Source organism: Sphingomonas trueperi, assembly GCF_040545965.1.
Classification (GTDB): domain Bacteria; phylum Pseudomonadota; class Alphaproteobacteria; order Sphingomonadales; family Sphingomonadaceae; genus Sphingomonas; species Sphingomonas trueperi_C.
Genome location: NZ_JBEPMV010000004.1, coordinates 222868 through 279796, shown reverse-complemented (window position 1 = coordinate 279796; position 56929 = coordinate 222868). Strand labels below are relative to the sequence as shown.

Sequence of the window (56929 nt, the reverse complement as noted above, 5' to 3'; positions counted from 1 at the left end):
GTGCTGCCGCCGGGGGTCAAGATCGAGCGCATCTATGATCGTTCGGACCTGATCGGCGTCACCACCAAGACGGTGATGCACAATCTGCTCGAAGGCGTGCTGCTGATCTTCATCCTGCAGTGGCTGTTTCTGGGCGACCTGCGCAGCGCGCTGATCGTCGCGATCACCATTCCCTTTGCGCTCTCGGTGGCGGTGCTGATCCTGGTGATCCAGGGCGAATCGGCCAATTTGCTATCGCTTGGCGCGCTCGATTTCGGCCTCGTCGTCGACGCGGCGGTGATCATGGTGGAGGCGATCTACCGAAGGCTGGCGGACCGATCGACTGCGATCTCCGAAGGGCGGATCCATGCGAGCCCCGCCAACCGCTTCTCGGCGATCCTGCACGCCTCCAGCGACGTCAGCCGCGGCATCTTCTTCGCCGCCGCGATCATCATCGCCAGCTTCCTGCCGCTGTTCACGCTGACCGGGGTTGAAGGCCATATCTTCGGCCCGATGGCCAAGACCTATGCCTACGCCATCGCCGGCGGCCTGCTGGCGGCATTCACTGTCTCGCCGGTGCTCTCCGCGCTGCTGCTGCCGGACAAGCTGAAGGAAGTGGATACCTGGGTGGTGCGGCAGATCCGCCGCGTGCTGGAGCCTGCCATCTCCTTCGCCATCGCCAACCGCGTGCTGACCTTCGCGCTGGCGGGGCTGCTGGTGCTCGGCTCCTTCGCGACCATCCGCGTGCTCGGCGTCGAGTTCCTGCCGCATCTGGAAGAGGGCAATCTCTATATCCGCGCCAGCCTGCCGGCGTCGATCTCGCTCGAGGCGGGCGAGGATGCGGTGAACGGCATCCGTAAGATCATCGCCAGCTATCCCGAGGTCGACCGCGTCGTCTCGACCCATGGCCGGCCCGATGACGGCACCGATCCCACCGGCTTCTTCAACGCGGAATTCTACACGCCGCTCAAGCCCTTCGACAGCTGGCCGAGCGGGGTGACCAAGGAGAAGCTCACCGCCGAGCTGCAGGCCAGGCTGCAGGCGAAATATCCGGGCGTCGAGTTCGAATTCTCGCAGTACATCCAGGACAATGTCGAAGAGGCGTCGTCGGGGGTGAAGAGCTCCAACTCGCTCAAAATCTATGGCAGCGACCTCGAGACGCTCGAATCGATCGCCAACCAGATTAAGGCGCAGATGGCGCAGGTGAAGGGCGTCGCCGATCTCGGCATCTCGGATTCGCTCGGCCAGCCGACGGTGCGGATCGACGTCGATCGCGCCGCCGCCGCCCGCTACGGGCTGACGCCGGACGACATCAATTCCACCGTCGCGGCGGCGGTGGGCGGCCAGTCGAGCGGCGACCTGTACGAGAAGTCGACCGACCGACACTTCCCGATCGTGGTGCGGCTCGATGCCGCCCAGCGCGACGATATCGAATCGATCCGCCGCATCCAGATCGGTGCCCCCTCGCCGACGGGCAACGGCATCATCCAGGTGCCGCTGTCCGAAGTGGCGACCGTTAAGCTCACCTCGGGTGCGTCGTTCATCTATCGCGAACATCAGGAACGCTATGTCCCGATCAAGTTCAGCGTGCGCGGACGCGATCTGGGCAGCACGATCGGCGAGGCGCAAGCGCGGATCGCCAAGCATGTGCAGCTGCCGCCGGGCTATCATCTCGAATGGGCGGGCGAGCTCGGCAACCTGACCAACGCCGTCAACCGGCTGGAGATCGTCGTGCCGATCAGCCTGGTGCTGATCCTGGTGCTGCTCTTCGCCAATTTCGGCTCGATCCGCGACACGCTGCTGGCGTTCAGCGTCATCCCGATGGCGATGGTCGGCGGCGTGCTCGCGCTGGCGCTGACGGGCACCGCGTTCAGCATCTCCGCCGCGATCGGCTTCGTTGCGCTGTTCGGCATCGCGGTGATGGACGGCATCCTTGTGGTCAGCACGTTCAACCAGAACGTCAACGAGGACATGGATCACACGGCCGCGATGGCGGCCACGGTGAAGCATTCGCTGCGCCCAGTGATCATGACCTGCCTCGCCGCCGCGATCGGCCTGCTGCCCGCAGCGATGTCCACGGGGATCGGCAGCCAGGTGCAGAAGCCGCTGGCGCTGGTGGTGGTGGGCGGCATGACGCTCGCGCCGCTGCTGATCCTGCTGGTGCTGCCGCCGCTGATCCTGAAGTTCTCGCGCCACCAGGGCGCGCATGGCCACACCGTTCGTCGCCACCATGTCGACGGCACCCCGATGGAGCAGGCATGATGCGCAGGCATTCGCTGATCCCGCTCGTCCTGCTCGCCGGCTGCACGGTGGGCCCGCACGACCTGACCAACCCCGTGCCGACGCCGCCTGCTCAGGCGCCCGGCACGATCGCGCCGACGAGCGGCGCGGCGCAGCAGCTGGTTGCCGGCGCGGCGGTGGTGCCGAACTGGTGGCAGGGCTTCGGCAGCGCCCGGCTCAACGCGCTGGTCGCGCAGGCACTGGCGCACAACAATGACCTTGCCGCGGCCGAGGCCAATCTGCGCCAGGCGCAGGAGCTGACCAAGGCCGCGTCCGGCAGCACCGGGCCGCAGGTGGATGCGAGCTACCAGGCGCAGCGCACGCGAATCTCCAAGGTGCTGTCCGGCCCGCTCGCCGACCAGAACGACTATCTCTACACGCTGCACACCGCGCAGCTGAGCGTCGCCTATACGCTCGACCTGTTCGGCACCGGCCGCAACAAGGTGCGCTCGGCACGCGCAGCGGCCGAAGTCGCCGCGCACCGGCTGCACGCGGCGCAGGCCACCGCGGTCGCCAATCTGGTGCTGGCGGTGATCCAGCACGCCGCGCTACAGGCGCAGATCGAGGCGACGCAATCGGCGATCCGCGACAATCGTGATCTGGTCGACCTGCTCGAGAAGCGCCGCAAGCTCGGCGATATCGGCGAGGCCGATGTCGGCGCGCAGCAGACCGCGCTTGCCACGATCGAGGCGACGCTGCCGCCGCTGCTCCGTCAGGCGCAGCACCAGGCGGGGCTGATCGCAACGCTGACCGGCCAGGCGCCGGGCACCGCGGGCGACTTGCCGACGCTCGCCGAGCTGCAGCTGCCCGCCAGCCTGCCGCTCGCGCTGCCGGCAGACATCGTCGCGGCGCGTCCCGACGTGCGCGCGGCCGAGGCGCAGGTGCGCGGTGCCGCGGCGGATGTCGGCTCGGCGATCGCGGCGCGACTGCCGTCGATCACGCTCAGCGGCAATGCGGGTGGGTCGGCGACCAAGTTCCTCGACATGTTCCAGGACGGCAATCCGTTCTTCTCGATCGTCGGCGGCTTCACCCAGCCGATCTTCCACGCCGGCCAGCTCAAGCACCAGCAGCGTGCCGCCGAAGCGGCGCTGGAGGAGGCCAAGGCACAATATCGCGCGACGGCGCTGCAGGCGTTCCTCGACGTCGACGACGCGATCGCCGGGCTGCGCACCGACGCGGAGGCGCTGGATGCGGCCGCACGCGCCGATGCGGCGGCAAGCCGGACGCTGGCGATGACGCGGCGGCAGGTGGAACTGGGTGCGCTTGGCACGCTGCAACTGCTCAACGCCTCGTCGGCCGCCTCGCAGGCGTCGGTCCAGCTGGTCCAGGCCAAGAGCGCGCGTCTAGCCGATAGCGTGGCGCTGTACCTGGCCTCGGGCAGCACGCCGGCTGGCTTGCAGACAGCGGCCGGACGCTAAGGCTTCACCTCACAGCCATCATTCCGGCGAAAGCCGGAATCCATTCGGGTCACCATATCGCCTTCTGCTGATCGCGAGAGGCGGATGGATCCCGGCTTTCGCCGGGATGACGCTTGGAGGGGCTCCGCTCTACTTCCCCGTCGCCGCGACATTGGCCGCGTTGACGTTCCATCCCCGCACCGCGAGGTGCGGCGCCGCGGTGATGCTCGCCGGATAGCGCACGCTCAACACGCGGTGCTGGCCTGGCAGCAGCGAGACGTAATTGTCGCTGTAGAAGGCCGGCAGGATGCGCTTGCCCTCGGCATCGACCAAAGTGAGCTTGGCGTTGAGCACCGGCACGTTGCTCTTGTTCGCGACGGTGACCGCGATCACCTTGTCCTCGCCCTCCGCCTTGGGTGTGCTGGCCTGCACCTCCAGCGGCACCGAGGCCAGGCTTTCCAGCGCGCGATAGGCGGTGTCGTCGCGGCCGCGCCAGTAGAAGTTGCGCGAGAGCTGGGTGCCCTTGGCGTCGGTAAGCGTCAGCTCGACGAGCAGCATCGGGCTCGCCGCGTAGAGCCGATCGAGGGGTACCGCGTCGAGCGTGGTGACGCGGTTCGCCTTGGCATCCACCTTGTCGGTGCGCGCGAACAGCTGGACATTGTCGAGGCTGACCACCCGCGTCTTGGCGGTGAGCCCGCGCTGGTCGTCTCGGGTGGTGTTGAGCACCACCAGCTGGTTGTCCGGCAGGTTGAGCTGGATGTGCACCGGCTCCGCCGCGCTCTTCGCGCCGTAATAGGAGGCCTGGGTGTCGTAATCCCAGCTGTAGATCTGCCAGGTGTTGGACGGCCAGGCGGGGTGAGTCATCCACAGCAGCCGGCCGCTGTTCTTGGTCCAGAGATGGCCCAGGAACCCCTCGAACATCGCCTTGTGGGTTTCGAGGTTCATCATCTGCGCCTTGCGCTCGAAATCCTCGAAGCTCAGCGGCTGGCCGAACATCCCGGTGAGCGCAGCCATGAAGGTCTTGGTGTCGCCGTTACCGCCGAAATGCCAGTCGTGATAGGCCAGCGTGTCCGACAGCGGCCAGCGATCCTTGGTGGGCATCGTCGCGGCAACGGACTCCAGCGTCGACAGCGACGGCGTGCCGGTCTCCACCGAGAAGCCGGTGGCGAGATCGGTGAAATAGCCCTCCGGCTTGCGGTAGTTGTACGGCCCCGAGCCCTGCAGATTCACTTCGTTCGAGCTGCCGGTGTACCAGCGCGTGCCGTCCAGCTCGCGGATCAGCTTGTCCAACCCCTCGTTGAGCGTGGGATAGGGCACGCCTTCGTTGCGGCCGAACCAGACGACGATCGAGGGATGGTTGCGATAGCGCGCCACCACGTCGCGGGCATTCGCCAGGAACAGCGCCGCATCGTCCGGCTCTACCTGGAAATTCTGGGTCGATTGCCAGAAATCGTTGAGCACCATCATGCCGTTCTCGTCGGCGAGCTGGTAGAATTCCTCTTCGTCGTTGTTGCCCATCCAGTTGCGGATGATGTTCATGTGCGCCTCGCGCTGGAGGCGGAAATATGGGGCGAGCCGCTCCGGGCTGACCTGCTTCATCGCATCGTCCATGCCCCAGTTGCCGCCGCGCGCGGCGATCTTCACGCCGTTGACGCGGAGCGCGAGATGCGGCTCGGGCAGCGTCTCGTCGGGGATGGCGGTGACCGCCTTGGAGGTTTCCCCCGCCAGCGTAAGCGATTCGGCCCAGCCGGTCGGGCTGCGCTTGAGCGCTTCGTGGCGAACATCGATCAGCTGCTGGCCGGCGAGGCCGCCATCGGTGGTCTGGACGTTCACCCGGCGCAACTGGCCGAGATGGTCGAACAGCGAGAGGTCGTAACTCACTTCGCGGATGCCGAAGCGGAGCGCCTTGGTATCGCTCGGCTGGCCGCCGGCGGCGAGGTCGATCTTGAGGTCGTGCAGCGCCGGATCGCCATAGCCGTTCGGCCACCAGAGCTTGGGGTTGCGCACGGTGAGCTGGCGGAATTCGGCGGGCGTGAAGCGGACCTCGCCCCGGCCCGGTTGCGCGGTGACGGTCTTTTCCACCGTCACGTCGTCGAACGCCGCGCGGATCGTCACCGGCTGGGCGGCGCTGCCACGATTTTCGAACGGCACGGTGATGTAGACATCGGCGCTGTCGGTACGCGGCAGCGGCAGGTCGGTCACGACATGCGGATCGCCGATCTTGACGTCGCCGGTCGCGACCAGCTCGACCGGACGCCAGATGCCGGTGTTGCGATCGCGGATGCCGGGGATCCAGTCCCAGCCCTCGGTCGCGACGAAGGTCGGGCCGTCGATGGCGAGCTGGCCGCCATTCTCGCCGACGCCGGCCTTGATCGACTGTTCGTGCGGAATGCCGGGATGCGGCGGCGGGGAAACGCGCACCGCCACGACATTTTCGCCGGCGGCGGGCGTGATCTCGAATTGGCCGCGGATGAACGCGCCGCGCGTTTCCCCCTGGCGTTGGCCGTTGACCCACACTTCCGAGGCATAGTTGATGCCGCCGAACACGAGCGTCAGCCGCTTGCCCGCGGCTTCCGCCGGCACGGTGAAGCTGGTGCGGTACCAATAGTCCTGCCGGGCGAGGCTCTCAGGGATCTTGAGGTTGTTCAGCCCGTAATAGGGATCGGGATAGACGCCGCGATCGACCAGCGTGGTCAGCACCGTGCCGGGAACGGTCGCGGCATACCAGGTGCCTTCGGGCTTGCCGGGCTTCGACAGCGCTGCGCCGTCGGCGGGTACCCCGGGAGCGGCGGCGAGCTGCCAGCCGTTGATCTGCCAGCGCAGCGGCCCGGCAGGAGCGAGGCTCGGCAGCGCCGGCACCGGCTTCGCCACCGGGGGCGTATAGGCGGTGTCGCTCTGCGGCAGGGTCCAGGGATCCTGCTGGCGCGTCATGCCGATATTGGCGGTCTTCTGCAGGTTCCACCCCACGCCGACCTGCCACATCTGGACGAGATCGAAAGCGGGCGGGGCGGCGGCCTCGCCCTGCACCTCGGTCGCACCCAGCGCGACGCCGCGCAGCTGTGCCTGGACCAGCGCGCCGCCGAAATGCGGCTGGCCCGCGAGGACCGGCGCCAGCGCGATCCGCGAGGCGACCGCCGAGCCGTTGAGCGCGCCTTCGCCGACCTGCTTGCCGTCGAGGTAGAGCCGCACCCGGCCACCCTCGATGACCGCCGCGACATATGCCCAGCGCCCCGCGGCGAGCTTGGGCGTGCTGTTCACCGCCGTGCCGCTGCCGAAGAAATGCAGCGCGCCGTTGCGCAGCCCCAGGCAGCGGCAGTCACCCGCCGGATCGCCGAACGCGATCAGCGTCACCACGCCCTGCGGCACGACATCGGGCTTCACCCAGGCCGAGAGCGTCACCGGCGCGCCTGAGCGGAGCAGCGCATCGGCACCGCTCAGCGGCCGATCGATACCGATGCCGCCGGCGAGGAAGCTGGCATTATACGGTCCGGCATTGTCCGGCTCGGCCGCCTGGACCACGGAGATGGCGAGCAGCGCGGCGCCGGCCAGCATTGTACGGGTGAAACTGCGCATTGGTTGTCTTCCCCCAAAATAGCGCCGGGCACGCCAGATTGGCGGCGCAGAAGCCTTGATCGCCGGAACGGTCCGCGCTGCTTTTTTATTCACCAAATTTTGCAATTCAACCGGCGAGAACGGTTCCACGCTTGCGCCCTGGCCGCAAATCGACTGTTATCGCAATCAAGATGAGTAGCGGCCGCCCTCCAATCCGCCTTTCCGGAACCAATTTGGAACGCGCCGCGGACCATAACCAGCGCGTCACGCTCCATGCCATTCGTGCCAATGGATCGCTGACCCGGGTGGACCTCGCGCGGATCACCGGCCTCACCGCCGCGGCGATCGCCAACATCACCAAGCGGCTGCTGGCCGACGGGCTGATCCAGGAGGCCGGGCGGCGCTTCGGCGGGCGCGGCCAGCCGCCGACCAACCTGATCATCAATCCCCAGGCCTGCTATTCGCTGGGCCTCAACATCGATCGCGACCATGTCACGCTGGTGTTGGTCGATTTCCTCGGCGAGACGGTCGCCCGCGCTTCCCGCGAGATCAACTTCGCGCTGCCCGAGCAGGTCGCCGAATTCTACCGTGCTGAGGTGGAAGTGCTGATCGCCTCGGCGGGCGTCGACCCCGCGCGGATCGTCGGCCTGGGGGTGGCGACCCCCGACGATCTTGGCCTGATCGAGCTGCCGGGTAAGCCCGATGCCTATCGCCGTTGGGAGCAGACCGATCTCGCGGAACTGCTCGCTTGGCCGCTCGACGTGCCCGTCTTCGTCGAGAACGACGCCGCCGCCGCCGCGATGGGCGAGCTCCAGCTGGGGCTTGGGCTCCAGCATTCGAGCTTCTTCTACATACTGATCTCTTCGGCGCTGGGCGGCGGCCTGGTGATCGACAGCAACTATTTCCGCGGCGCCACCGGCCGCAGCGGCGAACTGGGCTTCCTCACGCACCGTGACCCGGACGGGGTGGTGCGGCAGATCCAGGCGCATGTCTCGCTTTCGGGCCTGGCCGCGCCGCTCGAGGCAGCAGGCTACTCGGTGCAGGACATGCTGACCTGCGACGGCGGGGACGCAACGCTCGAAGCGGTGGTCGATGCCTGGATCGAAGAGGCCGCGCGGCTGCTGGTCGGGCCGCTGCTGGCGGTCAATTGCCTGATCAATCCGGAGACGGTGCTGATCGGCGGGCGCCTGCCGCGTCGCCATGTCGATCGACTGGCCGAACGCGCCAATGCACTGCTGGCCGAGCAGGGGGGCGATGCGCCCGCGCTGGCGCCGATCGCCCGCGCGCAGCTCTCCGCCGACGCGCCCGCGGTCGGCGCAGCGATCCTGCCGTTCAGCTATTTCCTGCTGCCCAAGAGCAGCGCCTTGTGGAAAGACACCGCTGACGGCGCAGCCGCCACGGCTTGACCTTTCATTAAATCAACCGAATAACTTTAATCTTGTGCCCGGCGCTGCGGCGGGGCAGAGGAAAGGCCGCGCGTCTGGCGCGGTGGTTTAGGAACAGACCGGCGTGCTGCCGGCCCGTCGGGGAGGAATGTCGGTGGCGATCGATCGCATGGGAAACCAGCCAGCGCGGGGCGTCCGCCGCTGATGTCGACCGCAACCCTTCCCGTTGCCGGCATCGAGCTCGGCGGCACCAAGTGCATCCTCACCCTTGCCTATGGCCCCGACCGGATCCTCGCGCAGGAAACCGTGCCGACCGAGGCGCCCGAAAAGACGCTCGCCGCGCTGGAAACGGTGCTCGGCGGTTGGTGGGGAACCCATGGCTTTGCCGCGCTCGGCATCGCCAGCTTCGGGCCGGTGTGCCTCGATCCCGCCAACGCGCAGTTCGGCCACATTCTCACCACCTCCAAGCCCGGCTGGAGCGGCACCGATGTCGCGCGCCGGCTGGCCGCACCCTTCGCAGTGCCGATGGCGTTCGACACCGACGTCAACGGCGCGGCGCTGGCCGAGATGCGTTGGGGCGCGGGGCAGGGGCTCAGTGACTTCGCTTATGTCACCGTCGGCACCGGCGTCGGCGTGGGGCTGGTCATCAACGGCAAGCCGACCCGCGGCATCGGACATTGCGAGATGGGCCATATCCGCGTGCCGCGCCTGCCCACCGACACCGCGCCGAGCGGCTGTCCCTTCCATGACGACTGCATCGAGGGCCTCGCCTCGGGCACCGGCATCCGCGCCGCGCTGGGGGACCAGCCGGTCGACAGCGTCGGCGCGGACCATCCGGTATGGGACCGCGTCGCCTCGGCGATCGCGCTGCTCTGCCACACCATGGTCGCGACCGCCGGGCCGCAGCGGATCGCGATCGGCGGCGGAGTGATGCAGCGCCAGCCGCACCTGCTCGCCCGGATCGACCCGCTGCTGCGCGAGAGCATCGCCGGCTATCTGACGGTGCCGCCGGCGCCGTACATCGTCTCCCCCGCGCTGGGTGACCAGGCCGGGCCGATGGGGCCGATCGCGATGGCATTGCAGGCGCAGGGCAACTAGTCGCGCGCAAAGTTCGCCCGGCGCATGGACTTGTGCGCCGGTCCTGCGGTATCGCCTCTCCCCAACAACCCAGGGGAGAGAGATCCATGCCCGCAGGCCTGAAGCTGCTATTGGCCACCACCATCCTCGCCGCCGCGCCCGCAATCGCGCAGCAGGCGCCGACAGCGTTGTCCGGGGCCGCGCATCCGGAGAAATGGCCGGCGGCCAAGAGCCAGGGCCTGATCGATCCTGCCACCGAAAACTTCGTCACCGATCTGCTGGCGAAGATGACGCTGGAGGAGAAGGTCGGCCAGATGATCCAAGCCGACATCGGCAGCATCAAGCCCGAGGATCTGGCGATCTATCCGCTCGGTTCGATCCTCGCGGGCGGCAGCTCGCCGCCGCTCGGCGCACCCGACCGCTCGCCCCGCGGACCGTGGCTGGCAACGGCGCAGGCGTTCCAGAAGGCCGCGCTCGCCCGCAAGGGCAATCATGTCGCGATCCCGATCATGTTCGGCATCGACGCGGTACATGGCAACAACAATGTCGTCGGCGCGACGCTCTTCCCGCACAATGTCGGCCTGGGCGCGATGCGCGACCCGGCGTTGATGGAGAAGATCGGCCGCGCCACCGCCGAGGAAACCAGCTCGGTCGGTATCGACTGGGCGTTCGGGCCGACGCTCGCTGTGCCGCAGGACGAGCGCTGGGGGCGCGCGTACGAGGGCTATTCGGAGGAACCCGACGTCGTCCGCAGCTATGCCGGCGCGATGATCCGCGGGCTGCAGGGCGCGCCGGGCACCAAGGACCGGCTCCAGAAGGGCTATGTCGCGGCTTCGGCCAAGCATTTCCTCGGCGACGGCGGCACCTTTGGGGGGCAAGACCAGGGCGATACCCGCGTCTCCGAAGACGAGCTGATCCGCATCCACAATGCCGGCTATCCGGGCGCGATCGATGCCGGCACGATGACCGTGATGGCTTCGTTCAGCAGCTGGAACGGCGTGAAGATGCACGGCAACAAGTCGCTGCTCACCGATGTGCTGAAGGGCAAGATGGGCTTTGACGGTTTCGTCGTCGGCGACTGGAACGGCCATGCCCAGGTGCCGGGCTGCACCCCCACCGATTGCGCGGCAACGTTCAACGCCGGGCTCGACATGGCGATGGCACCGGACAGCTGGAAGGGGCTGTACGAATCAACCATCGCGCATGTGAAGGACGGCACGATCCCGATGGCGCGCGTCGACGACGCCGTGCGCCGCATCCTGCGCGTGAAGGTGCAGATGGGCCTGTTCAATGCCGCGCGGCCGTATGAGAGTAAGGCCGAGCTGGTCGGTGCCCCCGAGCATCGCGCGATCGCCCGCGAGGCGGTGGCCAAGTCGCTGGTGCTCCTGAAGAACAGCGGCGTGCTGCCGGTGAAGGCGAGCGCGAATGTGCTGGTCGCGGGGCCGGGTGCCGATTCGATGGCGCAGCAGTCGGGCGGCTGGACGCTCAGCTGGCAGGGCGACGGCAATCCCAACGCGATGTTCCCCAACGGCGAGACGATCTTCGCGGGCATCCAGGCGGCGGTGAAGGCCGGCGGGGGTACCGCGACGCTTTCGGCCGACGGCAGCTTCACGACCAAGCCCGACGTCGCGATCGTCGTGTTCGGCGAGGAGCCCTATGCCGAGATGCGCGGCGACGTCCGCACGCTGGAATTCCAGCCGGGCGACAAACAGGCGCTGGCGCTGCTCAAGAAGCTCAAGGCGGCGGGCGTGCCGGTCGTCTCGGTGTTTCTCTCCGGCCGTCCGCTCTGGGTGAACCCCGAGCTCAACGCCTCGGATGCCTTCGTCGCTGCCTGGCTGCCGGGCAGCGAAGGTGCGGGCGTGGCGGACGTGCTGATCGGCGACAAGGCCGGCAAGCCGCGCCGCGACTTCACCGGCAAACTCTCGTTCAGCTGGCCCAAGACCGCCGGCCAGTTCACGCTCAACCGCGGCGAGCCGGGTTACGACCCGCTCTTCGCCTTCGGCTATGGCCTCAGTTACGCCAAGCCGGGCAATGTCGGTGCGCTGAGCGAAGTCTCGGGCGTGGATGCGTCGCTGGCCAACACCAGCACCTTCTTCGCCAAGGGCGTCACCCCGGCACCCTTCTCCTTCGCCACCGACAGCAAGATCACCCGCAAGACCGTCGACGGCCCGGCGACGCAGGAAGGTGCGCAGCAGCTCACCTGGCCCGCCGGCCCGGCAACGCTGCGCATCGGCGGCAGCGACCTCGATCTCAGCCGCGAGACCAATGGCGACCTGTCGCTGCGGCTCGTCTACCGCGTCGATGCCGGCCCGACCGGTCCGGTGCGGCTGTCGATGGAAGGCGGCAAGAATACGGGAACGATCGATGCGACCAGCCTGTTCACCGGCAAGAGTGGCTGGCAGACGGTTAACGTGCTGCTGAAATGCTATCAGAAGAACGGAGTCGACGTGACCAAGGTGAACGCACCGATCGTGCTGCAGGCGAACGGGCCCTTCACGCTCTCGCTGGCCGAGGCGAAGATCGTGTCCGATCCCAACAACTCGGTCTGCCCGGGCCAATGAGCGCGATCGAGGTCGTTACGATTGCGCGCGGGGCGTTCCGCGCGCAGTTCCTCACCCTGGGCGCGACGCTCCACCGGCTGGAGGTGCCCGATCGGCAGGGTCGGTCGGAGAATGTCGTGCTCGGCTATGCCGACCTCGAGGATTATCGCCGCCAGCCGCCGCGCTATTACGGCGCGGTGGCGGGGCGCTATGCCAACCGCATCGCCGGCGGGCGCTTCACGCTGGATGGCGAGACCTTCCAGCTGACCACCAACGAGAATGGCAACAGCCTCCATTCGGGCCCGGACGGGTTCGACCGGCAGATGTGGACGATCGAAGCGCGTAGCGAGAGCGCCGTCACCTTCCGTCTCGACACGCCACATGGCTGGAACGGCTTTCCTGGCGATTTGGTCGCTCGTGTCGAATATGCGCTGGAGGAGGACGGGCTAGCGGTGCGCTTCACCGCCACTCCCGACCGTGCGATGATCGTCAACCTGACGCAGCATGCCTATTTCAATCTCGCGGGCGAGGGCAGCGGAACGACGGTGCTCGACCATCTGCTGCAGATCCCGGCAAGCGCGATCACCCCGGTGAATGATGCGCTCATTCCAACGGGTGTGTTTGCGCCGGTGGACGGGGGTGCATTCGACTTTCGTGCGCCGAAGCCGATCGGGCGCGACATCGATGCGGCGGACGCGCAGCTCGCGCTGGGGCAGGGCTACGATCATAATTTCGTGCTCGATGGTCCCGCAGGCTTCGAGCGCCGGATCGCGACACTGTTCGATCCGGGCTCGGGCCGGGTGCTGGAGGTGCATTCCACCGAGCCGGGCATGCAATTCTACTCGGGCAATTATCTCGCGGACGGAGCGCCGGGCACCGGCGGTGGTGTCTATCCGAAACGCGGCGGGTTGTGCCTGGAGCCGCAGAAGTTTCCCGACAGCCCGAACCAGCCGGAGTTTCCTTCGGCCCGGGTGGAAGCGGGGGAGACGTATCGGCACAGCATGGCGTTCCGGTTCCGCACGGCTGAGGATGTGGAAGCGGCGTTCGGCAATTGAGCTAACTTAGCCCCTCCTCCTTGGAGGAGGGGTTGGGGTGGAGGGATTCCAGAACGCCTGTTGGTCTCTGTGAGACACTGCCCCACCCCAACCCCGCATCAGGTGAACAGCGCCCCGCGCTGTTCAGGCGCTGCCGGGGGCAGCGCCGACCTGATGCGCCTAAAGGGGAGGGGCTTTGGTAGTGCGGTTGCCCGCTCCGCCCGTCCCCGATACAGCCCCCGAATGGCAAAAGCGGATCGCCTCGAACGGCTCGACACTCGGCGCATCGAACTCGAGGCGGAGTATCGCGCTGCGCTGATCGAAGCGCTGGAGCGCACCGCGGCGGGCAAATGGGGGCTGTTCGACCACCAGAAGGACCGGCACGCCCGTGCCGCGGTCCGTCCGACGCTCGATCACCTCGCCGAACTGGGCGAGGAGATCGATGCCGCGCGCGATCGGCTCGGCCTGCCGCCCTTGGCGCTCCAGCAGGAATTCCTCGCTGCGCGCGGCCCGGTGGGGCCCTCGGCGGTCGGTGAACCCAAGCAGGCACAGGCCTGGCTGGCGCGTCTTGCGGCGGAGGAACCCGCGGCGGACTGACGCCTGCCGCGTTATTCGGTCTCTTCGAGCGCAGCCTCGGCGGCGGCGCGCGCCTCCTCTTCCTTCTTCTTCTTGCCCTGGTCGTAGTGCCACTTGATGGCGAAGAACATGCCCGTGCCGAACACGACGAGCTTGAACGTGCCCAGCAGAATCGGAACCCAAATCATCGCAACCACCTGATCTGCGCCGTGCGGCCGTCCGCCGCGACGTTGTCGCGGCGACGCTCTCGCACATATCAACCACAAACAAAACCCATACGATATGCTGTATGAATCCGTACAATCGCGGATCTAAGGTGGCGGCGTGCCTGCCGCAAGTGCCAGAGGTCAGTCCGCGTCGCCGCCGTCGCCGCCGCCCGCGCGCTGCGAATAGGTGATGCGGATCCGCACCCAGCTGCCGACCAGAAGCCGGCTGTTCACCCGCGGCGCCTTCACCCGGAACTGGAACGCCGCCTGGCGGACTGCGCCAGCATAGCCCGAGCCACGCGGGAACTCGCCGAGCTCTTGGCAATCGGTCACCTGGTAGCGCTCGATCGTGCGACAGGCGACTTCGCCCCAGCCTTCGCGGCCCAGCGCCCGCTGCGGGAGGTAGGGGGAGAGCTGCGCATTGGTGGGGTGGCGATACCAGTCGGCGGCATAGAGCGTCTCGCCATGCGGCCCCGTGCCGGCGCGGGGGGTATCGTCGGCGCCGCTGCCGCCGCCGGCATCGGCGGTCTGGGTGTTGCCCTGATCGCCGGACTGCGCGGCCGGCGCCTTGGAAATATCGGTCGCCGCATAGTCGCGGCGGCTCATCACGATGAAACTCGGCGGGCCGCTGGATACGGGCGGCACCACGGGGGGCGGGGGCAGCGCCGCAGTGGGCGTCTGCTGCTGGGCTTCCGCCTTGTCACCGGCGCGCTTGCGGGCCTTTTCGGGGGCCTTTGCTGCGTCCTTCTCGGCCGGCGCCTTGTCGCCTTCCGATGCCTCGATCCCGAACACGACGGTCTTGGGCTTTTCCTTCGGTTCAATATGAGGCGCCATCCACAGCAGCAGCAGCGCGATCAGTAGTTCGATCGCCAGCGCCAGCAGAATCGCAACAGTCCGTCCGCGCAGCGAAGCGCGCAGCCGGCGCACGGGCGAGGCGGACGTGGTGGACAGCATGGCGCGCAGGACACTCAGGAAGGGGCGAATCCGGGGAATCCGGGCTGGCCGAAGCGGTCGCTATACACCTTGGCCGTGGCGGCGGGAGTGGGGCGAAAGCATGTCGGCATTCCGCATTCCCGCCGCCTTTGTAACGGCCCTTGCAACAATCAGTCGCGCAGCAGTTCGTTGATGCCGGTCTTACTGCGGGTCTGCGCGTCGACGGTCTTGACGATCACCGCGCAGTATAGACCGGGCTTGCCGTCTTCGGAGGGGAGGGTGCCAGGCACTACCACAGCGTAGGGCGGCACCTCGCCGCGATAGACCTGGCCGGTCGCGCGATCGATGATCTTGGTCGAGGCGCCGAGATAGACGCCCATCGACAGCACCGCGCCCTCGCCGACGCGTACGCCCTCGGCCACTTCTGAACGCGCACCGATGAACGCGCCGTCGCCGATGATGACGGGATCGGCCTGCAGCGGCTCGAGCACGCCGCCGATGCCGACGCCGCCGGAGAGATGCACATTCTTGCCGATCTGCGCGCAGCTGCCCACCGTCGTCCAGGTATCGACCATGGTGCCTTCGCCGACATAGGCGCCGATATTGACGAAGCTCGGCATCAGCACCGCGCCCTTGGCGATATGCGCGCCGTGGCGGACGATGCTGCCCGGCACCGCGCGGAAGCCGGCGTCGCGGAACGCGGCCTCGCCCCAGCCGGTGAACTTCGAGGGCACCTTGTCGAACCAGGCGGTGCCCTCGGGGCCGGGGACAACGACATTGTCGTTGAGGCGGAAGCTGAGCAGCACCGCCTTCTTCAGCCACTGGTTGACCTGCCAGCCGCCGTCCACCGGCTCGGCCACGCGCGCCGCGCCGCGGTCGAGCAGGTTCAGCGCTTCGGCAACGGCTTCGCGCACCGCGCCTTCGGTGGCGAAGTTCAGATTGGCGCGGTCTTCCCAGGCGGCGTCGATCGTCGCGGCGAGATCGGTCATGTCAGCTCTCCAAGATGCTGTGGAGCCAGGCTCCGAGATCGGTGATGGTGTAGTCGATGAAGCTGCGGTCGGCGTCCGGCGCCTGTTCCGAGCCATTGTCGATCCAGACGGTGGTCATGCCGATCGCCTTGGCCGGCCCCAGGTTGCGGGCCATGTCCTCTACGAACAGCGACGCGTGGGGATCGAGGCCGTACGCATCGCACAGCCCCTGATACGCCGCGGGTTCGGGCTTGGGGCGGTAGCTGGTGGCGTGGATGTCGTGGATCGCCTCGAAGGTCTCGCCCAGGCCGAGCCGGTCGAGCACCTTCTGCGCATAGGGCGCATCGCCGTTGGTGAAGATCAGCTTGCGGCCGGGCAGGCGGGCGAGCGCCTCGACCAGCGCCTCGTTCGCCTCCAGCACGCTCATGTCGACATCGTGGACGTAATCCAGATAGTCGTGCGGATCGGTGCCGTGTTCCTGGATCAGGCCGTACAGCGTCGCGCCGTGCGCGTGGAAATAGGCCTTCTGCACCTTGTGCGCCTCTTCCGCCGAGCAATGGAGCAGGCGCTGGACATACTCCCCGATCCGCGCGTCGATCATCGCGAACAGATTGGCGCTCGCGGGATAGAGCGTGTTGTCCAGATCGAAGATCCAGTTGCGGACGTGCGAGAGCGAGGCGAGCATCGCCGGGGCGTGTAGGAGGTGCCCTCTGCCGCCGCAAGCGCCGAGCGCGGCTTCGGGACTTCCCCCGCACCCGGGTAAACGCAAAAAAAACCACTCCGCGCGTAGTTGGGGACCCTCCTGATACGAGGGTTTTCGGTATGCGAGTGGCGTTGCGCGTAGGATGGATGCACACGGCGGCGCTCGGCGGTCTCGTGGCGCTGGGCGCGTGCAGCGGCGGCGGTGGCGGCGGCGGCATTGCGAGTACGCCCGCACCGGCACCCGCGCAGATCCCATCGCCGACGCCCACGCCGAGCCCGACGCCAACCCCGACTCCGGTACCCACACCGACGCCGACGCCGACATCGACGCCGGTGCCGACCACCAATTACGACACGACAGAGTATCGCACCACGGTTGGCGCGGTCTCGATGAACGCGCTGGTGGCCTACAACAAGGGCGCCACCGGCAGCGGCATCAAGGTGGGCGTGATCGATTCGGGCATCGACGTGCAGAGCCCTGAGTTCGGCGATTGTTCGGGCGGGCTTGGCACCGGCAGCTGCCGTATCCTCGCGAGCTCGAGTGATCCCGGCGGCAACGGCTCGGTCGACGATGTCGGCGGGCATGGCACCGCGGTGGCTTTCAGCATCGCCGGCCGGCGCAACGATGCGGGTACGCATGGCGTTGCGTTCAACGCCCAGCTCGTCGTCGAACGTGCGGACCAACCGGGCAGCTGCAACGGCACCGACACCGGCACCTGCAAATTCTCCGACAGCGCCATCGCCGCGGGGCTCGATCGCGCCCGGCAGGCGGGCGCGCGCGTCGTCAACATCTCGCTCGGTGGCGATACGGCGTCGTCGACGCTCGCCTCGGCGATCGACCGCGCGACCTCGGCGGGGGTGATCGTGGTGATCTCCGCCGGCAATGACGGAGCCGCCAATCCGGATGCCTTCACCAGCGCGGCGACCAATGCGGCAATTTCGCGCGGGCTGGTGATCATCGCGGGTTCGGTGAATGCCAGCGACAAGATTTCCAGCTTCTCGAACCGCGCCGGTTCCTCCGCCGCCGTCTATCTGGCGGCGGTAGGCGAGGGCGTGCGCGCGCCCGATGCGAACAACACTGCCTATATCTGGTCCGGCACGTCCTTCTCGGCGCCGCAGATAACCGGCGCCATCGCATTGCTCGCCCAGGCCTTCCCGAACCTGACCGGCAAGCAGATCGTCGACCTGCTTTACGCGACCGCGCGCGACGTGGGCGATCCCGGCGTGGACGCGATCTATGGCCGCGGCGTGCTCGATCTCACCCGCGCGTTCCAGCCGGTGGGCAGCATGTCAGTCGCAGGCACCAGCGCAGTAATCTCACCGACGATCAACGGCACGCTGAGCGGACCGATGGGCGATGCCAGCCAGGGCGCGCTCAGCATGGCTGCGCTCGATTCCTTCGGGCGCGCCTATACGACGACGATCAACCGCAGCTTCCAGCGCCAAAACCTGTCGCGCAACCTGCCGGCGCTGATGGCGACGCGCGACCGCAGCTTCTCGGTCGGCGGCGATCAGATGCGCGTCGCCGTGTCGCTGGTGCCCTCGGTCGATTCGGTGCGGATCGAACGGCTCGGCATCACCAGCCGCGATGCGGGCGTCGCGCGGATGCTGGCGACGACGGTGAGCGGTCGGCTGGGCTCCAAGGCACAGTTCGCCTTCGGCGCCTCGCAGACCGGCAATGTGCTCACCGCGCAACTGGCGGGTCGCGACGACCCTGCCTTCCTGATCGCGCGCGATCCGCTGAGCAACGCCGGCTTCGATACCGATGTCGGCGGATCGGCGGCGGTGCGCCAGGTGATCGGACGCTGGGGGCTTACCATTGCCAGCGAAGTCGGCGACGTGCTCAGCCAGCGGGCGGGCGACGCGGCGGCACTGCAGGCGCGCTGGCTGCGCTTCGGCTATGACCGCAGCACCGTGGCAGTGGACCGCCGTTTCGGCGGGCTCAACGCGAGCATCGGCGTCACGCGCTTGTCCGAAGACAACACGGTGCTGGGCGCGCGGTTCAGCGCGGGGCTGGGCGCGGCGCGGGCAAGCAGCCTCTTCGCCGATCTGGGCGTTCGCTGGGATATCGGCCTGGGCCTCAGCCTCGGCGGGTCGCTCCGCCAAGGATGGACCAACGTCCGGTTGCGCGAGGGCATCCAGGGCTCCGGTCTCATCCGCACCAACGCCTGGGCGGCGGACATCGGCAGGGACGGGCTGTTCGGCAGCGACTCGATCGGCCTGCGGGTCGCCCAGCCGCTGCGGGTGGCGCGCGGCGGCATCGGGCTCACCCTGCCGCAGGGCTGGGACTATGAAACGCTGAGCGTGACCAGCTGGAACAGCCAGCGGATCAACCTCACGCCCGTCGGCCGCGAGATCGATTACGAGCTCCGCTATCATTGGCGCTTTGCCGACGGCGATGTGAGCAGCAACCTGTTCTTGCGTCGTCAACCCGGCAACATCGCCGCAATGCCGAGCGACCTGGGCGGCGCGGTGCGGCTGAGCTGGGGGTTCTGACGGCTTCCCCTGGCGGCGGCGCGCCTGTAGGGCGGGCAGGCTGCCAGGGGAGACGTCATGATCGAGATCGCCAGCGCGCGGCTGACCGCCGCGATCAACCCGCACGGGGCCGAGCTCTCGTCGCTGCGCGACCCCGCCGGGCGCGAGTTGATGACCGACGGCGACCCTGCCTTCTGGTCGGGCCGGGCGCCGCTGCTGTTCCCTATCGTAGGGCGGCTGGTCGGCGACCGCTATCGGCTGGACGGCAAGGACTATAGCCTGCCGCAGCATGGCTTCGCGCGACGTCGCGACTTCGCGCTGGTAGAGCAGGGCGCCGACCGCGCGACCTTCCGGCTGGAGGACGATGCGGAGACGCGCGCGGTCTATCCCTTCGCCTTCACGCTCGATGCAACCTATCGGCTGGAAGAGACCACCCTGTGGATCGAGATCGCGGTGACCAACCGCGACACGCGCGACATGCCCGCCAGCTTCGGCTTCCATCCGGCGTTCGCCTGGCCGCTGCCCTATGGGCGTGCCCGGGGCGACCACCGCATCCTGTTCGACGAGCCGGAATTCTCGTCGCTGCGCTACATCGGCGAGGGCGGCATTGCGCCGGACCGCCGGACCAGCCCGGTGGAGGGCCAGAAGCTGCCGCTCTCCGACGACCTCTTCACCGCCGATGCGCTGATCTGGGACCAGCTCGCCAGCCGCGGGCTGCTATATGGCGCCGAAGACGGCCCGCAGCTGCGCATCCGCTTCCCCGATACCGGCCTGCTCGGCATCTGGACCAAGCCCGGTGCGCGCTTCGTCTGCGTCGAGCCCTGGTGGGGCATCGCCGATCCGGCAGGCTTCGCCGGCGAGATCTGGGACAAGCCCGGCATCCAGCGGCTCGCGCCCGGCGAGACGCGGCGCTTCGCGATGGATGTCACGCTTCTGGATTGAGTCGGCGTTGCGGCGTGGTGCCGGAAGGCGTATCTTCCGCGCATGGACGACCACTCCGATTACGGTGCGCCGCTGGAGCAAGCGATCAGCGACGTTCTCGCGACCGGGCGCTTCGCCTCGCGAGACGACCTGCTGCGGGAAGGTGCGCGGATCGTGACCGAGCGGGAGATGCTCCGCGCCGCGCTGCACGCGAAGATCGAGCAGGGCCTGGCTGACGCGGATGCCGGTCGCATGGTGCCGATCGAGCAGGTAATGGAGGAAATGCGGACCCGCTGGTCTCCGCAGTGAAGGTCCGTCTGACCGAAACCGCGCGTGCTGAGCTCCGCGCAATCGGCGATTGGATCGCACAAGACAGTCCGGAGCGGGCAGCGTCCTTCACCATGGAACTGCTGGAGCGGGCGTTGGCGCTGGCTGTTTTTCCGGCAGCTTATCCATTGTTGGAAGCCTTCGCACATCGCGGGATACGTCGGTGCGCTTTCGGCAAATATCTGATCCTGTATCGGATCATGGCACCAGATATCGAAGTGCTGCACTTCATCCATGGCGCGCGTGACGTTGCGGCCCTGCTGGGATCCGAACCGCTCTGAGGCGCAGCGAAGTCCAACGGATTCTCCCCGCTGGATAAAAACCCCGCCACCGACTAAGGCGTCGCGATTCTCCCTCCCGTTCGAAGCACCCGCATGTCCCCCTCCGATCGTCGTACGTTCGCCATCATCTCGCACCCGGACGCGGGCAAGACCACGCTCACCGAAAAGCTGCTGCTGTTCGGCGGCGCGATCCATCTTGCCGGCGAAGTGAAGGCGCGCGGGGCGGCGCGGCGTGCGCGCTCGGACTGGATGAAGATCGAGCAACAGCGCGGCATCTCGGTTACCAGCTCGGTGATGACCTTCGAGCGCGACGGGATCACGTTCAACCTGCTCGACACGCCGGGCCACGAAGACTTCTCGGAAGACACCTATCGGACGCTGACCGCGGTGGACTCGGCGGTGATGGTGATCGACGTCGCCAAGGGCATCGAGAGCCAGACGCGCAAGCTGTTCGAGGTTTGCCGGCTGCGCAACGTGCCGATCATCACCTTCGTCAACAAGGTGGACCGCGAGGGCCGCGAGGTGTTCGCGACGCTCGACGAAGTGGCCGAGCTGCTCCAGCTCGACGTGGTGCCGATGACCTGGCCGGTGGGCATGGGCGGCACCTTCGAGGGTATTTTCGACCTCGCCACCAACCGCCTGCTGCTCCCCGAAGGCGACAGCCGCGAGTTTCATGGCAAGGTGATCCAGACCAGCGGCGTCGACGATCCGCAACTCGATGCGATCGTCTCGCCCGCGAACCTCGCCAAGCTGCGCGAGGATGTCGAGCTGGCCCAGGCCGGCTATGCGACGTTCGACGGCGAGGCCTTTCGCAATGGCGACATGACGCCCGTCTATTTCGGCTCGGCGCTGAAGGAGTTCGGCGTGGATTCGCTGATCGCCGCGATCGCCGAGTTCGCGCCGCCGCCGCATGCGCTGCCGGCCGAGCCTGCGCCGGTCGAGCCGACGCGTGACGAGGTGACCGGCTTCGTGTTCAAGGTCCAGGCGAACATGGACCCTAACCACCGCGACCGCATCGCGTTCATGCGGCTGGTCTCGGGCACCTTCAAGCGCGGCATGAAGCTGACGCCGACGGGCCATGGCAAGCCGATCGCGATCCACTCGCCGATCCTCTTCTTCGCCCGCGAGCGCGAACTGGCCGACGAGGCGTTTCCGGGCGACATCATCGGTATCCCCAACCACGGCACGCTGCGGGTGGGCGATACGCTGTCCGAGCGGGCAGGCGTGCGCTTCACTGGGCTGCCGAACTTCGCGCCGGAAATCCTGCGCCGCGTGGCGCTCAAGGACCCGACCAAGACCAAGCAGCTCCGCAAGGCGCTGGACGATCTCTCGGAAGAGGGCGTGATCCAGGTCTTCTATCCGGAGATCGGATCGAACTGGATCATCGGCGTGGTCGGCCAGCTCCAGCTCGACGTGCTGCTCAGCCGGCTCGATGCGGAGTACAAGGTCGGCGCGGTGCTCGAGCCTTCGCCCTATGACACCGCGCGTTGGATCTCGTCGGACGATGCCGCCGCGCTCAAGGAATTCCTCGATCTCAACCGTGGCGCACTCGCCAAGGATCGCGACGGCAACCCCGTCTTCCTGGCCAAGTCGGCCTGGGAAGTCGGCTATATTGCCGAGCGCTATAACAAGGTGAAGTTCGCGGCGACGCGCGAGCGGTAATCAGGCCGCTGCGCGCTGCGGCTCGCGGCTGCTGCGCTCGCCGAGGCCGCTGGCGATCCAGTCGCGGATGCGCTCGGCGCGGCCGAGATCGGCTTCGAACCTGGCGAGCAGTTCCTCGGCGCCGCTGGTGTCGGTGCCGGCGGCACGCATCATGGCGAGGACTTCCTGCTGGGCGGCAATGTGACGCTCGGCGAGCACCACATTCTTCTCGGCTTTGACGAGGTCGGTCGGGGTATAGCTCATGTGGTTATTATAGAAGTAACCACGCAAAAGCGGGAATCGCGCGGCTATTCGACCCAGTCCGCCGCCAGCCGGTTGCTCGCCAGCGCCATCAGAATGCCGGCGACGAGGTAGAGGCCGAGGCCCGCCGCGATCGCGTAGCGCAGGCCGTCGGCGGCGCCGTAGGCGGGTGTCAACTGCGTCGAGAGCAGGCCGATTACCCAAGGGCCGGCGCCCAGCCCCATCAGGTTGTTGATCAGCAGGAACGAGGCCGAGGCGGTGGCGCGCATCTGCGGCGGCACCAGATGCTGGACGGCGGTGAGCACCGGTCCCAGCCAGACATAGACCAGCGCCTGCGGCACCAGGAACAGGAGGAACGCCGCCTGCCAGCTCTGCGCCAGCACGCCCGCGACGAACAGCGGCAGGCCGAGGACGTAGCAGATCGCCGGAGCGAGCGCGTACCACTTGCGATCACGGCGGCCGAGCCGGTCGCCCAGCCAGCCGCCGAGCAGGATGCCCGCGACGCCGCCGGTCAGCGCAAGCGCGCCGAAGAACTGGCCGACCTGCGCGAGGTCGAGCCGGAAGCTGCGCAGGATTAGGCTCGGCAGCCAGAACGCGACGCCATAGCCGCACATCGACCCCGCCGCCGCCCCGAAAGCGAGCAGCCAGAAGCTCGGCTTGGCGGCGAGGATGCCGAAGACATGGGACAGCGGCACTTGGTCTTTGGCAGGCGTAGCGCGCGGTGGATCGCGGACGAGCAGCTTGAACGGCACCGCGATCGCCAGCCCGAGCAGCCCGACGACGAGAAAGGCGGTGCGCCACTCCACCGTTTGCGCGATATAGCCGCCGAGGAGTGCGCCGCCTGCCGAGCCGAGCGGAATGCCCAGCGAATAGATCGACAGCGCGCGGGAGCGGCGCTCGGCGGGATAGGCATCGGCGATCAGCGCGTAGCTTGGCGCAACGCCACCTGCTTCGCCGACGCCGACGCCGAGCCGGAAGAGGAACATGCTCGTGAAGGTCTGCGCCGAGCCGCACAGCGCGGTGAAAGCGCTCCACACGCCGAGCGAGACGGCGATCACCCAGCTGCGGCTGGTGCGGTCCGCCAGCATCGCCAGCGGAATGGCGAGCGTCGAATAGAGCAGCGCGAAGGCGAAACCGCCCAGCATGCCGAGCTGCCCGTCGTCGAGCCTCAGGTCTGCCTTCACCGGCTGGGCGAGGATCGAGAGGATCTGCCGGTCGAGGAAGTTGAAGATATAGACGAGCAGCAGCATCGCGAGGACGAGGCCGCGTGGGGTCGCGGGACGGGTGGGATGCGGGGGCATGGTGGGTCCTTTGTGGGCCGGTGGCCCGGCAGATGCTAGCGCAGTGATCACCCTCACCCTCCCCACCGCCTTCGGCGGCGGGTCCTCTCCCTCTCCCAAAGGGAGAGGGCGCTACTTCCCTCTCCCAAAGGGAGAGGGCGCTACTTCCCTCTCCCTTTGGGAGAGAGAGGGAGGCGCGAAGCGCCGGAAGGGTGAGGGTGAAAAGCCCCTAGAACTTCACCGTGCCGGTCACGAACACCTGGCGCGGATTGCCGTAATAGCCGGTCAGCACGCCCTCGGTCCCCAGCGTCGGCACGTACGCGCCGGCCGGCGTCCGCAGGAAGTCCCCCGTGTCCGGATTCTGCGCGAGGAAGTTGTAGCCCGAGACGATGTAGCGCTTGTCGAACAGGTTGCGGCCATGCACCCCGATCGAGAACATCTTGTTGATGTCCCAGTTCACATTCGCGTCGAACAGCGTGAAGCCTGGCTGGTCGAGCATCGGCGTGCGCAGCTCGAACTGCTGCGAGGCGCTGCGGTACGAGGCAGTGAAGCTCGCCGCCACCTGGCCGTCTCTGCCGACTGGCACCGAATAGCCGATCGTGCCGCTGGCGGTCCAATCCGGCGTGTTCTGGATGCGGCGGCGGCTGGCGACGTCGATCCCGCGCGAATCGATGAAGCGCTTGTACCGTGCATCGAGATAGCCCACCGACCAGTTGAGGTTGAGCGTGCCGCCCGGGGTCACCAGGTCGCGCGCGGCGATCAGGTTGCCCTCGAACTCCACGCCGCGCATCCGCGCCTTGCCGGCATTGGTGGTGATGCCGATGAAGGTCTGCTGGCCGTTGATCGTCGTGCCGATCGAGCCGGGCACCTGCACGTCGGTGTAATCGGCATGGAAGGCAGCGAGCGCGAAGGTCAGCCGGCGGTCGAACAGCGCCGCCTTGTAGCCGAGCTCGTAGCTGCTCACCGTCTCGGGATCGAACGACATAAAGTCATAGACCTGTGCCGGCGTGCACGTGGCGCCGCTCGGCGTGCGGCACGCGCTGGTCTGGCCGCGCGGATCGAAGCCGCCGCCCTTGAAGCCCTTCGACCAGCTTGCATAGAGCGTGTGGTCCCGGCTCGGCTTGAAGCTGATCGAGGCGCGGGGGGTGAACTTCTTGAAATCGGCGCTGCCGCGGAAATCCGAAGTGGTGACGGCCAGGACGCCGGTGCCGCCGAAATAGGGCGAGCCCCCGCCGAGATAGGTCTGGCGCAGCACGCGCGACTGGCGCTGGTCCCAGGTATAGCGACCACCGGCCGAGATGCTGAACATCGGGGTGAGATCGTAGGTGAAGTCCCCGAACACCGCGACCGTGTCGGTGTTCACGTCGCCGAAAGTCAGCGCGGTGACGCCGCCGGGCAGCCGCACGTCGAACACCGTGCGTGCCTTGGCATCGAGATAATAGACGCCGAGCAGGCCGGAGAGTCCGCCCGTGTTCACCAGCAGCTGCGCTTCCTGGCTGAACTGCTTGTTGTTGTAGAAGGCGGGCACGTCGACCTGCACTGCCGGCAGCGCGTCAAAGTCGATCGGGGTGGCGCTGTCGTCCTTGCGATAGGCGGTGATCGAGCGGAAGGTCAGCCAGTCGGTTGGGTGCAGTTCGGCCAAGCCGGTCACGCCCCAGGCCTTCACGTCCTGGCGCGGGGTGACGAGACCGCCCTGCGAATCGAACTTGTCGACCAGCACCGGCGTGCCGCTGACGATGCCGGGGATCAGCCGGTGGCCGCCGCGGCTGTTGCTCTTGTCATGGGTATAGTCGCCCGAGACGCGGAAGAAGGCGCTGCTGCTCGGCTCATATTCCACGGTGCCGCGCGCAGCCCACAGATCCTTGTTGTAATTGTCCTGCCCCGTGGTGAGGTTGGTGCCGAAGCCGCCGCGGCTCAGCCGTGCACCGGCCGCGCCGATCTTGAGGCCGGTATCGCCGATCGGCGCGCTAGCGCTTACCACCAGATCGGCCTGATTGTAGCTGCCATAGCTGCCGCGCAGCTGGAGCGTCGGGTCGGCGCCGATCCGCTTGGTGACGTATTTCACCGCGCCGCCGATCGTGTTGCGGCCATAGAGCGTGCCCTGGGGTCCGCGCAGCACCTCGATCCGCTCGACGTCGTAAATGTCGAGCACCGCCGCCTGCGGGCGATTCAGGTACACGTCGTCGAGATAGAGCCCCACGCCCGCCTCGAACCCGGCGACCGGATCCTGCTGGCCGACGCCGCGGATAAAGGCAGACAGCGTGTTGTTGGTGCCGCGCGACACCTCGAGCGAGACGTTCGCTGCCGACTGGGCGATGTCGGTAATGTCGAGCGCGCCCTGGGCATTGAGCTGCGCGCCGCTGATCGCGGTGACGGCGATCGGCACGTTGATCAGGCTTTCGGCGCGGCGGCGGGCGGTGACGATGATCTCGCCGTCCTGCTGTTGCTGCGCAACTTCGGTGGTCTGGCCGGCGGCTTCGCTGTCTTGCGCAAAGGCGGGCGTCGCGGCGAGCAATGCGGCGCTCGCGAGCAGGACGATACGAACGGAATCGTGCCGTGACATGGTAATCCTCCCCTGGTGCAACCCATCTTTGAACGCGGGTTGTAAGCCGTTGCGGGACGCTATACTGAAACCTGAACCGGGTTTCAACTTGGGATGTGAAGGGGAGGCGGAGCATGGCGGGCGAGCGTGGCATTGCAGCCACTTCCGGAGCCGTAGCGGGTGAAGCGGCGAGCGACGCGAAGGTGCCGCGCACCGAGCGCGGCCGCCGCACGCTGCGCGCGATCCTCGATGCCGCCGCGGCGGAGTTCGGCGAGAAGGGCTTTCACGAAGGCTCGATCAGCGGGATCACCCGGCGGGCCGGCGTCGCGCTGGGCAGTTTCTACACCTATTTCGATTCGAAGGACGCGGTGTTCCGCGCGCTGGTCCGCGACATGAGCGACCAGGTGCGCGAGCATGTCGGCCCGGCGCTGCGCGGCGCGCGCGACCAGATCGACGCCGAGCGCGCGGCGCTGCTCGCCTTCATCCGCTTCGCGCGCGAGCACAAGGAAATCTACCGGATCGTCGACGAGGCCGAATTCGTCGACCCCGCGAGCTTCCGCCACCATTATGCGAGCACCGCCGATCGCATCGCCGCCCGCCTCCGCGCCGCCGCGGAGCGCGGCGAGGTGCGCGAGGATGTGGGCGAGATCCATGCCTGGGCGATCATGGGGATGAACGTGTTCCTCGGCCTGCGCTACAGCGTGTGGGACGAGGGCACGCGGCCCGAGGCGATCGCCGACGTGGTGGCGCAATTGCTGGCGCGGGGGATCGGCACCGGCCGCTAGCGGCTTGCAACGCAACGTCGCGCTGCTAGCGTGTTCTATATGAATAACACACGAAGTCCCGGGCGCTTTGCTTTCCGTCTGGCCGGCATCGGCCTGGCGTTCGGCGCGGCGGTCCATCTCGCCGCCTATGCAGCCGGTCCGGCGTGGATGGCCTGGCTTGGCGCGCCGCCGGTCGTGCTTGCCTCACGCGCCGCGGGCACGTGGCTGGCGCCGGTGGGGACGATGCTGATCGCGGGACTGCTGCTGGGGCTGGCTGCCCTGTGCCGGGTGCCGGCGCGGGGGCGGCTGCACCGCGCGGCGCTGGCGGGGATTGCCGGCCTGTTCGTCCTTCGCGGGCTGCTGGTGCTGCCCTATTGGGCGGGGCTGCGCGACCTGCGCACGCCGATCGGCCGCTTCGTGATCCTCGGCGACTCGTTCGCCGCCGGCTCGCTCCTCGTGCTGGCGATCGGCCTGCTGCTGGCGGCCGGGCTGGTCGCCACCCGCCGACAGCCCCTTACTTCTTCGCGAGCAAATCCTTGAGGCCGGCCAGCGCCTTGGTCGGCCCGGCTTCCTCCTCGCTCTTCACCCCCGCCTCGCGCAGCACCTCGGCGGCACGCGGGCTGCGCGGATAGGGATCGAGTTCGAGCGCCATCGTCTCGGCCGCGGCCTCACCCAGGTCGATCGTGCCGCCGCTGTAGAAGACGGTGTCGCATTCGTCCTCGGTCAGCTCCACCTCATCCTCGCCGGTGGTGGTGGGCTCAGGGACGAAGCGGATCGCGAAATCCTGCTCTACCTTGGCGGGCAGCGGATCGCCGGTGACGACGCAGGCCTGCGTCAGCCGCGCGGACAGATGCCCGCGCGCGACCACCCCCTGCGCATCGCGGCGCAGATGGTAGACGGCCTCCAGCTTCTCGACCGTCTTGAGGCCGAAGCGGGTGCTGAGCGCAGCGCGCTCGGCCTCGTCGGCGGTGATCCGGACGTCGCTTTCGCCGGCACCGATCTGGTCGAGCCGATGGGGGCGGGGAAATTCTACATCGGTCATTCGGGAAGCTCTCCTGCGATTACCCGCGCCAGCGGCAATGCCGCCAGCGCATCGCGAAAGGCGCGCAGCCGCGCCTCGACATGGGTGAGGGCGGCGGGCGCAGGCGCCTCGCCGCGATAGAGGTTGCGGACCAGTGCCGGGCCGAGGTCGCCCTCGGCCAGCCCGCTGCGATAGGCGCCGAGCCGGCCGCCGAGCATGCCCATCATCCGGCCGACATGCTTGCCGACGATGATGTCGCCAATGCCGATCTCGCGCAGCTGGCCGTCCATATCGTCGATGAAGCACTCGGCGACCGCGGTGCTGGTGGGGATGCCGGCGGGCTCTTCCTCCAGACGGAGCAGCACCATGCACAGCACCGCCGCGATCATGTCGAACCGGCCATCGACCGTGTCCGGCACCGCGCCGTCGGTGTACCAGTGCGGCGCACGGCCGCGCGCGACGACGCCCGCATAGAGCTGCGGAGCAGTGCCGCGATCGGGCTTGCCGAAGAGCCGCTGGAGCATTCGCATCGCCGTTGTTCGTGCCTTCCTTGGGTGCGACCTTGTTTGGCCGCATTTTGCCGCATATTGAGGCCTTCGGCCCGCGATGCAATCCGGGGGCCGCTCGTGTTTGCCTGGAGATCCTGATGTCGCTTCCCGTTCGCACGCTCGGCACCGCCGCGTTGTTGGTCGTGCTCGGCACCACCGCTTGTACGCCGGTGCGGACGCATCAGGGCTATGTCGTCGATCATGACCTGGTCGCCTCGGTGCAGCCGGGCATCGATACCCGCGATTCGGTGATGCAGACGCTGGGCCATCCCAGCTTCACCAGCCAGTTCAACGAAGGCGAGTGGTTCTACGTGTCGCGCGACAGCAGCAACTTCGCCTTCCGAAACCCGAAGGTGAAGAGCCAGACGACGCTGCGCGTCCGCTTCGACCAGGCCGGCAACGTCACGTCGATCGACCAGACCGGCGTCGAGCTCGCCGCCTCGATCGATCCTTACGGCAAGACCACGCCGACGCTGGGCCGCCGCCGCAGCTTCTTCTCCGATCTGTTCGGCAATATCGGCACCGTCGGCGCGCCGGGCGCGGGCGGCGGCCCGGGCGGCGGTGGCAACACCGGCCCGTAAATCCTTTCCGCCCGCTGACCGGATCGTTCTCGCAACGTTCAGGCGCGCTTCTACATAGATCGTTCCAAGCCGGCCTTCGGACCGGCGGGTATGATCAGGATGGAGAAGCACATGAAGAAGCTCGTTCCCATCGCCCTGCTGACGGCGATCGCAGCGCCTGCGCTGCTGGTACCGGCAAGCGCGATGGCGCAGTCGCGCGCCGAGCTGCGCGACGACCGCCGCGACATTCGCGACGCGCAGCAAGACCTGCGCCGTGCGCAATGGTCGGGCGATCCGCGCCGCATCCACGAGGAACGTCGCGACCTGCGCGAGGCGCACCGCGAATATCGCGAGGACCTGCGCGACCGCGACCGTCGCTGGGCCGAGAATGACTGGCGCAGCTGGCGCGACCGCAACCGCGGCCTCTATGCCCGCGGCGAGTGGCGGGCGCCGTTCCGCTATTATCGCTTCCAGCCGGGCGCGCGGATCGGCACCGTCTATTACGGCCCGCGCTACGTGATCGGCGATCCCTGGCGCTATCATCTGCCCCGCCCGGGCTTCGGGCAGCAGTGGGTGCGCCACTATAACGACGTGCTGCTCGTCGATACGCGGCGCGGCACCGTGATCCGGGTGGTGCCGGGCTTCTACTGGTAACAAAAAAACGGCCGCATCGATCCTGTCGATGCGGCCGGTTTCAGGTTGCGGGTTATCCAAGGGATCTGTTGCGCCAGCAGAACGTCGCACACGCGACAAGGTTCCCACGAAAAAACCGCCGAAATGGTGCAATCCTTTGCGCGAAATCGCGTGCGAATTAGGCGGTTGCGGCGCCAATTTTGCCAGTTCCTGAAACGTTCGGGTTGCTAAATCTGCATTTCCTCGCAAACATCGCGGCGTCCGAATCGGATGCATCGCCCGGGGGGGAATGCCAATGGCAATGAGTATACTCGACGCCGCTACGCGCGAACTCACCTTATTCTCGGCGATATTCCTCGCGATCGGAGGAATAGACGATTTCGTCGTCGATGCGCTTTTTCTAGCGGATTTTGTTGGAAGACGTAGGGGAAAGCGGGCGTTTATTATCCAGGACGCCATAACGGCGAACAATTATCGCTTTGCTATCTTCGTGCCCGCCTGGGATGAGTCGGCGGTGATCGCGCCGATGTTGCGATCGATGATCGGCCGATGGGGAAACGGCTGCTACCGCATCTATGTCGGCACCTATCCCAATGACCCGGCAACCATCGCGGCGGTGCTCTCGCTTGGCGCGGACGACTCGCGCGTGCGGCTGGTAATCGGGGCGCGGCCGGGCCCGACGACCAAGGCCGATTGTCTGAACACCCTGTGGGCGGCGCTGGAGCGGGACGAAGCCGCGGAGGGGGAGGCCTTCACGGCGGTGGTGCTGCACGATGCGGAAGACGTGGTCCATCCGCAGGAACTCGCCGTCTATGCCGGGTGGATCGGCACGCACGGCGCCGTTCAACTGCCAGTCGCCCCGCTCTGCCAGCCGGGGTCGCGGCTGGTCTCCGGGCATTATCTCGACGAATTCGCCCAGTCGCACGGCGCGACGCTGCTGGTGCGGCAGATGCTGGGTGCCAGCCTGCCGCTCGCCGGGGTGGGATGCGCGATTCGCTGCGACGTGCTGCGCCGGATCGGCGAGGCGCGCGGCATGCCCTTCGACGCGACGAGCCTCACAGAGGATTACGAGCTCGGCCTCAGCCTGCGCGCGCTGGGCACGCGCTGCGCCTTCGTGCGGGTGCCTGAAAGCCCGGGCGGCCCCCCGGTGGCGATTCGCGCCTATTTCCCGGCGACTATATCGGCGGCGGTGCGGCAAAAGGCGCGCTGGATGGCCGGCATCGCGCTGGCCGGCTGGGACCGCACCGGCTGGGGCCGGCCCTGGGACCTTGGCGACCACTGGATGCGGATGCGCGATCGCCGGGTGACGCTCGCGATGCCGGTCCTCGCCATCGCCTATGTCGCGCTGGTCTGCTGGAGCCTTTCGGCGCTCTGCCACGCGCTGATCGGTGATGCTCCACCTGCCCAGGATCCGCTGCTCGCGCAGCTGGTGGCGCTCAACCTGTTGCTGCTGGGCTGGCGGCTGGTGATGCGCACCGCGCTCGTCACCCGCCTGCATGGGTGGCGCGAGGGGTGCTGGGCGGTGCCGCGGATGGTGGTGGGCAACTATATCGGGCTGCTCGCGGCGCGGCGGGCGCTGTGGATCTATGTTCGCCTGCTCGCCGGCGGCCCCCTGCGCTGGGACAAGACGGCGCACCAGTTCCCCAGCATGTCGTTCGACTCCCAATCGGCGGTTGCATGAACCGCGCGGGCCGCGGCCGGCCGCTGCGGTTCGTCGGGGCGGTGGGGCTGGGCTGGATCGGGCTACGATGCGTGCTGCTGTGGCCGCCGGTGGCCAACACGATGCCCACTGCCGCCCACCGGGTGCCTGCCAAAGCGGCCACCGCCGCCCGGACTTCTCTGCAGACGATGGCGCGTCGCTACGCCGGAGCAGTGCTGGTGCCGCTGCCAAGGCCGCACATTTCACCAGATCCTGCCCGGGAGGAACGTCGGCCGCGCCTGCCGATCCAGGCTTTCGATACCGTGCCCTCGCCGCAACGCTTCGAAACCCAGGGCGCGGGCCTGGCGTCCGTACCGGTGGCGGCGCAGGCCTTTCCCGGACAGCGACTGGACTCGCCGGTGCGCACCCCGCTCCGGCGGTGGAGCGGCAGCGCGTGGCTTGCCTTGCGGCCGGGTCAAGGCATCGGCGCGGCGCCCGCGGCGGGGCAACTCGGTGGCAGCCAATATGGCCTACGCGTGGTGCGCGCGCTGGACCCGCGCGGCCGGCTCGCGGTGGTCGGCCGTCTGGCCGGGCCGCTGCGGGGGCGGGGGGCGGAGGCCGCGCTCGGGTTCGAATGGCGACCGGCGAGCATACCCGTTCGGATCGCGGTCGAAGAGCGCTTCGGCCTGGATGGCATCCATGGCGGACCAGGGCTCGGCGCAGTCGCTGGTGTCTATCGCGAGCGCGCGGCCTTCCGCCTCGAGGCTTATGGACAGGCCGGGGCGATCCTCCGCGCGCGGCTGGAGCCCTATGCCGATGGCGCGCTGCGGCTGACCCGGGCGATCACCAGCGGCCAGGGCACGGCACTGTCCGTCGGCATCGGCAGCTGGGGTGCCGCGCAGCGCGGCGTGCAGCGGCTCGACAAAGGCCCGACATTGGTCACCAGCGTGCCGATCGGAGCGCTGCAGACGCGCATTGCGTTGGACTGGCGGCAGCGGATCGCCGGCAATGCACGGCCGGGCTCCGGCATCGCGCTCACCTTGGGCAGTGATTTCTAAGCCGATCGCCCCGCCGATCCCACCTTCTCCCTTTCGCAAGCCCGCACAAACCGGCTAGGCCTAGGGCCGCATGGATCTCTACCTTCCCATCGCCAACCTTTCGGTCAATGCGCTCGTGATCGTGGCGCTTGGACTGGGCGTGGGGCTGCTCTCGGGCATGTTCGGCGTGGGCGGCGGGTTTCTCACCACGCCGCTGCTGATCTTCTACGGCATCCCGCCCACTGTCGCGGCCGCGGCGGCAGCGAGCCAGGTGACCGGCGCCAGCGTCTCCGGCGTGTTCGCGCATTTCCGCCGCAATGGCGTCGACGTGCAGATGGGGGCGGTGCTCGTCGCCGGCGGCATCCTGGGCAGTCTGCTCGGCGGCTGGCTGTTCAAATTGCTGCAGGCGAGCGGCCAGATCGACGTGGTGATCGGCGTGCTCTACGTCGTGCTGCTCGGATCGATCGGCGGGCTGATGGCCAAGGAATCGGTCGGCGCGATCCGGGTTTCGCGCGGCGCACGGCCGCCCAGGGCGCGCAAGCGGCGGCATCACCCGCTGGTTGCGGCGCTGCCCTTCCGCTGGCGCTTCTACGCGTCGGGGCTCTACATCTCGCCGCTGGCGCCGCTGTTGCTCGGGCTGTTCGTTGGCGTGTTGACGATGCTGCTCGGCGTGGGCGGCGGGTTCATCCTGGTGCCGGCAATGCTCTACATCCTCGGCATGGGGACGCAGACCGTGGTCGGCACCTCGCTGTTCCAGACGCTCTTCACCACCGCGGTCGCGACGATGGTGCATGCGACGACGACCAAGGCGGTCGACATCGTGCTCGCCATCCTGCTGCTGCTCGGCTCGGTGGTCGGCGCGCAGGTCGGCGCGCGCTTCGCGGCCAAGGCCAAGCCCGAATATCTTCGGTTGCTGCTCGCGGTAATCGTGCTGCTGGTCGCGGCGCGGATGCTGGCCGGCCTCGCCTGGCGGCCGGACGAGATCTATTCGGTGGCCGCGGCGTGAGGCGGGCGGGGGCGCTTGCGCTGCTCGCCCCCCTGCTGATGGGGCAGGCCAAGCCCGAGCTGGTGCCCGACGTATCCCAGCGCGACATCGAGATCGCCTACAGCTTCACCGGCGCCGAGCTGCTGCTGTTCGGCGCGATCCTCTATCCCGGCGGCCGCGCACCGGGCGAGGGCGAGCGGCCCGCCGACATCGTCGTGGTGATCAAGGGGCCGACCGAATCGGTGGTGGTCCGCGAAAAGTCGAAGGTCGCCGGCATCTGGGTCAATGCCGCGCAGATGCGCTACCGCTCGGCACCGAGCTTCTACGCCATGGCCTCGTCGCGGCCGATCCGCCAGCTGGTCGACGAGCGGACGCGGGCGATCTACGAGCTGGGACTCGATAGCCTGCAGCTTTCCCCCGCCTCGGGCGCCACCCCGCAGATCCAGCAGCGTTTCGACGGCGGCTTCGTCGACCTGAAGAAGCGGAACGGCCTGTTCTACGAGGCGCCGGGCGCAGTGGAGATCACCGGCGGCGTGCTCTACCGCGCGCGGCTCACCATCCCGGCGCGGGTGCCGGTGGGGCGGTTCACCGCCGAGACCTTCCTGATCCGCGACGGCCGCGTGCTGGCGGCGGCGGTGCGGCCGATCGAGATCCGCAAATCCGGCTTCGAGCGCTTCGTCGCGACCAGCGCCGATCGCAACGCCATTGCCTATGGCCTGGTGGCGGTGGGCGTCTCCTTCCTGTTCGGCTGGGGCGCGGGCGCGCTCTGGCGTCGCTTCTAGGCGCACACCCAAAATTTACCCGGACCTGCGCATGCTGCCCCCGCCTTTTTGGGGGATGCACGATGGAAGGCCAGTTTCGCGTCGGTGGGTTCGAGGGAGAAGCGACGGGCGGCGGCGGCTTCTCCGCCGGGCGCGTGCCCGGTGCCGTGCGCGCAATCGGCGCGGTGTTCGAGATCGCCGGCGCGTCGAGCCAGGTGCTGCTCGACCTCGCCGAACTCGATGCGCTTGCCCGCAGCGACGATGCCGCGCTCGCCAATGCCGGCCAGGTCGGCGCGCAGGTCAAGATCCGCGTCGGCAGCGCCTGGCTGATCGCCAGCATCCGCACTGCTCGGCTCGATGCCTCGGGCGCGCGCGTTTCCGCCGCGATCGACTTTCTCGGCGAGGGCGATGAGGAGAAGCTGACCGGCAAGCTCTACCGCTTCCGCCGCGGCGTCACCCGCTATCCGACGCCCGGCGCCGAGGTCTTCCCGGTAACCACAGCCGATCTCCGCCAGATCTACGCGGCTGACGAGCGCCCGCATATCGAGATCGGGACCGTCTACCCGACCAGGGACATTCGCGCCGCGCTCTATGTCGACGCGATGCTCGGCAAGCATTTCGCGCTGCTCGGTTCCACCGGCACCGGCAAGTCGACATCGGCGGCGCTGATCCTGCACCGGATCTGCGAGCTGGCGCCGCAGGGCCATGTTGTGATGATCGATCCGCACGGCGAATATGGCAGTGCCTTCCAGCACAATGGCGCGCTGTTCGACGTCTCAAACCTGCAGCTGCCCTATTGGCTGATGAACTTCGAGGAACATTGCGAGGTGTTCCTCACCAGCGAGGGTGGCGACCGGCAGGTCGATGCCGATATCCTCGCCAAGTGCCTGCTCGTCGCGCGCTCGAAGAACCGGATCGGGCAGGAGATCGGCAAGCTCACCGTCGATGCTCCGGTGCCTTACCTGCTTTCGGACCTCATCAACGCGCTCACCCTCGACATGGGCAAGATGGACAAGGCGACCGATACGGCGCCCTATCTCCGCCTCAAGAGCAAGATCGACGAGGTAAAGGGCGATCCGCGCTACGCCTTCATGTTCTCGGGCATGCTGGTGGCGGACACGATGGCGGCGTTCCTGTCGCGCATCTTCCGCCTGCCCGGCGACGGCAAGCCGATCTCGATCATCGACGTGTCGGGCGTGCCCAACGAGATCACGAGCGTGGTCGTCGCGGTGCTCAGCCGGATGGTGTTCGATCACGCGATATGGTCGCGTGGCGAAGCCAAGCGGCCGGTGCTGCTCGTCTGCGAGGAGGCGCACCGCTACGTGCCCAACGAGCGCAACGCCGATGGCTCGTCGGTGGGGCGGATCCTCAGCCGCATCGCGAAGGAAGGCCGCAAATACGGCGTCTCGCTGGGGCTGATCACCCAGCGGCCTTCGGATCTTGCCGAGGGCGTACTCTCCCAGTGCGGCACCATCCTCTCGATGCGGCTCAACAACGAGCGCGACCAGGCCTTCGTCCGCGCGGCGATGCCGGAGGGCGCGCGCGGCTTCCTCGATGCGATCCCGGCGCTGCGCAACCGCGAGTGCATCGCGGTGGGCGAGGGCGTGGCGACCCCGGTGCGGCTGCTGTTCGACGATCTGGAGCCCGCCAAGCGTCCGGCCTCGGACGACCCGCTTTTCTCGGAGCTGTGGCGCGAGGTCGGCGGCGAAGAGGCGATGCTGGAGCGGACGATCCGGCGCTGGCGCTCGCAGGGGCGGTAACGCCTACTCGGCGTTTTCCTTCTGCGCGCCGTGGCCGACGGGCACGGCCATCAGGCCGTGCAGCCTGGCCTTGAAGGCACCCAGCGCCCCGCCGGCGAGGCGCCGGACCGAGGTGAACGACACCGCGCGCGGATTGACCGCCTGGCCGTTGCGCGTCGTCTCGAAATGGAGGTGCGGGCCGGTCGACAGGCCGGAATTGCCGCTGCGGCCGATCTGCTGGCCCTTGCGCACCGACTGGCCGGGGCGGACCATCACCTTGCTCAGATGTGCATAGCCGGTCGCGAAGCCGCCGCCATGGTCGATCCGGACGAGGTTGCCATAGCCCGAGGCGCCGCCCGCCACGCGCACCACGCCGTCGACCGCGGCGAAGACCGGCGAGCCATAGGGGGCGGCGATGTCGATGCCCTTGTGCATCCGGGTGAAGCCGAGGATCGGGTGCATCCGCATGCCGAAGGCCGAGGAGAAGCGGCCGTTGACCGGCATGGTCATCATGCCGGTCTTGCTGCCGGTGCCGCTGGCGTCGAACCATTCGGTCTTGCCGTCGCTCTCCCAGGGGGCGAGCTGGACGCCGTTGGCGCAGCCGGTGACGCCGGCATACATCAGCTGGCCGTACTGGACTTCGCCGGTGGCGGCACGTGCCTGGCCGAGGATCAGGTCGAACTTGCACGACGAGCCCAGCTTGGAGACCGACACCCGGCTGGCGAGCGTACGCAGGAAGGTCTCGACCGCCTTGGCCGGGGCGCCGGCGGCGCGGGCGGAGCGGTAGAGGCTCGACCCGATCAGCCCCTGTACACGCAGCGGGGTGTGATCGATCGCGATCGGAATGGACTTGATCGCAAGCGCGGCGCCGGTGCGGACCACTTCGATCCGGCGATCGAAGGCGGCGCGGAAGGCGAGCTTCTCGAGCGGGCGCGGCTGCGACGTGTCGACGCGGCGGCCCAACGTCATTTCCAGCACGGTGTTGCGCTGGATCTGACCAAGCGGCATCGCGCCGGAAACGAGGCTGGTGACGATCTCGGCATCCGCCTCGCCCACGCCCGAGCGCTGCAGCACGCCGCGCAGCATCGTCCCGCTGGCGAGCCGCGCCTCATGCTCGATGATCGGGCGTTCCGGCGTGTCGGTGAGCGGCTTGACCAGGCTGGTCGCCGCGACGTGCACGCCGGTGCGCGATCCCTTGGCGAGCGGCGCGATCGCCTGGGCCTGCTGCGCCTGCTCCGCCTCGCCGGTAAGCGGCGCGGGGAGGATGCCCGCGATCGGCCGGTCGAAGCCGGGCGAGAGCATCCAGGTCGCGGCGCAGAGTGCTGCGCAGGTCGCGGCACCGCGAAACCAGGTGGGCGAGCCGATATCGGCGCCGAGATCGGGCACCAGGTCGAGCGTCGCCAGCCGCTTGCCGATCCGCGTAGGGACGACGGCCGGGATCGCGCGCGCCAGGCCACCGCCGCCGCCGGCGAGGCCCGAGCCATGATCGTCGCGAAAGAACAAGCCGTGCTGCCCCTAAGACCCGATTGCGCGCGGCAAGAAGCGGCGCGTCCATCGAATCACTCTGGAATCACGGTCTTAAAGTCAAATTAAGTTTGCCACCCGGTGACTCCGCACGCGCTCACCCGTGCAGCGGCTGCGATGAAATGGCCGATTCGGGCGCAACCGTCACGAAGTCGTGGAAAAGCGGCGGCAAGGAGTTGCCTAATGCCGCGCGCACGCCGATCTTGGATGTCGACATGAGCCAGTTCTCCCGTTCGCCCGTCACGGCAGTGCTGGGGCCCACCAACACCGGCAAGACTCACCTCGCCGTCGAGCGGATGTGCGGCCATGCCAGCGGCATGATCGGCTTCCCGCTGCGGCTGCTGGCGCGCGAGGTGTATGACCGCGTCGTCCGGATGAAGGGACCGACCGAAGTCGCGCTGATCACCGGCGAGGAGAAGATCCTGCCGCCCAAGGCACGCTGGTTCTGCTGCACGGCCGAAAGCATGCCGCTGGAGCGCGAAACCGCGTTCGTGGCGCTCGACGAGGCGCAGCTCGGCGCCGATCCGGAGCGCGGACACGTCTTCACCGATCGCCTGCTGCGCGCCCGCGGCCGCGAGGAGACGATGATCCTCGGCTCGGACAGCCTGCGTCCGATGCTCAAGGCCCTGGTGCCCGAGGCCGAGATCGTCGGCCGCCCGCGCTTCTCCACGCTCAGCTATGCCGGGGCCAAGAAGCTCTCCCGCCTGCCGCGCCGCTCGGCGATCGTCGCCTTCTCGGCCGAGGAAGTCTATGCCGTGGCCGAGGCGCTGCGGCGGCTGCGCGGCGGTGCGGCGGTGGTGATGGGGGCGCTGTCCCCGCGCACCCGCAACGCGCAAGTCGCGATGTTCCAGGCGGGCGAGGTGGACTATCTCGTCGCCACCGATGCGATCGGCATGGGGCTCAACATGGACGTCCACCATGTCGCCTTCGCCTCGCTCCACAAGTTTGACGGGCGGCGCCAGCGGCGGCTGACCATCGCCGAGATGGCGCAGATCGCCGGCCGCGCCGGTCGCCACCAGAAGGACGGCACCTTCGGCGCGCTCCACGCGGAAGGGCCCAGTGCGTTCACGCCCGAGGAGGTGCTGGCGATCGAGGGGCACCAGGTGCCCAGACTCGAGCATCTCTATTGGCGCGAGGGCGAGCCCGATTTCGACAGCATCGACGCGCTGATCGGCAGCCTCGAGCGCAAGCCCGAGGCTGAGGTGCTGCGGGCGGCCCCCCAGGCGACCGACTTGGCCGTGCTCAAGCGGCTGGCCGAGGAAAGCTGGGTCCGCGATCGGGTGCGCCACCCGCGGATGGTCGCGCGGCTCTGGGCGGCGTGCGGGCTGCCCGATTTTCGCAAGCTCGGCGTTGATCCGCATGCGCGCTTTGTCGGGCGGCTGTTCGGACATCTGTCCGAGGGGCGCGGGCATGTGCCGCACCAATGGTTCGCCGACGAGATCCAGCGGCTCGACAATATGGGCGGCGATGTCGAGACGCTGGCCGGGCGCATCGCCGCGGCGCGCAGCTGGGCCTATATCGCCCATCGTGCCGATTGGCTGGAGCAGCCGGCGCATTGGGCCGAGCGGACGCGCGCGATCGAGGAGAAGCTGTCCGACGCGCTCCACGCCAGCCTCACCCAGCGCTTCGTCGACAAGCGCACCACGGTGCTGCTCCGCCAGATCGGCGCCGATGCCTCCAACCTGCCGGTGACGATCGGGCCGGAGGGCGAAGTGAGCGTCGAGGAGCATCCGCTTGGCACGCTGCAGGGCTTCCGCTTCACCGTCGCCGCCGAGGCGCGCGCGGGCGACAAGCGCATGCTGCTCGCCGCCGCCGAAAAACGGTTGGCGGGGGAATATCGTCGGCGCGGTTCGGCACTGGCGGATGCGCCCGATGCCGAACTGGCGCAGGTCGGCACCGCAATCCACTGGCGCGGGCACGATGTCGCGCTGCTCAAGCCCGGCGCGAATTTGGTGCGCCCGCGCGTGCAGCTCGATCGCGCGCTCGATGTGCTCGATCCGCAGGCAAAGAGCGCGGTGCAGGCGCGGCTGGAGCGCTGGTTCGCCGAGCGGGTCGCGGCCGATCTGCCGGTGCTCGCCAAGCTCGACGCGATCACCCGCGAGGAAGCCGCGGGCGCCCCCTTGCGCGCGCTGGCCAATGCGCTGCTCGAGCAGGGCGGGCTGCTGCCGCGGCGTGCCGCGGGTTCGATGCTGGAAGCACTGGATGGCCCCGCTCGCCACCGGCTGCGCAAGATCGGCATGACGATCGGCACGCTCGATGTGTTTGCGCCATCGCTGCTCAAGCCGCGTGCCGCCGCCCGGCGCCGCGCGCTGATGGGGCTGGAGCAGGGACCGCCGGATGCTGCCGTGGTGCTGGCTCGCGATGCCAAGGGCGCCGACCTTGTCCATGGCTTCCGTCCGTTCGGCGCACAGGCCGTCCGCGTCGACCTGGTCGAGCGGATCGCGCGCGCGGCGCATGAGGCGCGCCAGGGCCGCAAACCCTTCGCGCCCGATCCCGCGCTAGCCACTTCGATTGGCCTCAAGCCGGAGACGATCGCGCGGCTGATGGCACAGCTCGGCTTCCGCACCGCGCGGGGCGACGGCGATGCGCCGCAGCGCTGGATCTGGCAGGGCCTCACCCCGCTCGCCAAGCCCAAGCCGGTGGCGGTGCCGGGCAATGCCTTCGCGGCGCTGGCGGCGCTCCGCAATGGCTGAGGCTTCGGGGCATGGGCCTGCGATGCGGCTCGATCGCTTTCTCTGGTATGCGCGGATCGTGAAGACGCGCAGCGCGGCGCAGGCCTTGTGCGAGAAGGGCCTGCTGCGGATCGACGGCCGCCGGGTGGAGCGCTCCGCCGCCTCGGTGCGGGTAGGGTCGATTCTCGCCTTCCCGATTCAGGGCAAGGTGCGGGTGCTGCGTGTCGAGGCGCTGCCGATCCGGCGCGGTCCGCCCGGCGAGGCGCGGTTGTGCTACGAGGATCTCGTTACCGATCGGGACGTTCAGCCCCCGTCCCATGATTGACGTGCGCGCCTAGCGCGCATAGCAGGGCCCCCGCATTGATCGTTCGCAACCAAGGACCGTTTCTCCCATGACCTATGTCGTCACCGACGCGTGCATCCGGTGCAAGTACATGGACTGTGTCGAGGTCTGTCCGGTCGACTGTTTCTACGAGGGCGAGAACATGCTCGTCATCAACCCCAGCGAATGCATCGATTGCGGCGTGTGCGAGCCGGAATGCCCGGCCGAGGCGATCCTGCCCGATACCGAGAACGGCCTGGAAAAGTGGCTGGAGCTCAACCGCACCTATTCGGAGCAGTGGCCCAACATCACCACCAAGGGTGAAGCGCCTGCCGATGCCGATGCGATGAAGGCCGAGACCGACAAGTTCGACAAATATTTCTCGCCCAACCCCGGCTCGGGCGACTGACGCGCCGGGGCGGCATCCGCCCCGCCCGCGATGGCCCCGAAATGGTGCAGCCGCCATGGCTTTATGCGCCTTTCGCGTGACCTTTCACTGGTAATTTTATTACGAGCGTGTTAAATAGCGCCCGACGAAGGCAAGGACTCGCCTTCGCCCGGAGACGCTAGCGTATGCCCCGTGTTCCCTCGTCCGCCGCGCCCTGCGCGCTTGGGCGGGATCCGCAATCCAACCGGGGCCGGTAATTCACGAAAGGTTCCTCGCACCATGGCTGCCAAGGCGCTGTCCTTCGATGTCGGCGATTATGTCGTTTACCCCAAGCACGGCGTGGGCCGTGTGATCGAGCTGCAGAAGCAGGAAATTGCAGGCATGCAGCTCGAGCTTTACGTCCTGCGTTTCGAAAAAGAGAAGATGACGCTCCGCGTGCCGACCAACAAGGCCGAGAGCGTGGGCATGCGCAAGCTTTCCAGCGACAAGACGCTTCGCGAAGCGCTCGATACGCTGAAGGGTAAGCCCAAGGTCAAGCGTACCATGTGGTCGCGCCGCGCCCAGGAATATGAAGCCAAGATCAACTCGGGCGACCTCGTGTCGATCGCCGAAGTGGTCCGCGACCTGTTCCGTGCCGACGACCAGCCCGAGCAGAGCTATTCCGAGCGCCAGATCTTCGAAGGCGCGGCTAGCCGCCTCGCCCGCGAACTGGCGGCGATGGAAGAGATCGACGAGCCGGCGGCGCTGGAAAAGATCCTGGACATCCTGCGCAAGGCCGCAGCGATCCACAACAAGGACAAGGTTCCCGCCTAAGGCGCGGACCCGAAGGGTCGGATCAAAAGGGGGCGGAGCCGCAAGCTCGCGCCCCCTTTTCGTTACGATCGGATTGTGTATTGTATTGGCAACACACGATCCGGGAGGTTCCACATGCGTCCGTTGCTCGTCCTTGCCCTGCTGCCCCTCGTCAGCGCCTGTCACACCAGCTGGAGCGAGAGCAAAGGCACCAAGGTCGAGGCAAGCGGCACGGGCACCAGCCGCAACTTTGCCGCGACCGGCTTCACCGGCGTGGCGCTGAAGGGCTCGGATGACGTCGACGTTCGTACCGGGCCGAGCTTCTCGGTGACGGCGGAAGGCGATCCTGCCGTGCTCGACCAGCTCGACATCCGCCTCGACGGCAAGACGCTCAACGTAGGCCGCAAGACCAAGGCCGGCGTGATGTGGGACAAGGGCGGCGCGGCCAAGATCCACATCGTCATGCCACAGCTGCGCGATGCGACGGTGGCGGGGTCCGGGACGATGCAGGTGGACCGCGCCGAGGGCAAGTTCGACGGCGTGGTCGCCGGATCGGGCGACCTCAGCATCGCCGCAATGGCGGCCGAGGAAGCCTCGCTGTCGATCGCGGGGTCGGGGAACATCACGCTGGCGGGACGCGCGGAGAAGATGGATCTCTCCGTCGCCGGCGCGGGGGACCTGAAGGGTCAGCAGTTCACCGCCAAGAGCGCTGATATCTCGATTGCCGGCTCCGGCAGCGTGCGCGCCAATGTGGGCGGTCCGGCTTCGGTCTCGATCCTCGGCTCGGGCGATGTCGAGCTGCGTGGCGGCGCGAAATGCGAGGTGAGCAAGATCGGATCGGGCGAGGTAAAGTGCTCGTAGAAGGACCACGGACCAAGGAGGCACATTGCGCCTGCCTTGGTCTGGCTGCGGGCTGTGCCTTTGTTCGCCCGTGCAGTCTGGTAAGAGTGCAGGAGACTTACGCAAATTAGTGTAATTCCACGGAAATACCCCGCTTCCTCTACATGCCGGTTCTATAAAGCTGGCGGGGGATGGATGGACATGAGCATTCGCTCTGCGCTGGGGTTTCGCCGTGATTGCCTTTTCGAATTTGAAGATTCAGCTCAAGATCCTGCTGCTCCTGGCAGCTTTGTCCGCGGTAACTCTGGGCGTCGCCTGGATCGGCGGCCGCAACTTGATGACCGCTGACAGCAGCTACAGCGACATCGTCGACAACCAGCTTCCCGATACGGTCAAGCTCGTCCGCGCCTCGCGCTTCGCGACCGCGATGGTGTACGATGGCTACAAGACCATGTCCTATGAGGGCGGATCTGCCGCTGCACGCGCTGCGGCCGACGATGAGAAGGCGTCCTACACTAAGGCCTCGACCTTCCTCGACGACGTACTGAAGAAGGAATCGGGTCAGGCTGCCGCGCTGACGCCCATGCGTGCGCGGCTGGATGAACTGCACGCGCAGGTCCAGAAGGCCATCGCGCTGGGTCTCCGGAACGACGACGCCGGCGCGCGACGCGAGCTCGCCAGCGCAGACGCGGTGGCGGCACAGATCATGAGCGCGTTCATGGCGATCAACGATCGCCGGGTTGCGGATGCGCAGAAGATTTCTAGCGGCCTGAGCGACTCTTCCTCTTCGCTGCGCACCATGTTGCTGCTGTCTGCGATGGCAACCATCGTTGTCACGATGGGGATCGCCGTCTGGACGTCGAAGGCGCAAATCGTGAATCCGCTGGCGCGACTGCAGGATGCGATGCTGGCACTAGCCGGCGGCAATCACACGATCGACGTGCCCGGCGCGGGTCGCGGCGACGAGGTCGGCGCAATGGCCAAGTCGGTGCTGGTGTTCAAGCAGGCGGCGATCGAGCAGGCCGCGAGCGCCAAGGCGAAGGCGGCCAATGATGCCGCGCAGCAGCTCGTCGTCGAGACGCTCGAGGAGCGCCTCAAGCGCCTGGCGGAGGGCGATCTCACCGCCTCCATCGACACGCAATTTGCGCCCGAATACGCGGTCGTCCGCGACAATTTCAACGCCGCCATCGCCGCACTGCGCGACCTGATCGCGTCGGTGATGGAAAGCGCCGAGACGATCTCCACCGGCTCGGCCGAGATCGCCCAGGCGAGCGAGGATCTCGCGCGTCGCACCGAGGGTGCGGCCGCCAGCCTCGAAGAGACTTCGGCTGCGATCACCGAGATGAACCAGCGCATCAAGAACACCGCGACTGCCGCCGTGCAGACGGTGGAGCGGGCGAACGGTGCCATCGGCGTGGTCGATTCAGGCCGCAGTGTCGCAGACGAGGCGATGCAGGCGATGACGCGGGTTTCGGAAAGCGCCAAGGGCATCGACAATGTGATCGAAGGGCTCGACAAGATCGCTTTCCAGACTCGTGTTCTCGCGATGAACGCGGCCGTCGAGGCGGGGCGGGCAGGCGAGGCGGGCCGCGGCTTCGCAGTCGTCGCGGATCTCGTCTCGGCGCTGGCGATGCGGGCGGAGGAGGAAGCCGGCCGCGCCCGCGATCAGCTCACCGCCACCCAGGCCGATGTGACCGCGGCGGCGGAAATGGTCCGGCGCGTCGACCAGGCCCTTGGGGCCATCGTCGGCGACGTAAACGAAGTGCACGGGCTGCTCGAGACAATGGCCACCGACAACCAGGCGCAAGCGTCGACCGTCACTCAGGTTGCCACCGCCATCGGCAGCATCGACCAGATGACCCAGCAGAACGCTGCGATGGTGGAGCAGACCTCCGCCGCCGCCCGCAACCTCAATTCGGAGGTCGGCGCGCTCAAGGCACAGGCCTTGCGCTTCAACACCGGCGGCCAGCGCGCAGCAACGCCCGCCATGCCCGCACGCCGCGAGGTTGTAGCCGCGGCACCGCGCGCCAAGTCGGTCGCCGAAGTGCGCGGCAGCACGGTCGATGCGTCGGAATGGGCGAGCTTCTGACCGCCCGCTAGCAAGGGACGGGGCTCAGGCTGCCAGCGGGAACCGCAGCAGCTTGCGCTCCGTCGCCACCAGCGCCTCGGCGCCGGGGCCCACGGCGCGGACGATCTCCGGGTGGCCTGCATCCAGCCCGCCGGTCAGCGCGCCGAAGGCCGGGAGGATCAGCTTGGTGCCGGTTGCCACGAAGCAGCGTCGGGCGACATGGCGGCCGCGCACGGTCAGCCGCAGCTTGGGGTGGAAGTGGCCCGACAGTTCCGGCCGCGGCTCGCCGGCTTCGGCTTCGTGGCGCAGCACCAGGCCGTCGACCTCGGCTTCCTCGTGCACCACCCCGCCGCAATGATCGACCAGCACCGAATCATGGTTGCCGGTGATCCAGTGCCAGGCGAGGCCGCCGGTCAGCGCCGCCAGCATCGCGCGGGCCTGCGCGGGCAGCCGCTCGCAGCCCTCGACATCGTGGAAGCTGTCGCCCAGGCACCAGAGCTCGATCGGCGCGACCCGCTCTACCAGCGCAGTTAGCGCCGCCAGCGTCGCCAGCGTGTCATAGGGCGGCAGCATCTGGCCGTCGAGCGCGAACCAGCTCGCCTTTTCGAAATGCAGGTCGGCGACGAGCAGCGCCCGCCGTGCCGGCCAGTAGAGCGCGCCTTCAGGCAGCGCGCGAAAGTCATGGCCGGCGAACGAAAGGGGAACCATGGGTCTGCTATCCCGCTTCCGTTCGCCGGCGTCAATGCCTGTCAGGCGGCGACCGTCGCGCGCTCGGCTGCGGCCGTCTCGCCCAGGGCCCCCAGGATGCGCACCCAGGAGCGGATGCCCTTGTGGAAGCTCTTCAGCTCGTACTTCTCGTTGGGCGAGTGGATATTGTCATCGGGCAGCGCGAAGCCGACCATCACGCTGTCCATGCCGAGGATCGAGCGGATCGAGTTGACCACCGGGATCGAGCCGCCGCAGCCGAGCAGCGCGGACTTGCCCCATTCGGCATCGAGCGCGCCCTGCGTCGCCGCGAGCGGACCGCTGTCGCTCGCTAGGCTGATCGCGAAGCTGCCGGGGCCACGGGTGACAAACTCGGCCGAGCAATCCTCGGGCAGGCGGGTGCGGACATGGGTCTGGAAGGCTTCCCACACCTGGTCCGGATCCTGGGTGCCGACCAGCCGGAAGCTCACCTTGGCGTGCGCTTCGGCGGGGATCACCGTCTTGAAGCCCTCGCCGGTATAGCCGCCCCACATGCCGTTGATCTCGGCGGTCGGGCGCGACCAGACCTGCTCGAGCACGGTCTTGCCCGCTTCGCCCGCCGGCACGCGCAGGCCGATCTCGCCGAGAAACTCGCCGGCATCGAAGCCGAGCTTGTTCCAGCTCTCCAGCACGGTCGGATCGGTGTCCGGCACGCCGTCATAGAAGCCGTCGAGCGTCACCCGGCCCTCCGCATCCTTCATCTCGCCGAGAATGCCGGCGAGCAGCTGGAGCGGGTTGCGCGCCGCGCCGCCGTACAGGCCCGAGTGGAGGTCGCGCGAGGGCCCGCGCACCGTCACCTGCCCCGCCGCCATGCCGCGCAGGCCGATGGTGATGCCGGGGGTATCGCGGTCCCACATCAGCGTGTCGCAGATCAGCGCGAAATCGGCCTTCAGCTCCTCGGCATGGGCGTGGAGGAAAGGCTCCAGGCTGGTCGAGCCCGATTCTTCCTCGCCCTCGAACAGGATGGTGACGCGGCAGGGCAGGCGGCCCTCGGCCTCCTTCCACGCGCGGCACGCCTCGACGAAGGTGCGCAGCTGGCCCTTGTCGTCCGAGGCGCCGCGGCCGACGATCGTCTTGGAGCCGTCCGCGCGGGTGTCGATCCACGGATCGAACGGGTCGCGCGTCCAGAGTTCGATCGGGTCGACCGGCTGGACGTCGTAATGGCCGTAGAACAGCACGTGCGGCCCGTCGCCGTCATGGTGCGCGACGACCATCGGATGCCCCGGCGTATCCGCGACGCGCGCGTCGAAGCCAAGGTCCGCCAGTTCGGCGGCGAGCTGTTCGGCGGCGCGGCGGCAGTCGGCGGCATAGGCCGGATCGGTGGAGATGGAGGGCACGCGCATCAGCGCGGCGAGGCGCTCGACGCTGGAATCGAGCTGCGCATCGGCGATCGCAAGGACGGAGTCGGTCATGGACGCCCAGCTATGCCTCGCCGCGCCCGCCCGCAACCCCGGCGGAGGGACAGCCTGTCTCGGAAGCGTCATGCGGCATGGTTAACAAGACCTTGGCGCCGGTGAGGGCGCGTTCAGGGGGAACAACATGCTTCGCAAAACGGGTATCGCACTGGCGCTTTCCTGCGCCGTCATCGCGCCGGCCAACGCCCAGCTGGTGCTGCTGGCGCAAGGCCAGCTGACCGGCAGCGCCGCCGGCACCGGCAAGGATCTGTCGGGCCTCGGCTACACGCTGGAGAACGGCCTGTCCGCCAACATCCTGGGCGGTATCGGCTCGGGCCTCAGCTATGCCGGCGGCAACACCTTCCTGGCGGTGCCCGATCGCGGGCCCAACGCCACGGCCTATAACAGCCTGGTCGACGACACGACCTCGTACATCAGCCGCTTCCAGACGCTGAACATGACGCTCACCGCCTCGGTCGGCGGCGCGCTGCCCTTCACGCTGACGCCGCAGCTGCAGAAGACGACGCTGCTCTACAGCCGCACCGCGCTCAACTACGGCACCGGCGCCGGGCTCGGCACCAAGGCAGACGGTACTCCGCTCGGCTCGGGCGCGCCGGTGGTGAACAGCGCGGGACATTATTATTTCAGCGGCCGCTCGGACAATTACGGCGCCGGCACCTCGGCCAACCCCGCCAACGCCCGCTTCGATCCCGAGGCGATCCGCGTCTCGAACGACGGCAAGAGCGTGTTCATCTCGGACGAATACGGCCCCTATGTCCGCCAGTTCGACCGCGCGACCGGCGCGCTGGTCAAGACCTTCACGCTGCCGACCAACCTCGACGCCGCCAACCTCTCTCCCCACGGTGATACCGAGATCACCGGCAACACATTCGGCCGCGTCGCCAACAAGGGCATGGAAGGCCTGGCGATCACCCCCGACGGCAAGACGCTGGTCGGCATCATGCAGGCGGCACTCGAGCAGGATGCTGACAAGGCGGGCAAGCTGGTGCGCATCGTCACCATCGACATCGCGACGGGCACGACCCACGAATATGGCTACAAGCTCACCAACGGTTCGGGCGTGAGCGAGATCGTGGCGCTGAACGACCACCAGTTCCTGGTCGACGAGCGCGACGGCAAGGGCCTGGGCGACGGCTCCACCGCCAAGGTGAAGCAGCTGTTCCTGGTCGACCTGGCCGGCGCGACCGACATCACCAACCTCAGCGGCAAGGCGGCGCTGGAAAAGGCGGTGGCCAAGTCCTCCACGCCGTTCCTCGACCTGGTTGCCGAATTGGCCAAGCACGGCGTCACCGGCGCCAACGTGCCCGCCAAGATCGAAGGCGTCAGCTTCGGGCAGGACGTGGCGTATAACGGCGGGACCTATCACACGCTGTACCTCGCCAACGACAACGACTTCGTGCCGGGCGTGGCGGGCGCCAACCAGTTCTATGTGTTCGGCTTCCAGGACAAGGACCTGCCGGGATACGTCGCCCAGTCGGTGGCGGCGGTGCCGGAGCCGGGCGTGTGGGCGATGCTGATCGCCGGGCTGGGGATGATCGGCGGCATGCTGCGGCGTCGCGGCAAGGTCGCGCTGGCCTGAGACGGAGTGGGTGCGGGGCTCGGGCGGGCCCCGCATCGGCTGGCGCGCATAAAAATAACGTTTGCGCAACAAGCCTTTGTTTTGCGCGCTTGTGATGGATTTTCGACGCGCGTAGCACGTTCGGCGTCCATCCGGACGTCACGAAAGGGATTACGATGCGGAAGCTTGTCGTAACGATGGCGCTCGCCGCGGCCGCGCTCAGCACGCCGGCCCTCGCCAGCACTGATGCGCAGCACCTGCGTGCAGAAGGCGGCACGAAGCTCGCACTGCTTGGTATCGGGGCATCGAAGTTCCTGCCCGACGTGGAGAACCAGGGTGGCCATGTTCCGCCGAAGGTACTGCCGGATGGATCGAACTCTCTGCTTGATTTGGATCTGTCGGACTATTTGCCCGATGCGGAAAATCAGCACGATGAGCCTGTAGAGCCGACGCAGCCGAAGTAAGCATCCCCTGGCGGACGGGTTGTGCTGCGTTTGATTGCAGCTTTTCCCGTGCGGCGGCTTCAAAGGGCTGTCGGCGGAAGCGATCCCGCCGCTAGCGCTGGCGCCAGTGACGCGCGGCCGTATCGTCTCCTTTCTGGCGATCGGCCGCGCTTGGTCGGCTCGTAGCCCAAGTCGCTCCGACGGATTGGCGGAGGGGTTGCCGGTCTCCCGGCGCTCTGAGATAGTCGCGGCCGGGGAAGGGACCGCGTGACAATCACAGAATCGGGCGCGAGCGCGCGGTACGGCGCGTTCATCAGCTACAACCATGCCGATCGCGCCCGCGCGCGCTGGCTGCACCGCGCACTGGAGCGCTATCGCATTCCCGCCAAGCTGGTCGGGCGCGAGGCGGCGTTCGGGCCGGTGCCGCGGCGACTGGGGCGGATCTTCCGCGATCTCGACGAACTTTCCGCCGCCAGCGACCTCAGCACCGAGGTGCGCGCGGCGCTCGCCGACTCCGCTTGCCTGATCGTCGTCTGCACGCCCGCGGGTGCGGCCTCGCAATGGGTGGCGCGCGAGATCGCGCTGTTCCGCGAACTCCATCCCGATCGCCCGGTGCTCGCCGCGCTGTTCGCCGGCGAGCCGGCCGAGGCGCTGCCGCTGCCGCTGCGGCGCACCGCCGCCGGCGCGGAGACCGAGCCGCTCGCCGCCGATTTCCGCGAGGGCAAGGACGGCAGGCGGCTGGCATTGCTCAAGCTGGTCGCCGGCGCGGTGGGGGTGCCGCTCGACGCGCTGGTGCAGCGCGACGCGCAGGCGCGGGTGCGGCGCGTGACGGCCGTCACGGCGCTCGCGATTCTTTTGCTGCTAGCCATGGCCGGATTGACGATCCTGGCCGTGCGGGCCCGCGGGGAGGCGGAGGCTCGGCGTGCCCAGGCGGAGGGGCTGGTGGAATTCATGCTGACCGACCTGCGGGGCCGGCTGAAAGAGGTCGGCCGGCTCGACGTGCTTCGGGAAGCCAATGCGCGTGCGCTGCGCTATTATGGCGAGCAGGATCTGGCGACGCTGCCCCCCGACGTCCTCGCCCGCCGCGCCCGCGCGATCATGACGATGGGCGAGGATGCGATGGAGGCCAAGGAAACCCCCCGCGCCCGCGCCGCCTTCCTCCAGGCCAACCGCATCACCCATGCGCTGATCGACCGCCAGCCGAATCAGTACGATATCGTGTTCGCGCATGCGCAGAGCGAGTTCTATCTTGGCCTGCTGCACTTCAAGGCTGGGGAATTGGCGGCTGCCGAGCCACATTTAGAAGCTTACGCTACGCTTGCGCACCGATTGATGGCAATCAATCCTGTCGATCCGCGCAGCTCGGAAGAAATTTCCTATGCCACTGGCAATTTATGTGCACTTCGAATGAAGCAGCACGTGGCGGACCGGGCAGTAATACTCTGCAGCGAGGCTCTCCACATCACCGAGGCGATTGCGCGGCGTGAACCAAATTCGGAACAGAGGTGGAGGGATGTCGCCAACCGACAGGGATGGTTAGCAGATGCTCAGATAGACGCGGGTAAGCCCGATGCGGCACTCGAGCTGCGTCGGCAGCAGGTCGCGTTGCTCAAGCGATTGTTGGCGCAGGATCCACGCAACGCGCTCAATCGGCGTGTGTTGATCTGGGCAGAACGCGCTCTCGCTTCGGGAGAATACCGCCATGGCGACTCTGCGGGGGCAGTGCGGCGGATGCGCGCAGCAATTGCGGACCTCCGTACGATGACGGAGGCGGATACAGAAAATCAAGAACTCGCGGCTAGGTTGGGGGAGATGAAGGCTGAGTTAAGCCGAATCGAGGGGAAAAGTGAATGAATGGTCAATATCCGCTATCGATACTTCCGCCATCGTACATAAAACTGGTCAAGCGGTATCAGATATTTGCTAGCAGCAAGGGCGGTTACCCACTGAGTGATTTGAATTTTCATATCGAAGGGTATGAGGATGTCGATCGCTTTGGTAACGGAAAGCAAGTGACCGCGACGGATGACTTTACCAAGATCGTCCGCGACTTCGTGGCCGCGCCGCCGAACATCACGCCTATCCTCGTCGGCCCGACCACTCCCCCACCAACGCCGCTCGATATCGTCGTCCGCGAGCCTTGCTGCGTCATCTTCAAGCTGATCGGCGATTTCTGGGAATATACGCCGAATAGCCTCTATGTCAGCACGAAGCACGAATATCCGGACGGCAAGTATCGCCGTGCCTTCCCGCTGCTCGATAACAACGGCCGGATTTCTGCTGTCGGATTTTTCGTGGAGTACGTCACCAATCCGCAGGACCGCAAGACGTGCGAAGGGCTCAATCTGTACGTGGACTTTTTGCAAGGAGATATGCGCATGCCGACGATCATCGACCCGGATATTGAGAATCAAGGCGGCAACCATCCGCCGAAGCCGCCACAGCCGCCGCAGCCCGATGGCGACGAGTAATCGGCGTTTCACTGCAACGCTTTAGGGGAGTATGCCGGGTAGGATGACGTCGAGTGTGCTAGCGATAACGGCCCAGGCGCGTGCCGGTGCGCTCGATCTCGCCTGGCGGATGTTTCGCGACGCGGGGTATGACCGCGTCGCGGACGATCCCGCCGTGCTCAGCCTGCGCGGCAGGCTCCTCAAGGACGAGGCGCTGCTGCTCGCCGGCGAGGCCCGGCGGCAGCATGCCCGCGAAGCCGCCGCCGCCTATAGCGCGGCGGCGCAGCTGGCACCGGCCCCATACCCCCTCATCAACGCCGCGACGCTCGCGCTGATCGCCGGGGACATGGCGGGCAGCCGGGCGCTCGCCGCCGATGTCCAGGAACTGCTCCAGGCCGGCGTTCCCGACGAAACTCCCTATTGGCTCGGCGCGACCGAGGCCGAGGCGCTGCTGCTCGCCGGCGATCGCGATGCCGCCGAGACCGCGCTCGCCCGCGCGATCGGCGCGGCGCCGCTCGCCTGGGAGGACCATGCCTCGACGCTGCGCCAGTTCGGCGTGATCCTCGCCGAGCAGGGCGCGCCGGCGGCATGGCTCGATGCCTATCGCCCGCCGCGCAGCCTCCATTTCGCCGGCCATATGCGCCTGCCCGAGGACGTGGCGGCGCTTTCCGATTCGATCGATGCGCTGCTGGCGCAGGAGCGGGTGGGCTTCGGCTATGGCGCGCTCGCCGCCGGCGCCGACCTGCTGATCGCCGAGCGGCTGATCGCGCGCGGCGCCGAGCTCCATGTGGTGCTGCCCGGCGACGTCGCCGCGTTCGTCGATCGCTCGGTGCGCCCGCATGGCGACAGCTGGGTGACGCGCTTCGAGGCGGCGCTGGCCGAGGCCGCCAGCGTCCAGGAAATGGGCGAGGCGAGCCCGGGGGCGTTCATGCCCTCGGTCCGGCTCGCCGATCTCGTCGCGATGGGGCGCGCGGCGATGCATGCCGGGCTGCTCCAGTCCGAGGCGGTGCAGCTGCTGCTCGGCCCCGCCTCGGTCGACGAGGTCGGCCAGAGCGCGCATGCCGGCGGGCTGTGGCGCAAGGCAGGGCGGCGCCAGCACCTGCTGCCGCTGCGCGCGCCCTCGGGCCCGCAGGGCGCCGATCGCACCGCGCCGCAGGTGATCTCGGTGCTCGCGGTCGACCTGCTCGGCGGCGAGGGCGAGGACTTCGCCGCGCTCGACCGCGATGTCGCCGGGCGTCTGCCGGCGCTGCGCCAGGCGCTGTGCGCCACCCCGACGCTCGCCATCCGCTGGACCTCGCGGCGGCTGCTGATCGCGTTCGAGGGCACCAGCCATGCCTATGCCGCGGCGGTGCGGCTGTCGGCGACGCTGGGCGCGAGCGGGCCGTTCCGCCAGGCGCTCCACATCGGCCTCGCCACCTCGATCGACGATCCGGTGACCGGTGCGCCGGTGCTGCTGGGCGGCGCCTTCGACCTCGCCGAACGCCTGCTGGGGGTGACCACCGCCGGCGCTACCTTCGCCAGCGAAGCCTTCGCCGCCAGCCTCGCCGCGTGCGAGGCCGATGCCGGGCGGGCCGAACTGGTCGGCGAGATGGCGCTGGTCGGCCAGGCGCCGACGACGGTCTACGCGCTCAAGCCCCGGTTCAGACGATAAGCGCTTCGAGGCGGGCGGGGGCGACGATCTCCAGCCCGTCCTCGTGCCGCTGGACGATGCCGCGCCGCTCGAGCGCGGAGACGGCGCGGGACACGGTCTCGCGCGCCGTCTGTACCCGCAGCGCCAGGTCGGACAGTACCGGCAATGGGCGAATCCAGCGACCATCCTGCTCGCGGGCGAGGCGCAGCAGTTCGGCATGAACGCGGCCATTGGCGGAAAGCGTCAGCCGCGCGGAAACCAGCTGGCTGAGCGCGCCGAACTGGCGCACCATCGTCCGCGCGAGGACAAGCCCGACACAGGCATGGCGTTCGGCGAACGCGTAGAAGTCGGTGGTGGCGAAGCTGGCGATCTGGGTCGCCATAGTGGCGGTGCAGTCGCTCGCCTGCTCACGGCCGGGATCGACGCCGCCGAAGATGTCGCCGGGATGGTGCTCGGCGATCTGGAGCACGCGGCCGTCCAGCGTCACCATCGCGGCGCGGACATGGCCTTCGAGCAGCACCAGCACCCGCGCCAGCCGCTCGCCCTGGTGGACGACGGTGGCACCTTGCGGGCAGCGACGGAGCACCGCCGCCCCGGCCAGTTCGGCCGCGACCGCTTCGCTGCACGCGAAGAGTTGGGCGAACCGCGTCGCCAGGTCGATCTCGCTTGCCCCCACGCCCTGCGTTTCGATGTAAAACTGTGTTGCCACCATGTTGGCTGGCGCGCGGCATGGCAAGTCCGATCCGGAGGCAGGGGGTCGGATTTGGATGTTTTATCCTATATTCGTGCGGTCCATTCACACCGGCTGAAGATCGACCGCGAACAGCGCGCCGCCGCCTTCGGCGTCCATCGCTCGAATCGGCGCGGACATCGCACCGGCAAAGCCCTTGGCGATGGCGAGCCCCAGCCCGCTGCCGCCCGCCCGATCGCTGCCGGTGCCGCGCGCGAAGGTCTCGAAGATCGTCGCTTCCTCGCCAGGGGGCAGGCCCGGGCCATGGTCGCGCACCGCCAGCCGCACCGCATCGAGGCGGCGCTCGCCGAGGATCTCGATCGGGCCGTCGCCGCCATGCACCGCGGCGTTGGAGAGGAGGTTGAGCAGGATATGGTGGAGCAGTCGTGGATCGGCGCGGACCAGCGGCAGGTCGGGCGGCACGCGCAGCACCAGTTCGCGACCCGCCAGCACGTCGCGCAGGTCGTGAACGGCGGCGGCGGCGGCATCGGTGAGGTCGATCGGCTCGAGGCTGAGCGCCACCGCGCCGGCATCGATCCGCACCATGTCGATCAAATTGTCGAGAAAGCGCCGCAGCCGGGCGACTTCGGCGCGGGCGATGGCGGTGGCGGGCTCGTCGGGATGGGCATGGGCGAGCGCGTCCACCGCCGCCGCGACCGAGGTGAGCGGCGTCCGCAAATCATGGCCGATCGAGGAGAGCAGCGCCGCGCGCAGCCGATCGCGCTCGCGCAGCACCGAGACTTCGCGCACGTCCTGCTCCAGCCGCAGCCGCTCGTGCGCCAGCGCCGCCTGGCCGAGCAGCGTGGAGAGCAGCAGCGCCCGATCGGCGGTGATCGGCTCGCGGCCGTCGGGGGCGGCGAGGCCGATCACCGCGAGCACGCCCAGGCTGGTGCGCAAGGGGTGGAACTGCCAGTCCGCCGCGATCAGCGTGCCGGTCCCGACCCCGCCGGCCTCGCCGCTGCTCCACGCCCATTCGGCGGCGGCATGGTCCACCGCGCCCATCGGCGGCGCATCTTCCGGGCAGCTGGCGAGCCGCGTCAGCGCGCCGTCGCGCCGGATCAGCAGCAGCACCGACACGTCGAGCAGCCGGGCGATTTCCTCGCACACCACGCGGCTGGTGGTTTCGGTGTCGGAGGCGCGGGCGAGCGCCTGGCCGAAGGCGGCGACGGCGGCATTTTCCTGCGCGCTGCGCGTACCCAGCGTCGCCCGCGTGCGCAGCCGCCCGGTGAGGTTGGCGGTGAACAGCGCGATGCCGGTCAGCACGAAGAAGGTGAGCACGCTCTGCGGCTCGCCGATGGTGAAGGTGTAGAGCGGCGGCAGGAAGAAGAAGTTATAGGCAAGGCCCCCGATCATTGCCGTCGACACGCCCGGCCCGAAGCCCGAGCGGAAGGCGATCAGGATCACCGGCAGTAGAAAGAGGAGGTCGGTGCCGCCCGCGCCGATCAGCGGCAGCGTCAGCCGGCCGAGGATCACGGTCAGCGCCACGGCGAGCATGCCGAGCAGATGCTCCTGCCAGCGGCCGAGCGCGGGGAGGGCGGGGGCGCGTCGTTCGCGGACCCGCTCCTCGGTCGAGGGCAGGACGTGGACCGCGACGCCCTGGCTGGCGCGCAGCATCGACTCCACCACCGAGCCGTGGCGCAGCTCGAACCACCAGCTGCGGCGCGAGCGGCCGATCACCAGCTGCGTCGCGCGCATGCCGGAGAGGTGGGTGCGCAGCCCGTCGATCACGGTGGCGGCGGGCACGGTGGCGACCGTGGCGCCCAGGCTGCTCGCCAGTTGCAGCGTCTCGGCAACGCGGTGGCGCTGCTCGGGGCGGAAACGTTCGGCGCGCGGGGTCTCGATGAACACCACCTGCCAGGGCGCTTTCAACGCGTCGGAAAGCCGTTTGCCCGCCCGCACCAGCCCGTCCCCGCCGGGGAGTTCGCTCACTGCCACCAAGACGCGCTCACCCGCGGCAAAAGTGCCGGGCATCGCCAGCGCATCGAGATGGTCGAGCATTGCCCGATCGACGCTGAGCGCGGCGCGGCGCAGCGCCATTTCGCGCAGGGCCGACAGGTTCGCCTTGGAGAAGAAGTGCGCGAGCGCGCGGCTGGCCTCGGCGGGGACGTAGACCTTGCCCTCCTTCAGCCGGTCGATCAGCTCGTCGGGCGGCAGGTCGACCAGTTCGATCTCGGCATCGTCGAAGATCGCGTCGGGCACCGTTTCGCGCACCCGCACCCGGGTGACGCTCGCCACCACGTCGTTGAGGCTTTCGACATGCTGGACGTTGAGCGTGGTGTAGACATGGATGCCGGCATCGCGCAGCTCCTCCACGTCCTGCCAGCGCTTCGGGTGCCGGCAGCCGGGGGCGTTGGTGTGGGCGAGCTCGTCGACCAGCACCAGCGCCGGGCGGCGGGTGAGGATCGCGTCGAGATCCATTTCCTCCAGCCGGTGGCTCTGATGCTCGACGGCCTTGCGGGGCAGCACCTCGAAAGGCGCGACCAGCGCCTCGGTTTCGGCGCGGCCGTGCGTCTCGACCACGCCGATGACCACGTCCTTCCCGTCGCGCAGCCGCTCGGCGCCCTCGCGCAGCATCTCGAAGGTCTTGCCCACGCCGGGGGCCGCGCCGAGGAAGATCTTCAGCCGCCCGCGCGCCTCGCGCCGGGCTTCGCGCAGCAGCGCATCGGGATTGGGGCGGTCGTTCATCGCCGCACTTGGTAGTGCGGCCGCCCGCGCTGCGCCACGCCCCAACGCCTGACTATATGGAATCTTAATGCCCGGCCCCGGCATTCGCCGTCGAAGCTTAACGGCCGGCGGACCTAGATCGCGTGCCACACCGCCACCCGGCGGCATGAAGCAAGGGCCAACCCCATGTCCGACATTCTCTGGCTCGCCGCGCTCGGCGGGCTTTTCCTGCTGACGCTGGCCTTCGTCCAGCTGTGCGTGAAGGCCTGAGCGCATGGGCCTGCACCTGATGCTCGCCGGCGCGACCGCAGTCGCGCTGCTCCTCTACCTGGTCGCGGTGCTGCTGCGGCCCGAGCGTTTCTGACGAGGGCCGCATGACACTCCAAGGCTGGGGCTTCATCGCCCTGTTCGTCGCCATTCTGGCGGCCGCGGCCAAGCCGATGGGCCTGTGGCTCTTCGCACTCTACGAAGGCCGCCGCACCCCGCTCCACCGCGTGCTCGGCCCGGTCGAGCGCGGCATCTACCGCATCGGCGGCATCGACCCGAACGCCGAGCAGGGCTGGCGCGCCTATGCGCTGCACCTGATCCTGTTCAACCTCGCGCTCGCGCTGCTCACCTATGCGGTGCTGCGCCTGCAGGCAGTGC

Annotated in this window: 48 protein-coding genes and 2 pseudogenes (2 of these 50 running past the window's edge); 35 read left to right on the top strand and 15 right to left on the bottom strand. The window is 68.2% G+C overall.

Features of this window, described 5'->3' with window-relative positions; genetic code table 11:
* Together ABIC35_RS12855 and ABIC35_RS12850 are read left to right on the top strand one after the other, a co-directional pair.
* Positions 1-2241 carry the 3' portion of an efflux RND transporter permease subunit gene (locus ABIC35_RS12855; protein ID WP_121072372.1) on the top strand. It extends 930 nt beyond the left edge of the window, so the window shows 2241 of its 3171 coding nt (coding positions 931-3171); its start codon lies off the left edge, out of view; it ends in the stop codon at positions 2239-2241.
* Positions 2241-3677, top strand: a complete 1437-nt coding sequence (locus tag ABIC35_RS12850; RefSeq protein ID WP_121078970.1) for an efflux transporter outer membrane subunit — start codon at positions 2241-2243, stop codon at positions 3675-3677. Before ABIC35_RS12855 ends, ABIC35_RS12850 begins: the two co-directional genes overlap by 1 nt.
* A gap of 129 nt (positions 3678-3806) precedes the next feature.
* On the opposite strand, the gene ABIC35_RS12845 is transcribed toward ABIC35_RS12850, so the two are convergent.
* A complete protein-coding gene (locus tag ABIC35_RS12845) occupies positions 3807-7229 on the bottom strand; it encodes a glycosyl hydrolase 2 galactose-binding domain-containing protein (RefSeq protein ID WP_354278472.1) in 3423 nt (1140 codons plus the stop codon).
* Positions 7230-7441: 212 nt separating this feature from the next.
* On the opposite strand from ABIC35_RS12845, the gene ABIC35_RS12840 reads away from it, so the two are divergent.
* The 5 genes from ABIC35_RS12840 to ABIC35_RS12820 all read left to right on the top strand — a co-directional run bounded on the left by ABIC35_RS12840 (position 7442) and on the right by ABIC35_RS12820 (position 13841).
* Positions 7442-8614 carry an ROK family transcriptional regulator gene (locus tag ABIC35_RS12840; protein ID WP_354278471.1) on the top strand — a complete coding sequence of 391 codons (1173 nt, stop codon included), beginning with the start codon at positions 7442-7444 and terminating at the stop codon, positions 8612-8614.
* A 183-nt stretch (positions 8615-8797) separates the two neighbouring features.
* Positions 8798-9691, top strand: coding sequence for an ROK family protein (locus ABIC35_RS12835; RefSeq protein ID WP_121072366.1), 894 nt, complete (start codon positions 8798-8800; stop codon positions 9689-9691).
* 86 nt (positions 9692-9777) lie between these two features.
* Positions 9778-12231, top strand: a complete 2454-nt coding sequence (locus tag ABIC35_RS12830) for a glycoside hydrolase family 3 protein (RefSeq protein WP_121072364.1) — start codon at positions 9778-9780, stop codon at positions 12229-12231.
* A complete protein-coding gene (locus ABIC35_RS12825; protein WP_121072362.1) occupies positions 12228-13265 on the top strand; it encodes an aldose epimerase family protein in 1038 nt (345 codons plus the stop codon). The genes ABIC35_RS12830 and ABIC35_RS12825 overlap by 4 nt, the downstream gene beginning before the upstream one ends.
* A gap of 222 nt (positions 13266-13487) precedes the next feature.
* Positions 13488-13841 (top strand): hypothetical protein, encoded by a 354-nt coding sequence (locus tag ABIC35_RS12820; protein ID WP_121072360.1) that lies wholly within the window; start codon positions 13488-13490, stop codon positions 13839-13841.
* 11 nt (positions 13842-13852) lie between these two features.
* Here the strand turns inward: ABIC35_RS12820 and ABIC35_RS12815 are convergent, their stop codons facing one another.
* From ABIC35_RS12815 to ABIC35_RS12800, 4 genes are all read right to left on the bottom strand, one after another.
* Positions 13853-14008 carry a hypothetical protein gene (locus ABIC35_RS12815; protein ID WP_183049263.1) on the bottom strand — a complete coding sequence of 52 codons (156 nt, stop codon included), beginning with the start codon at positions 14006-14008 and terminating at the stop codon, positions 13853-13855.
* A 159-nt stretch (positions 14009-14167) separates the two neighbouring features.
* The gene (locus ABIC35_RS12810) at positions 14168-14980 is read right to left on the bottom strand and encodes a hypothetical protein (protein WP_121072358.1); all 813 of its coding nucleotides are present in this window, start codon (positions 14978-14980) and stop codon (positions 14168-14170) included.
* A 149-nt stretch (positions 14981-15129) separates the two neighbouring features.
* Complete coding sequence (gene dapD, locus ABIC35_RS12805) at positions 15130-15948, bottom strand: 2,3,4,5-tetrahydropyridine-2,6-dicarboxylate N-succinyltransferase (RefSeq protein ID WP_121072356.1); 819 nt, start codon at positions 15946-15948, stop codon at positions 15130-15132.
* Between the two features lies 1 nt (position 15949).
* Entirely contained in the window at positions 15950-16612 is a 663-nt protein-coding gene (locus ABIC35_RS12800; protein WP_121072354.1) for a pyrimidine 5'-nucleotidase, read from the bottom strand.
* 164 nt (positions 16613-16776) lie between these two features.
* On the opposite strand from ABIC35_RS12800, the gene ABIC35_RS12795 reads away from it, so the two are divergent.
* The 5 genes from ABIC35_RS12795 to ABIC35_RS12775 all read left to right on the top strand — a co-directional run bounded on the left by ABIC35_RS12795 (position 16777) and on the right by ABIC35_RS12775 (position 22295).
* Positions 16777-19125 (top strand): S8 family peptidase, encoded by a 2349-nt coding sequence (locus ABIC35_RS12795; protein ID WP_354278470.1) that lies wholly within the window; start codon positions 16777-16779, stop codon positions 19123-19125.
* 57 nt (positions 19126-19182) lie between these two features.
* Positions 19183-20046 carry an aldose 1-epimerase family protein gene (locus tag ABIC35_RS12790; protein ID WP_121072352.1) on the top strand — a complete coding sequence of 288 codons (864 nt, stop codon included), beginning with the start codon at positions 19183-19185 and terminating at the stop codon, positions 20044-20046.
* A 42-nt stretch (positions 20047-20088) separates the two neighbouring features.
* Entirely contained in the window at positions 20089-20334 is a 246-nt protein-coding gene (locus ABIC35_RS12785; protein WP_121072350.1) for a ribbon-helix-helix domain-containing protein, read from the top strand.
* Entirely contained in the window at positions 20331-20633 is a 303-nt protein-coding gene (locus ABIC35_RS12780; protein ID WP_121072348.1) for a type II toxin-antitoxin system RelE/ParE family toxin, read from the top strand. The genes ABIC35_RS12785 and ABIC35_RS12780 overlap by 4 nt, the downstream gene beginning before the upstream one ends.
* Before the next feature lie 93 nt (positions 20634-20726).
* A complete protein-coding gene (locus ABIC35_RS12775; RefSeq protein ID WP_121072346.1) occupies positions 20727-22295 on the top strand; it encodes a peptide chain release factor 3 in 1569 nt (522 codons plus the stop codon).
* Here the strand turns inward: ABIC35_RS12775 and ABIC35_RS12770 are convergent, their stop codons facing one another.
* From ABIC35_RS12770 to ABIC35_RS12760, 3 genes are all read right to left on the bottom strand, one after another.
* The gene (locus ABIC35_RS12770; protein WP_121072344.1) at positions 22296-22538 is read right to left on the bottom strand and encodes a hypothetical protein; all 243 of its coding nucleotides are present in this window, start codon (positions 22536-22538) and stop codon (positions 22296-22298) included.
* 44 nt (positions 22539-22582) lie between these two features.
* The gene (locus ABIC35_RS12765; protein ID WP_121072342.1) at positions 22583-23836 is read right to left on the bottom strand and encodes a spinster family MFS transporter; all 1254 of its coding nucleotides are present in this window, start codon (positions 23834-23836) and stop codon (positions 22583-22585) included.
* Between the two features lie 208 nt (positions 23837-24044).
* Positions 24045-26378, bottom strand: a complete 2334-nt coding sequence (locus ABIC35_RS12760; protein WP_121072340.1) for a TonB-dependent receptor — start codon at positions 26376-26378, stop codon at positions 24045-24047.
* Positions 26379-26491: 113 nt separating this feature from the next.
* Between ABIC35_RS12760 and ABIC35_RS12755 the strand changes: the two genes are divergently transcribed.
* Together ABIC35_RS12755 and ABIC35_RS12750 are read left to right on the top strand one after the other, a co-directional pair.
* Entirely contained in the window at positions 26492-27142 is a 651-nt protein-coding gene (locus ABIC35_RS12755; RefSeq protein WP_121072338.1) for a TetR/AcrR family transcriptional regulator, read from the top strand.
* Between the two features lie 39 nt (positions 27143-27181).
* Complete coding sequence (locus ABIC35_RS12750; RefSeq protein ID WP_121072336.1) at positions 27182-27661, top strand: hypothetical protein; 480 nt, start codon at positions 27182-27184, stop codon at positions 27659-27661.
* Here ABIC35_RS12750 and ABIC35_RS12745 read toward each other — a convergent pair.
* On the bottom strand, positions 27636-28163 hold the full coding sequence (locus ABIC35_RS12745) for a YceD family protein (protein WP_121072334.1): 528 nt from the start codon (positions 28161-28163) through the stop codon (positions 27636-27638). The genes ABIC35_RS12750 and ABIC35_RS12745 overlap by 26 nt on opposite strands.
* A complete protein-coding gene (locus ABIC35_RS12740) occupies positions 28160-28672 on the bottom strand; it encodes a ubiquinol-cytochrome C chaperone family protein (protein WP_093295929.1) in 513 nt (170 codons plus the stop codon). Before ABIC35_RS12740 ends, ABIC35_RS12745 begins: the two co-directional genes overlap by 4 nt.
* A gap of 116 nt (positions 28673-28788) precedes the next feature.
* Between ABIC35_RS12740 and ABIC35_RS12735 the strand changes: the two genes are divergently transcribed.
* The 7 genes from ABIC35_RS12735 to ABIC35_RS12705 all read left to right on the top strand — a co-directional run bounded on the left by ABIC35_RS12735 (position 28789) and on the right by ABIC35_RS12705 (position 36065).
* Positions 28789-29271: an outer membrane protein assembly factor BamE gene (locus ABIC35_RS12735; protein ID WP_121072332.1), complete on the top strand. Its 483-nt coding sequence runs from the start codon at positions 28789-28791 to the stop codon at positions 29269-29271.
* 111 nt (positions 29272-29382) lie between these two features.
* Entirely contained in the window at positions 29383-29904 is a 522-nt protein-coding gene (locus ABIC35_RS12730) for an RcnB family protein (protein ID WP_121078966.1), read from the top strand.
* A gap of 268 nt (positions 29905-30172) precedes the next feature.
* Positions 30173-31564, top strand: a complete 1392-nt coding sequence (locus tag ABIC35_RS12725) for a glycosyl transferase family protein (RefSeq protein WP_354278469.1) — start codon at positions 30173-30175, stop codon at positions 31562-31564.
* Positions 31561-32580 (top strand): hypothetical protein, encoded by a 1020-nt coding sequence (locus tag ABIC35_RS12720; RefSeq protein WP_354278468.1) that lies wholly within the window; start codon positions 31561-31563, stop codon positions 32578-32580. Before ABIC35_RS12725 ends, ABIC35_RS12720 begins: the two co-directional genes overlap by 4 nt.
* A 70-nt stretch (positions 32581-32650) precedes the next feature.
* Entirely contained in the window at positions 32651-33565 is a 915-nt protein-coding gene (locus ABIC35_RS12715; RefSeq protein WP_121072328.1) for a sulfite exporter TauE/SafE family protein, read from the top strand.
* Positions 33566-33603: 38 nt separating this feature from the next.
* Entirely contained in the window at positions 33604-34326 is a 723-nt protein-coding gene (locus ABIC35_RS12710) for a TIGR02186 family protein (RefSeq protein ID WP_121072326.1), read from the top strand.
* Between the two features lie 62 nt (positions 34327-34388).
* Positions 34389-36065, top strand: a complete 1677-nt coding sequence (locus ABIC35_RS12705) for an ATP-binding protein (RefSeq protein WP_121072324.1) — start codon at positions 34389-34391, stop codon at positions 36063-36065.
* Between the two features lie 3 nt (positions 36066-36068).
* Here ABIC35_RS12705 and ABIC35_RS12700 read toward each other — a convergent pair whose 3' ends face one another.
* Complete coding sequence (locus ABIC35_RS12700) at positions 36069-37547, bottom strand: M23 family metallopeptidase (RefSeq protein WP_121072322.1); 1479 nt, start codon at positions 37545-37547, stop codon at positions 36069-36071.
* Positions 37548-37783: 236 nt separating this feature from the next.
* On the opposite strand from ABIC35_RS12700, the gene ABIC35_RS12695 reads away from it, so the two are divergent.
* The 6 genes from ABIC35_RS12695 to ABIC35_RS12670 all read left to right on the top strand — a co-directional run bounded on the left by ABIC35_RS12695 (position 37784) and on the right by ABIC35_RS12670 (position 44671).
* Positions 37784-40261: a helicase-related protein gene (locus ABIC35_RS12695; protein WP_121078963.1), complete on the top strand. Its 2478-nt coding sequence runs from the start codon at positions 37784-37786 to the stop codon at positions 40259-40261.
* Complete coding sequence (locus tag ABIC35_RS12690; RefSeq protein ID WP_121072320.1) at positions 40254-40565, top strand: RNA-binding S4 domain-containing protein; 312 nt, start codon at positions 40254-40256, stop codon at positions 40563-40565. The genes ABIC35_RS12695 and ABIC35_RS12690 overlap by 8 nt, the downstream gene beginning before the upstream one ends.
* A gap of 67 nt (positions 40566-40632) precedes the next feature.
* A complete protein-coding gene (fdxA, locus tag ABIC35_RS12685) occupies positions 40633-40971 on the top strand; it encodes a ferredoxin FdxA (protein WP_066722732.1) in 339 nt (112 codons plus the stop codon).
* A 258-nt stretch (positions 40972-41229) separates the two neighbouring features.
* Positions 41230-41763, top strand: coding sequence for a CarD family transcriptional regulator (locus tag ABIC35_RS12680; protein WP_066722729.1), 534 nt, complete (start codon positions 41230-41232; stop codon positions 41761-41763).
* Between the two features lie 114 nt (positions 41764-41877).
* Positions 41878-42603: a head GIN domain-containing protein gene (locus tag ABIC35_RS12675; protein ID WP_121072318.1), complete on the top strand. Its 726-nt coding sequence runs from the start codon at positions 41878-41880 to the stop codon at positions 42601-42603.
* Positions 42604-42814: 211 nt separating this feature from the next.
* Entirely contained in the window at positions 42815-44671 is a 1857-nt protein-coding gene (locus ABIC35_RS12670; protein ID WP_183049262.1) for a methyl-accepting chemotaxis protein, read from the top strand.
* A gap of 24 nt (positions 44672-44695) precedes the next feature.
* Here ABIC35_RS12670 and pdeM read toward each other — a convergent pair whose 3' ends face one another.
* Positions 44696-45358, bottom strand: coding sequence for a ligase-associated DNA damage response endonuclease PdeM (pdeM, locus tag ABIC35_RS12665; RefSeq protein WP_121072316.1), 663 nt, complete (start codon positions 45356-45358; stop codon positions 44696-44698).
* Between the two features lie 41 nt (positions 45359-45399).
* Positions 45400-46806 (bottom strand): M20/M25/M40 family metallo-hydrolase, encoded by a 1407-nt coding sequence (locus ABIC35_RS12660; RefSeq protein WP_121072314.1) that lies wholly within the window; start codon positions 46804-46806, stop codon positions 45400-45402.
* 127 nt (positions 46807-46933) lie between these two features.
* On the opposite strand from ABIC35_RS12660, the pseudogene ABIC35_RS12655 reads away from it, so the two are divergent.
* From ABIC35_RS12655 to ABIC35_RS12635, 6 genes and pseudogenes are all read left to right on the top strand, one after another.
* Positions 46934-48193: pseudogene (locus tag ABIC35_RS12655) on the top strand (esterase-like activity of phytase family protein); the annotation flags it as partial.
* A 90-nt stretch (positions 48194-48283) separates the two neighbouring features.
* Positions 48284-48388, top strand: a pseudogene (locus ABIC35_RS21710) (PEPxxWA-CTERM sorting domain-containing protein); the annotation flags it as partial.
* Positions 48389-48543: 155 nt separating this feature from the next.
* Positions 48544-48831 carry a hypothetical protein gene (locus ABIC35_RS12650; protein WP_147425809.1) on the top strand — a complete coding sequence of 96 codons (288 nt, stop codon included), beginning with the start codon at positions 48544-48546 and terminating at the stop codon, positions 48829-48831.
* A gap of 246 nt (positions 48832-49077) precedes the next feature.
* Positions 49078-50664 carry a toll/interleukin-1 receptor domain-containing protein gene (locus ABIC35_RS12645; RefSeq protein ID WP_354278466.1) on the top strand — a complete coding sequence of 529 codons (1587 nt, stop codon included), beginning with the start codon at positions 49078-49080 and terminating at the stop codon, positions 50662-50664.
* Complete coding sequence (locus tag ABIC35_RS12640) at positions 50661-51281, top strand: nucleotide synthetase (protein WP_147425807.1); 621 nt, start codon at positions 50661-50663, stop codon at positions 51279-51281. Before ABIC35_RS12645 ends, ABIC35_RS12640 begins: the two co-directional genes overlap by 4 nt.
* Before the next feature lie 55 nt (positions 51282-51336).
* Positions 51337-52911: a tetratricopeptide repeat-containing protein gene (locus ABIC35_RS12635; protein ID WP_147425806.1), complete on the top strand. Its 1575-nt coding sequence runs from the start codon at positions 51337-51339 to the stop codon at positions 52909-52911.
* On the opposite strand, the gene ABIC35_RS12630 is transcribed toward ABIC35_RS12635, so the two are convergent.
* Together ABIC35_RS12630 and ABIC35_RS12625 are read right to left on the bottom strand one after the other, a co-directional pair.
* Positions 52901-53599, bottom strand: coding sequence for a Crp/Fnr family transcriptional regulator (locus ABIC35_RS12630; RefSeq protein WP_183049260.1), 699 nt, complete (start codon positions 53597-53599; stop codon positions 52901-52903). The genes ABIC35_RS12635 and ABIC35_RS12630 overlap by 11 nt on opposite strands.
* 87 nt (positions 53600-53686) lie before the next feature.
* Positions 53687-56305, bottom strand: coding sequence for a DUF4118 domain-containing protein (locus ABIC35_RS12625; RefSeq protein WP_121072298.1), 2619 nt, complete (start codon positions 56303-56305; stop codon positions 53687-53689).
* 253 nt (positions 56306-56558) lie between these two features.
* Between ABIC35_RS12625 and kdpF the strand changes: the two genes are divergently transcribed.
* Entirely contained in the window at positions 56559-56648 is a 90-nt protein-coding gene (gene kdpF / locus ABIC35_RS12620; protein ID WP_121072296.1) for a K(+)-transporting ATPase subunit F, read from the top strand.
* A gap of 10 nt (positions 56649-56658) precedes the next feature.
* Positions 56659-56929, top strand: the start of a protein-coding gene (gene kdpA, locus ABIC35_RS12615; RefSeq protein ID WP_121072295.1) for a potassium-transporting ATPase subunit KdpA. Its footprint extends 1433 nt past the window's final position; only the first 271 of its 1704 coding nucleotides appear in the window; the start codon lies at positions 56659-56661; its stop codon lies beyond the right edge, outside the window.

What these genes read in the sequence shown, in the direction of transcription:
- ABIC35_RS12785 (WP_121072350.1), top strand. Translation starts at nt 20,089, where the DNA reads ATGGACGACCACTCCGATTACGGTGCGCCGCTGGAGCAAGCGATCAGC.
- ABIC35_RS12755 (WP_121072338.1), top strand. Translation starts at nt 26,492, where the DNA reads ATGGCGGGCGAGCGTGGCATTGCAGCCACTTCCGGAGCCGTAGCGGGT.
- ABIC35_RS12750 (WP_121072336.1), top strand. Translation starts at nt 27,182, where the DNA reads ATGAATAACACACGAAGTCCCGGGCGCTTTGCTTTCCGTCTGGCCGGC.
- ABIC35_RS12835 (WP_121072366.1), top strand. Translation starts at nt 8,798, where the DNA reads ATGTCGACCGCAACCCTTCCCGTTGCCGGCATCGAGCTCGGCGGCACC.
- ABIC35_RS12710 (WP_121072326.1), top strand. Translation starts at nt 33,604, where the DNA reads ATGGGGCAGGCCAAGCCCGAGCTGGTGCCCGACGTATCCCAGCGCGAC.
- pdeM (WP_121072316.1), bottom strand. Translation starts at nt 45,358, where the DNA reads ATGGTTCCCCTTTCGTTCGCCGGCCATGACTTTCGCGCGCTGCCTGAA.
- ABIC35_RS12825 (WP_121072362.1), top strand. Translation starts at nt 12,228, where the DNA reads ATGAGCGCGATCGAGGTCGTTACGATTGCGCGCGGGGCGTTCCGCGCG.
- ABIC35_RS12730 (WP_121078966.1), top strand. Translation starts at nt 29,383, where the DNA reads ATGAAGAAGCTCGTTCCCATCGCCCTGCTGACGGCGATCGCAGCGCCT.
- ABIC35_RS12775 (WP_121072346.1), top strand. Translation starts at nt 20,727, where the DNA reads ATGTCCCCCTCCGATCGTCGTACGTTCGCCATCATCTCGCACCCGGAC.
- ABIC35_RS12850 (WP_121078970.1), top strand. Translation starts at nt 2,241, where the DNA reads ATGCGCAGGCATTCGCTGATCCCGCTCGTCCTGCTCGCCGGCTGCACG.
- ABIC35_RS12725 (WP_354278469.1), top strand. Translation starts at nt 30,173, where the DNA reads ATGCCAATGGCAATGAGTATACTCGACGCCGCTACGCGCGAACTCACC.
- ABIC35_RS12740 (WP_093295929.1), bottom strand. Translation starts at nt 28,672, where the DNA reads ATGCGAATGCTCCAGCGGCTCTTCGGCAAGCCCGATCGCGGCACTGCT.
- ABIC35_RS12760 (WP_121072340.1), bottom strand. Translation starts at nt 26,378, where the DNA reads ATGTCACGGCACGATTCCGTTCGTATCGTCCTGCTCGCGAGCGCCGCA.
- ABIC35_RS12695 (WP_121078963.1), top strand. Translation starts at nt 37,784, where the DNA reads ATGAGCCAGTTCTCCCGTTCGCCCGTCACGGCAGTGCTGGGGCCCACC.
- ABIC35_RS12720 (WP_354278468.1), top strand. Translation starts at nt 31,561, where the DNA reads ATGAACCGCGCGGGCCGCGGCCGGCCGCTGCGGTTCGTCGGGGCGGTG.
- ABIC35_RS12765 (WP_121072342.1), bottom strand. Translation starts at nt 23,836, where the DNA reads ATGCCCCCGCATCCCACCCGTCCCGCGACCCCACGCGGCCTCGTCCTC.
- kdpF (WP_121072296.1), top strand. Translation starts at nt 56,559, where the DNA reads ATGGGCCTGCACCTGATGCTCGCCGGCGCGACCGCAGTCGCGCTGCTC.
- ABIC35_RS12820 (WP_121072360.1), top strand. Translation starts at nt 13,488, where the DNA reads ATGGCAAAAGCGGATCGCCTCGAACGGCTCGACACTCGGCGCATCGAA.
- dapD (WP_121072356.1), bottom strand. Translation starts at nt 15,948, where the DNA reads ATGACCGATCTCGCCGCGACGATCGACGCCGCCTGGGAAGACCGCGCC.
- ABIC35_RS12790 (WP_121072352.1), top strand. Translation starts at nt 19,183, where the DNA reads ATGATCGAGATCGCCAGCGCGCGGCTGACCGCCGCGATCAACCCGCAC.
- ABIC35_RS12810 (WP_121072358.1), bottom strand. Translation starts at nt 14,980, where the DNA reads ATGCTGTCCACCACGTCCGCCTCGCCCGTGCGCCGGCTGCGCGCTTCG.
- ABIC35_RS12745 (WP_121072334.1), bottom strand. Translation starts at nt 28,163, where the DNA reads ATGACCGATGTAGAATTTCCCCGCCCCCATCGGCTCGACCAGATCGGT.
- ABIC35_RS12845 (WP_354278472.1), bottom strand. Translation starts at nt 7,229, where the DNA reads ATGCGCAGTTTCACCCGTACAATGCTGGCCGGCGCCGCGCTGCTCGCC.
- ABIC35_RS12640 (WP_147425807.1), top strand. Translation starts at nt 50,661, where the DNA reads ATGAATGGTCAATATCCGCTATCGATACTTCCGCCATCGTACATAAAA.
- ABIC35_RS12625 (WP_121072298.1), bottom strand. Translation starts at nt 56,305, where the DNA reads ATGAACGACCGCCCCAATCCCGATGCGCTGCTGCGCGAAGCCCGGCGC.
- ABIC35_RS12680 (WP_066722729.1), top strand. Translation starts at nt 41,230, where the DNA reads ATGGCTGCCAAGGCGCTGTCCTTCGATGTCGGCGATTATGTCGTTTAC.
- ABIC35_RS12715 (WP_121072328.1), top strand. Translation starts at nt 32,651, where the DNA reads ATGGATCTCTACCTTCCCATCGCCAACCTTTCGGTCAATGCGCTCGTG.
- ABIC35_RS12830 (WP_121072364.1), top strand. Translation starts at nt 9,778, where the DNA reads ATGCCCGCAGGCCTGAAGCTGCTATTGGCCACCACCATCCTCGCCGCC.
- ABIC35_RS12800 (WP_121072354.1), bottom strand. Translation starts at nt 16,612, where the DNA reads ATGCTCGCCTCGCTCTCGCACGTCCGCAACTGGATCTTCGATCTGGAC.
- ABIC35_RS12770 (WP_121072344.1), bottom strand. Translation starts at nt 22,538, where the DNA reads ATGAGCTATACCCCGACCGACCTCGTCAAAGCCGAGAAGAATGTGGTG.
- ABIC35_RS12690 (WP_121072320.1), top strand. Translation starts at nt 40,254, where the DNA reads ATGGCTGAGGCTTCGGGGCATGGGCCTGCGATGCGGCTCGATCGCTTT.
- ABIC35_RS12815 (WP_183049263.1), bottom strand. Translation starts at nt 14,008, where the DNA reads ATGATTTGGGTTCCGATTCTGCTGGGCACGTTCAAGCTCGTCGTGTTC.
- fdxA (WP_066722732.1), top strand. Translation starts at nt 40,633, where the DNA reads ATGACCTATGTCGTCACCGACGCGTGCATCCGGTGCAAGTACATGGAC.
- ABIC35_RS12795 (WP_354278470.1), top strand. Translation starts at nt 16,777, where the DNA reads ATGCACACGGCGGCGCTCGGCGGTCTCGTGGCGCTGGGCGCGTGCAGC.
- ABIC35_RS12675 (WP_121072318.1), top strand. Translation starts at nt 41,878, where the DNA reads ATGCGTCCGTTGCTCGTCCTTGCCCTGCTGCCCCTCGTCAGCGCCTGT.
- ABIC35_RS12660 (WP_121072314.1), bottom strand. Translation starts at nt 46,806, where the DNA reads ATGACCGACTCCGTCCTTGCGATCGCCGATGCGCAGCTCGATTCCAGC.
- ABIC35_RS12650 (WP_147425809.1), top strand. Translation starts at nt 48,544, where the DNA reads ATGCGGAAGCTTGTCGTAACGATGGCGCTCGCCGCGGCCGCGCTCAGC.
- ABIC35_RS12735 (WP_121072332.1), top strand. Translation starts at nt 28,789, where the DNA reads ATGTCGCTTCCCGTTCGCACGCTCGGCACCGCCGCGTTGTTGGTCGTG.
- ABIC35_RS12705 (WP_121072324.1), top strand. Translation starts at nt 34,389, where the DNA reads ATGGAAGGCCAGTTTCGCGTCGGTGGGTTCGAGGGAGAAGCGACGGGC.